This is a genomic window from Streptomyces sp. AC602_WCS936 (assembly GCF_019049125.1).
Classification (GTDB): Bacteria; Actinomycetota; Actinomycetes; order Streptomycetales; family Streptomycetaceae; genus Streptomyces.
On record NZ_JAGMUF010000016.1, the window covers coordinates 55,286 to 110,314 of the forward strand.

The 55,029-nt window shown below is 72.5% G+C and carries 57 protein-coding genes (2 of these 57 only partly in view); 27 read left to right on the forward strand and 30 right to left on the reverse strand.

The features are described 5' to 3' along the window. Window positions 1-28: the start of a hypothetical protein gene (locus KUM03_RS07390; protein ID WP_217246209.1), read on the reverse strand. It extends 245 nt beyond the left edge of the window; 28 of the gene's 273 nt are visible here — the first part of the coding sequence; it begins with the start codon at window positions 26-28; the stop codon falls past the left edge of the window. A 161-nt stretch (window positions 29-189) separates the two neighbouring features. On the opposite strand from KUM03_RS07390, the gene KUM03_RS38840 reads away from it, so the two are divergent. Further along, on the forward strand, window positions 190-573 hold the full coding sequence (locus KUM03_RS38840) for a cold-shock protein (protein WP_053132946.1): 384 nt from the start codon (window positions 190-192) through the stop codon (window positions 571-573). A gap of 12 nt (window positions 574-585) precedes the next feature. Here KUM03_RS38840 and KUM03_RS07400 read toward each other — a convergent pair whose 3' ends face one another. The 4 genes from KUM03_RS07400 to KUM03_RS07415 form a co-directional block, all read right to left on the reverse strand. Then, window positions 586-1,458: a 1,4-dihydroxy-6-naphthoate synthase gene (locus KUM03_RS07400; RefSeq protein ID WP_217246210.1), complete on the reverse strand. Its 873-nt coding sequence runs from the start codon at window positions 1,456-1,458 to the stop codon at window positions 586-588. Beyond that, the gene (locus KUM03_RS07405; RefSeq protein ID WP_217246275.1) at window positions 1,448-2,143 is read right to left on the reverse strand and encodes a futalosine hydrolase; all 696 of its coding nucleotides are present in this window, start codon (window positions 2,141-2,143) and stop codon (window positions 1,448-1,450) included. The genes KUM03_RS07400 and KUM03_RS07405 overlap by 11 nt, the downstream gene beginning before the upstream one ends. A 23-nt stretch (window positions 2,144-2,166) precedes the next feature. Then, window positions 2,167-2,679, reverse strand: coding sequence for a DUF2771 domain-containing protein (locus KUM03_RS07410; protein WP_217246211.1), 513 nt, complete (start codon window positions 2,677-2,679; stop codon window positions 2,167-2,169). 88 nt (window positions 2,680-2,767) lie between these two features. Then, window positions 2,768-4,159, reverse strand: coding sequence for an MFS transporter (locus KUM03_RS07415; protein ID WP_217246212.1), 1,392 nt, complete (start codon window positions 4,157-4,159; stop codon window positions 2,768-2,770). A 354-nt stretch (window positions 4,160-4,513) separates the two neighbouring features. Between KUM03_RS07415 and KUM03_RS07420 the strand changes: the two genes are divergently transcribed. Further along, entirely contained in the window at window positions 4,514-5,437 is a 924-nt protein-coding gene (locus tag KUM03_RS07420) for a DUF3027 domain-containing protein (protein ID WP_217246213.1), read from the forward strand. Between the two features lie 77 nt (window positions 5,438-5,514). After that, window positions 5,515-8,652, forward strand: a complete 3,138-nt coding sequence (locus KUM03_RS07425; protein WP_217246214.1) for a sacsin N-terminal ATP-binding-like domain-containing protein — start codon at window positions 5,515-5,517, stop codon at window positions 8,650-8,652. A gap of 78 nt (window positions 8,653-8,730) precedes the next feature. Here the strand turns inward: KUM03_RS07425 and KUM03_RS07430 are convergent, their stop codons facing one another. From KUM03_RS07430 to KUM03_RS07440, 3 genes are all read right to left on the reverse strand, one after another. Next, window positions 8,731-11,124: an HAD-IC family P-type ATPase gene (locus tag KUM03_RS07430; RefSeq protein ID WP_217246215.1), complete on the reverse strand. Its 2,394-nt coding sequence runs from the start codon at window positions 11,122-11,124 to the stop codon at window positions 8,731-8,733. A 99-nt stretch (window positions 11,125-11,223) separates the two neighbouring features. Further along, on the reverse strand, window positions 11,224-11,784 hold the full coding sequence (locus KUM03_RS07435) for a GNAT family N-acetyltransferase (protein ID WP_217246216.1): 561 nt from the start codon (window positions 11,782-11,784) through the stop codon (window positions 11,224-11,226). Then, window positions 11,784-12,038 (reverse strand): DUF2530 domain-containing protein, encoded by a 255-nt coding sequence (locus KUM03_RS07440; protein ID WP_217246217.1) that lies wholly within the window; start codon window positions 12,036-12,038, stop codon window positions 11,784-11,786. Before KUM03_RS07440 ends, KUM03_RS07435 begins: the two co-directional genes overlap by 1 nt. Before the next feature lie 181 nt (window positions 12,039-12,219). Between KUM03_RS07440 and KUM03_RS07445 the strand changes: the two genes are divergently transcribed. After that, entirely contained in the window at window positions 12,220-13,677 is a 1,458-nt protein-coding gene (locus KUM03_RS07445) for an NCS2 family permease (RefSeq protein ID WP_217246218.1), read from the forward strand. A gap of 16 nt (window positions 13,678-13,693) precedes the next feature. Here the strand turns inward: KUM03_RS07445 and KUM03_RS07450 are convergent, their stop codons facing one another. Further along, window positions 13,694-13,876, reverse strand: a complete 183-nt coding sequence (locus KUM03_RS07450; protein WP_198941424.1) for a ribbon-helix-helix protein, CopG family — start codon at window positions 13,874-13,876, stop codon at window positions 13,694-13,696. A gap of 156 nt (window positions 13,877-14,032) precedes the next feature. Here KUM03_RS07450 and KUM03_RS07455 point away from each other — a divergent pair, with 156 nt between their 5' ends. Genes KUM03_RS07455 through thpR form a run of 3 tightly spaced genes read left to right on the forward strand, consistent with a single transcriptional unit; the run spans window position 14,033 to window position 16,467 of the window. Further along, window positions 14,033-14,470 carry a MarR family winged helix-turn-helix transcriptional regulator gene (locus KUM03_RS07455; protein WP_073729613.1) on the forward strand — a complete coding sequence of 146 codons (438 nt, stop codon included), beginning with the start codon at window positions 14,033-14,035 and terminating at the stop codon, window positions 14,468-14,470. 27 nt (window positions 14,471-14,497) lie between these two features. Continuing rightward, window positions 14,498-15,859 carry an MFS transporter gene (locus KUM03_RS07460; RefSeq protein ID WP_217246219.1) on the forward strand — a complete coding sequence of 454 codons (1,362 nt, stop codon included), beginning with the start codon at window positions 14,498-14,500 and terminating at the stop codon, window positions 15,857-15,859. 35 nt (window positions 15,860-15,894) lie between these two features. Continuing rightward, window positions 15,895-16,467 (forward strand): RNA 2',3'-cyclic phosphodiesterase, encoded by a 573-nt coding sequence (thpR, locus tag KUM03_RS07465; protein WP_217246220.1) that lies wholly within the window; start codon window positions 15,895-15,897, stop codon window positions 16,465-16,467. Window positions 16,468-16,619: 152 nt separating this feature from the next. On the opposite strand, the gene KUM03_RS07470 is transcribed toward thpR, so the two are convergent. The 3 genes from KUM03_RS07470 to KUM03_RS07480 all read right to left on the reverse strand — a co-directional run bounded on the left by KUM03_RS07470 (window position 16,620) and on the right by KUM03_RS07480 (window position 19,042). Continuing rightward, window positions 16,620-17,612: an aldo/keto reductase gene (locus KUM03_RS07470; RefSeq protein WP_217246221.1), complete on the reverse strand. Its 993-nt coding sequence runs from the start codon at window positions 17,610-17,612 to the stop codon at window positions 16,620-16,622. A 52-nt stretch (window positions 17,613-17,664) separates the two neighbouring features. Beyond that, window positions 17,665-18,252 (reverse strand): Uma2 family endonuclease, encoded by a 588-nt coding sequence (locus KUM03_RS07475; RefSeq protein WP_217246222.1) that lies wholly within the window; start codon window positions 18,250-18,252, stop codon window positions 17,665-17,667. Between the two features lie 109 nt (window positions 18,253-18,361). Next, window positions 18,362-19,042, reverse strand: coding sequence for an SGNH/GDSL hydrolase family protein (locus KUM03_RS07480; protein ID WP_217246223.1), 681 nt, complete (start codon window positions 19,040-19,042; stop codon window positions 18,362-18,364). A 111-nt stretch (window positions 19,043-19,153) separates the two neighbouring features. On the opposite strand from KUM03_RS07480, the gene KUM03_RS07485 reads away from it, so the two are divergent. Beyond that, entirely contained in the window at window positions 19,154-20,137 is a 984-nt protein-coding gene (locus tag KUM03_RS07485) for a WD40 repeat domain-containing protein (protein ID WP_217246224.1), read from the forward strand. On the opposite strand, the gene KUM03_RS07490 is transcribed toward KUM03_RS07485, so the two are convergent. After that, a complete protein-coding gene (locus KUM03_RS07490; protein ID WP_217246225.1) occupies window positions 20,111-20,914 on the reverse strand; it encodes a TetR/AcrR family transcriptional regulator in 804 nt (267 codons plus the stop codon). The two genes, KUM03_RS07485 and KUM03_RS07490, sit on opposite strands and share 27 nt — an antisense overlap. Window positions 20,915-21,007: 93 nt before the next feature. Here KUM03_RS07490 and KUM03_RS07495 point away from each other — a divergent pair, with 93 nt between their 5' ends. Both KUM03_RS07495 and KUM03_RS07500 read left to right on the forward strand, forming a co-directional pair. Beyond that, window positions 21,008-21,997, forward strand: coding sequence for an ATP-binding cassette domain-containing protein (locus KUM03_RS07495; protein ID WP_217246226.1), 990 nt, complete (start codon window positions 21,008-21,010; stop codon window positions 21,995-21,997). Next, window positions 21,994-22,821 carry an ABC transporter permease gene (locus KUM03_RS07500; RefSeq protein ID WP_217246227.1) on the forward strand — a complete coding sequence of 276 codons (828 nt, stop codon included), beginning with the start codon at window positions 21,994-21,996 and terminating at the stop codon, window positions 22,819-22,821. Before KUM03_RS07495 ends, KUM03_RS07500 begins: the two co-directional genes overlap by 4 nt. A 3-nt stretch (window positions 22,822-22,824) precedes the next feature. Here KUM03_RS07500 and KUM03_RS39175 read toward each other — a convergent pair whose 3' ends face one another. The 5 genes from KUM03_RS39175 to KUM03_RS07525 all read right to left on the reverse strand — a co-directional run bounded on the left by KUM03_RS39175 (window position 22,825) and on the right by KUM03_RS07525 (window position 26,798). Next, window positions 22,825-22,983: a hypothetical protein gene (locus KUM03_RS39175; RefSeq protein WP_374225274.1), complete on the reverse strand. Its 159-nt coding sequence runs from the start codon at window positions 22,981-22,983 to the stop codon at window positions 22,825-22,827. 399 nt (window positions 22,984-23,382) lie between these two features. Further along, window positions 23,383-24,024 carry a bifunctional 2-polyprenyl-6-hydroxyphenol methylase/3-demethylubiquinol 3-O-methyltransferase UbiG gene (locus tag KUM03_RS07510; protein WP_217246228.1) on the reverse strand — a complete coding sequence of 214 codons (642 nt, stop codon included), beginning with the start codon at window positions 24,022-24,024 and terminating at the stop codon, window positions 23,383-23,385. Between the two features lie 117 nt (window positions 24,025-24,141). Then, window positions 24,142-24,576 carry a hypothetical protein gene (locus KUM03_RS07515; RefSeq protein ID WP_217246229.1) on the reverse strand — a complete coding sequence of 145 codons (435 nt, stop codon included), beginning with the start codon at window positions 24,574-24,576 and terminating at the stop codon, window positions 24,142-24,144. 210 nt (window positions 24,577-24,786) lie between these two features. Further along, window positions 24,787-25,908, reverse strand: coding sequence for a hypothetical protein (locus tag KUM03_RS07520; protein ID WP_217246230.1), 1,122 nt, complete (start codon window positions 25,906-25,908; stop codon window positions 24,787-24,789). After that, window positions 25,905-26,798 carry a lactate dehydrogenase gene (locus KUM03_RS07525; RefSeq protein WP_217246231.1) on the reverse strand — a complete coding sequence of 298 codons (894 nt, stop codon included), beginning with the start codon at window positions 26,796-26,798 and terminating at the stop codon, window positions 25,905-25,907. The genes KUM03_RS07520 and KUM03_RS07525 overlap by 4 nt, the downstream gene beginning before the upstream one ends. A 134-nt stretch (window positions 26,799-26,932) precedes the next feature. Between KUM03_RS07525 and KUM03_RS07530 the strand changes: the two genes are divergently transcribed. Together KUM03_RS07530 and KUM03_RS07535 are read left to right on the forward strand one after the other, a co-directional pair. Then, window positions 26,933-27,244: a Scr1 family TA system antitoxin-like transcriptional regulator gene (locus KUM03_RS07530; protein ID WP_308406275.1), complete on the forward strand. Its 312-nt coding sequence runs from the start codon at window positions 26,933-26,935 to the stop codon at window positions 27,242-27,244. After that, window positions 27,241-27,426 carry a DUF397 domain-containing protein gene (locus KUM03_RS07535; RefSeq protein ID WP_217246232.1) on the forward strand — a complete coding sequence of 62 codons (186 nt, stop codon included), beginning with the start codon at window positions 27,241-27,243 and terminating at the stop codon, window positions 27,424-27,426. The genes KUM03_RS07530 and KUM03_RS07535 overlap by 4 nt, the downstream gene beginning before the upstream one ends. A 67-nt stretch (window positions 27,427-27,493) precedes the next feature. On the opposite strand, the gene serC is transcribed toward KUM03_RS07535, so the two are convergent. Further along, entirely contained in the window at window positions 27,494-28,612 is a 1,119-nt protein-coding gene (gene serC, locus KUM03_RS07540) for a phosphoserine transaminase (protein ID WP_217246233.1), read from the reverse strand. A 110-nt stretch (window positions 28,613-28,722) separates the two neighbouring features. Between serC and KUM03_RS07545 the strand changes: the two genes are divergently transcribed. Further along, the gene (locus KUM03_RS07545; protein WP_217246234.1) at window positions 28,723-31,590 is read left to right on the forward strand and encodes an FAD-binding and (Fe-S)-binding domain-containing protein; all 2,868 of its coding nucleotides are present in this window, start codon (window positions 28,723-28,725) and stop codon (window positions 31,588-31,590) included. 10 nt (window positions 31,591-31,600) lie between these two features. On the opposite strand, the gene KUM03_RS07550 is transcribed toward KUM03_RS07545, so the two are convergent. Then, window positions 31,601-32,137, reverse strand: a complete 537-nt coding sequence (locus KUM03_RS07550; protein WP_217246235.1) for a hypothetical protein — start codon at window positions 32,135-32,137, stop codon at window positions 31,601-31,603. A gap of 425 nt (window positions 32,138-32,562) precedes the next feature. Here KUM03_RS07550 and KUM03_RS07555 point away from each other — a divergent pair, with 425 nt between their 5' ends. Next, window positions 32,563-33,471: a hypothetical protein gene (locus KUM03_RS07555; protein ID WP_217246236.1), complete on the forward strand. Its 909-nt coding sequence runs from the start codon at window positions 32,563-32,565 to the stop codon at window positions 33,469-33,471. A gap of 11 nt (window positions 33,472-33,482) precedes the next feature. On the opposite strand, the gene KUM03_RS07560 is transcribed toward KUM03_RS07555, so the two are convergent. The 4 genes from KUM03_RS07560 to KUM03_RS07575 all read right to left on the reverse strand — a co-directional run bounded on the left by KUM03_RS07560 (window position 33,483) and on the right by KUM03_RS07575 (window position 36,217). Next, window positions 33,483-34,685, reverse strand: coding sequence for an alpha/beta hydrolase (locus KUM03_RS07560; RefSeq protein ID WP_217246237.1), 1,203 nt, complete (start codon window positions 34,683-34,685; stop codon window positions 33,483-33,485). Between the two features lie 133 nt (window positions 34,686-34,818). Then, window positions 34,819-35,112, reverse strand: a complete 294-nt coding sequence (locus KUM03_RS07565; RefSeq protein WP_217246238.1) for a hypothetical protein — start codon at window positions 35,110-35,112, stop codon at window positions 34,819-34,821. Next, a complete protein-coding gene (locus KUM03_RS07570) occupies window positions 35,109-35,351 on the reverse strand; it encodes a hypothetical protein (RefSeq protein WP_217246280.1) in 243 nt (80 codons plus the stop codon). The genes KUM03_RS07565 and KUM03_RS07570 overlap by 4 nt, the downstream gene beginning before the upstream one ends. Before the next feature lie 146 nt (window positions 35,352-35,497). After that, on the reverse strand, window positions 35,498-36,217 hold the full coding sequence (locus tag KUM03_RS07575; protein ID WP_217246239.1) for a GntR family transcriptional regulator: 720 nt from the start codon (window positions 36,215-36,217) through the stop codon (window positions 35,498-35,500). A gap of 55 nt (window positions 36,218-36,272) precedes the next feature. Between KUM03_RS07575 and KUM03_RS07580 the strand changes: the two genes are divergently transcribed. Continuing rightward, on the forward strand, window positions 36,273-37,085 hold the full coding sequence (locus KUM03_RS07580; RefSeq protein ID WP_217246277.1) for a bifunctional 2-polyprenyl-6-hydroxyphenol methylase/3-demethylubiquinol 3-O-methyltransferase UbiG: 813 nt from the start codon (window positions 36,273-36,275) through the stop codon (window positions 37,083-37,085). Here KUM03_RS07580 and KUM03_RS07585 read toward each other — a convergent pair. From KUM03_RS07585 to KUM03_RS07595, 3 genes are all read right to left on the reverse strand, one after another. After that, window positions 37,082-37,648 (reverse strand): dihydrofolate reductase family protein, encoded by a 567-nt coding sequence (locus KUM03_RS07585; protein ID WP_217246240.1) that lies wholly within the window; start codon window positions 37,646-37,648, stop codon window positions 37,082-37,084. The genes KUM03_RS07580 and KUM03_RS07585 overlap by 4 nt on opposite strands. Window positions 37,649-37,708: 60 nt before the next feature. Next, window positions 37,709-38,323 carry a dihydrofolate reductase family protein gene (locus KUM03_RS07590; RefSeq protein WP_217246241.1) on the reverse strand — a complete coding sequence of 205 codons (615 nt, stop codon included), beginning with the start codon at window positions 38,321-38,323 and terminating at the stop codon, window positions 37,709-37,711. 94 nt (window positions 38,324-38,417) lie between these two features. Further along, entirely contained in the window at window positions 38,418-38,870 is a 453-nt protein-coding gene (locus KUM03_RS07595) for an NUDIX hydrolase (RefSeq protein WP_217246242.1), read from the reverse strand. A 195-nt stretch (window positions 38,871-39,065) separates the two neighbouring features. Here KUM03_RS07595 and KUM03_RS07600 point away from each other — a divergent pair, with 195 nt between their 5' ends. Continuing rightward, window positions 39,066-40,037, forward strand: a complete 972-nt coding sequence (locus KUM03_RS07600; RefSeq protein ID WP_217246243.1) for a DMT family transporter — start codon at window positions 39,066-39,068, stop codon at window positions 40,035-40,037. A 14-nt stretch (window positions 40,038-40,051) separates the two neighbouring features. Here the strand turns inward: KUM03_RS07600 and KUM03_RS07605 are convergent, their stop codons facing one another. Continuing rightward, window positions 40,052-41,008: a hypothetical protein gene (locus tag KUM03_RS07605; protein WP_217246244.1), complete on the reverse strand. Its 957-nt coding sequence runs from the start codon at window positions 41,006-41,008 to the stop codon at window positions 40,052-40,054. Between the two features lie 5 nt (window positions 41,009-41,013). Beyond that, the gene (locus tag KUM03_RS07610; protein WP_217246245.1) at window positions 41,014-41,424 is read right to left on the reverse strand and encodes a hypothetical protein; all 411 of its coding nucleotides are present in this window, start codon (window positions 41,422-41,424) and stop codon (window positions 41,014-41,016) included. 216 nt (window positions 41,425-41,640) lie between these two features. On the opposite strand from KUM03_RS07610, the gene KUM03_RS07615 reads away from it, so the two are divergent. The 9 genes from KUM03_RS07615 (at window position 41,641) to KUM03_RS07655 (ending at window position 52,509) form a co-directional block, all read left to right on the forward strand. Continuing rightward, window positions 41,641-42,489: a TIGR03084 family metal-binding protein gene (locus KUM03_RS07615; RefSeq protein WP_217246246.1), complete on the forward strand. Its 849-nt coding sequence runs from the start codon at window positions 41,641-41,643 to the stop codon at window positions 42,487-42,489. After that, a complete protein-coding gene (locus KUM03_RS07620; protein ID WP_217246247.1) occupies window positions 42,486-44,156 on the forward strand; it encodes an acyclic terpene utilization AtuA family protein in 1,671 nt (556 codons plus the stop codon). The genes KUM03_RS07615 and KUM03_RS07620 overlap by 4 nt, the downstream gene beginning before the upstream one ends. A gap of 126 nt (window positions 44,157-44,282) precedes the next feature. Then, window positions 44,283-45,881 carry an acyl-CoA carboxylase subunit beta gene (locus KUM03_RS07625; protein ID WP_217246248.1) on the forward strand — a complete coding sequence of 533 codons (1,599 nt, stop codon included), beginning with the start codon at window positions 44,283-44,285 and terminating at the stop codon, window positions 45,879-45,881. Between the two features lie 13 nt (window positions 45,882-45,894). Continuing rightward, window positions 45,895-47,748 (forward strand): biotin carboxylase N-terminal domain-containing protein, encoded by a 1,854-nt coding sequence (locus KUM03_RS07630; RefSeq protein ID WP_217246249.1) that lies wholly within the window; start codon window positions 45,895-45,897, stop codon window positions 47,746-47,748. Window positions 47,749-47,802: 54 nt separating this feature from the next. Next, window positions 47,803-48,963 (forward strand): acyl-CoA dehydrogenase family protein, encoded by a 1,161-nt coding sequence (locus tag KUM03_RS07635; RefSeq protein ID WP_217246250.1) that lies wholly within the window; start codon window positions 47,803-47,805, stop codon window positions 48,961-48,963. A 28-nt stretch (window positions 48,964-48,991) separates the two neighbouring features. After that, window positions 48,992-50,560 (forward strand): 4-coumarate--CoA ligase family protein, encoded by a 1,569-nt coding sequence (locus KUM03_RS07640; protein ID WP_217246251.1) that lies wholly within the window; start codon window positions 48,992-48,994, stop codon window positions 50,558-50,560. Next, on the forward strand, window positions 50,557-51,291 hold the full coding sequence (locus KUM03_RS07645; protein ID WP_217246252.1) for an enoyl-CoA hydratase family protein: 735 nt from the start codon (window positions 50,557-50,559) through the stop codon (window positions 51,289-51,291). The genes KUM03_RS07640 and KUM03_RS07645 overlap by 4 nt, the downstream gene beginning before the upstream one ends. Beyond that, on the forward strand, window positions 51,279-51,929 hold the full coding sequence (locus tag KUM03_RS07650; RefSeq protein WP_217246253.1) for a TetR/AcrR family transcriptional regulator: 651 nt from the start codon (window positions 51,279-51,281) through the stop codon (window positions 51,927-51,929). Before KUM03_RS07645 ends, KUM03_RS07650 begins: the two co-directional genes overlap by 13 nt. Further along, a complete protein-coding gene (locus KUM03_RS07655) occupies window positions 51,922-52,509 on the forward strand; it encodes a hypothetical protein (protein ID WP_217246254.1) in 588 nt (195 codons plus the stop codon). The genes KUM03_RS07650 and KUM03_RS07655 overlap by 8 nt, the downstream gene beginning before the upstream one ends. 22 nt (window positions 52,510-52,531) lie before the next feature. On the opposite strand, the gene pdxH is transcribed toward KUM03_RS07655, so the two are convergent. Beyond that, the gene (gene pdxH, locus KUM03_RS07660) at window positions 52,532-53,209 is read right to left on the reverse strand and encodes a pyridoxamine 5'-phosphate oxidase (RefSeq protein ID WP_217246255.1); all 678 of its coding nucleotides are present in this window, start codon (window positions 53,207-53,209) and stop codon (window positions 52,532-52,534) included. Window positions 53,210-53,481: 272 nt separating this feature from the next. Here pdxH and KUM03_RS07665 point away from each other — a divergent pair, with 272 nt between their 5' ends. Both KUM03_RS07665 and KUM03_RS07670 read left to right on the forward strand, forming a co-directional pair. Then, complete coding sequence (locus KUM03_RS07665) at window positions 53,482-54,582, forward strand: citrate synthase 2 (protein ID WP_217246256.1); 1,101 nt, start codon at window positions 53,482-53,484, stop codon at window positions 54,580-54,582. Window positions 54,583-54,877: 295 nt separating this feature from the next. Beyond that, on the forward strand, window positions 54,878-55,029 hold the 5' portion of the coding sequence (locus KUM03_RS07670; RefSeq protein ID WP_217246257.1) for a GNAT family N-acetyltransferase. It continues 715 nt past the right edge of the window; the window shows 152 of its 867 coding nt (coding positions 1-152); the start codon lies at window positions 54,878-54,880; the stop codon falls past the right edge of the window.

The window sequence follows — 55,029 nt, forward strand, 5'->3', positions numbered from 1 at the left end:
CGGAATTCGTTTGGGTTTTGTCACGCACCCGACCAGGGTAGTTCCCAGCCCTGAGGAACAGCCGGGGGACGTCTTGTCACCGGCCTACAGACCATTAGCCTGGACACCGGCGGGTCGGACGACCCGCCCAAGTGCTATCAAGAGCCGTTTCCGAGCAGTTTTCCGACGAGTACGAGGACGAGGACAGACGTGCCTACCGGCAAGGTCAAGTGGTTCAACAGCGAGAAGGGCTTCGGCTTCCTCTCCCGCGACGACGGCGGTGACGTCTTCGTGCATTCCTCGGTCCTCCCCGCCGGAGTCGAGGCACTGAAGCCGGGGCAGCGAGTCGAGTTCGGCGTGGTCGCCGGACAGCGCGGCGACCAGGCACTCTCCCTCACCCTGCTGGACCCGGCCCCGTCGGTCGCGGCCGCCCAGCGCAAGAAGCCCGACGAGCTGGCGTCGATCGTCCAGGACCTGACGACGCTCCTGGAGAACATCACCCCGATGCTGGAGCGCGGCCGCTACCCCGAGAAGACCGCCGGCAAGAAGATCGCCGGGCTGCTGCGCGCGGTCGCCGACCAACTGGACGTCTGACCCGCCACGCCGCTACGGGAACGCCAGCGCGTCCGGGCCGAGGGCCGGTACCAGTCCCTCGGCCGCCGCGCGGGTCAGCAGGCCTCGGATCGCCGCGTAGCCGTCCTCGCCGAGGTCGGCCGTGAACTCGTTGACGTACAGCCCGATGTGCTGGTCGGCGACGGCCGGGTCCATCTCCTGCGCGTGCTCCATGACGTACGGCCGGGACGCCTCCGGGTCGTCCCAGGCCGCGCGGACCGACGCGCGCACGGAGTCGGCCAGCCGGGTCAGTGCCGCCTCGCCCAGCGACCGCTTGGCGATGATCGCGCCGAGCGGGATCGGCAGCCCGGTGGTGTGCTCCCAGTGCTCGCCCATGTCGGCGAGCTTGTGCAGCCCGTAGTTCCGGTACGTGAAGCGGGCCTCGTGGATCACGAGTCCCGCGTCGACCTTCCCGTCCCGCACGGCCGGCATGATCTCGTGGAACGGCATGACCACGATCTCGCCGACCCCGCCGGGCACCGTGTCGGCCGCCCACAGCCGGAAGAGCAGGTAGGCGGTGGAGGTCTCGCTCGGCACGGCGACCGTGCGGCCCCTCAGGTCCGCGTCCGCCTCCCGGGTCAGCACCAGCGGCCCGCAGCCCCGGCCCAGCGCGCCACCGCAGGGCAGCAGGGCGTACTCGCCGAGGACGTACGGCAGCACGGCGTACGACACCTTCAGCACGTCGGCCTCGCCGCGCTCGGCCATGCCGTTGGTGATGTCGATGTCCGCGAAGGTCACGTCGAGGGCGGGGGCGCCCGGGACGCGGCCGTGGGCGAGGGCGTCGAAGACGAAGGTGTCGTTCGGGCAGGGGGAGTACGCGATCCGCAGGGGCTCGGTCGGCACGGTGGGCACGGTCTCAGTCGTCATGTGGGGTCCAACTCGTGAGGACGGGGGCGAGCTTCCCGAAGGCGTCCGTCAGGGCCGCCAGCGCGTCGCCGATGCGCCAGGCGGCGCGGTCGCGCGGGCCGACCGGGTTGGACACCGCGCGCAGCTCCAGCACGGGCACCCCGTGCGCGGCGGCGGCCTCGGCGACGCCGAAGCCCTCCATCGCCTCGGCCAGGGCGCGCGGGTGGCGGGCGCGCAGCAGCGCGGCGCGTTCGGCGGTGCCGGTGACGGTGGACCCGGTCAGGACGGTGCCGGGGCGGGCGCCGGTCGCGGCGGCGACGGCGGCGACGAGGCCGGCGGGCGGGAAGTGGGTGACGGTGCCGAAGCCGAGTTCGGTCACCGGCAGGAAGCCGTCGGCGGTCTCGGCGCCCAGGTCGGCGGCGGTGATCTCGTCGGCGACGACGAGAGAGCCGACGGGCGCGTGAGGTGCGAAGCCGCCGCCGATGCCGGCCGAGACGACCAGGGCGTAGGGGGCGCCGTCGAGGGCCGCGGCGGTCAGCGCGGCGGCGGTGGAGGCGGCGGCGAGGGCGGGGCCGACGCCGGCCGCGAGGAGGTCCGGGCCGTGCGGCGGTGTGTGGAGGGTGACCCCGGGGCGGGGGACCTCCGCGCGGGCCCCCGGGAACGCCTGGGCCACCGCGTCCCGTTCGACGGGGACCGCGGTGGCCACGAGGACGCGTACGGAGGACGTGGTCAGTCGTCCTTCTTCAGGCGGAAGGACCACAGACCGGTGGCCTCCTCGCTGTCGTCCTTGCCGTCGCCGGCCTTGATGGTGACGAGCGTGGAGTCGCCCTGGGCGCCGTACTGGGCGTTGAAGAACACGCTGCCCGGCACCGTGCGGTAGGTGTTGTCCGTGTCGTCGGTCAGCTGCTGACCGTTCATCAGGATCGTCCAGCGCTCGTCCGCGATCTCCGGGTCCACGCCGAAGCGCACGGTGTCGTCGGGGTTGACCGTGATGGACTCGACGTCGTCCTTCTCCAGGCACTTCTGGATCTCGGCCATCTCCAGGGTCTTGCCCTCGCCGCCACAGGTGGCCTCGGAGCTGACCGAGTCACTGCCGACCGTGACCGTGGCCATGGGCGTCGGCTGGTCGCAGGCGGACAGCAGGAGCAGTCCGGCGGATACGGCGCCGGCGGCGGCGACGGCGCGGCGGCGTCGCACAGCGCCGTGTTGATCAGCGGCTGCGCCGCGGGGCAACGTGGTCATGGTGCGAAGGCTATACGGCGCCCCGGGCCCGCCCCCCACCTGGGTACGGCGTGGCGTGATCACGCCACCCCAGGCCGCTCCGTCCCTCTCACGCCACCCTCGGCCGGGCCGCTCCCTTGTGCCGGGCCGAGTCGATCAGCCCCCGTACGGTCGTCAGCCACCCGGCGGCGACGATCGCCGCCGCCACCGCGAGACCCAGCGTGCCGTTGAGCGGCAGCACGATCCCGACCGCGCCGCCCAGCACCCACGACACCTGGAGCAGCGTCTCCGAGCGTGCGAACGCCGAGGTGCGCACCTGCTCCGGGACGTCCCGCTGGATCAGCGCGTCCAGCGACAGCTTGGCCAGCGCCTGCGCGAACCCGGCGACCGCCGCCAGGCACGCCACCAGCACGGTGCTGAAGAACACCGCCGCCGTGAGCGCCGCGCCCAGCACCACGGCGACGACGGTCACGATGATGATCTCCGGCGCGCGCGAGCGCAGCCACGCCCCGACCGCCGTGCCCAGCGCGTTGCCCGCGCCCGCCGCGACGCCCACGATGCCCAGGGACACGGCCGCGCTCTGCCCGGACAGCGGGTGCACCCGCAGCAGGAAGGCCAGGAAGAAGATCAGGAACCCGGACAGGCAGCGGATCGCGGCGTTGGCGGCCAGCGCGTGCGTCACCGCCGGGCCCACCGTGCGCAGCCCGGGACGCTTGACGGGCCTCAGGTGCGGGCCGTGCAGGTGCCGTTCGTCGGCGGCGAGCAGCGCCCGGTCCTCGCCCCGCGCCGAGTCCACCTTCGGCGGCAGCGTGAACGACAGCACCGTCCCCGCCACGAAGATCACGAAGGCGCCGTACAGCGGCCAGCGCGGCCCCACCGCCTGTAGTCCCGCCGCGATCGGCGCCGCCACGCCGGTGGCGAGCAGCCCGCACAGGGTCACTCTCGAGTTCGCCTTCACCAGGGAGAACCGCGGTGGCAGCAGCCGCGGCACCACCGCGCTTCTGACCACGCCGTACGCCTTGGAGGCGACCAGCACGCCGAGCGCCGCCGGATACAGCTCGATGCTGCCGCCGATCACCGCCCCGGACAGCACCAGCGCGAGCAGCGCCCGCGCGCCCATCGCGGCCGCCATCGCCGCACGCCGGCCGTGCGGCAGGCGGTCCAGGAGCGGGCCGATCACCGGGGCGAGGAGCGTGAACGGAGCCATGGTGATGGCCAGGTAGAGCGCGACCCGCCCGCGCGCCTCGTCGGTCGGCACGGAGAAGAAGACGGTGGAGGCGAGGGCGACGGTGATCATCACGTCGCCGGCGCCGTTCACGCCGTGCAGCTCGATCAGCTTGCCGAGGCCGGACTCGCCGGCGCCGTGCGCGTGCGTCGCCTTGCGGATGCCGCGCGCCGTTTTGGTCACCGGCAGGCGCAGCGCCCGGCCGACCGCACGGAACCGGGAGCCGGGGCCCCGCCCCCGGCTCCCGCCCTTGAACTCCGTCCGTGCGGCTGCCACCCCGTCATAGTGCCCCGAGAGCCGGGACTGTAGCGTCCATACGGCACGTATGGCGGCCATCGAGTCGGGTGACACCGGCGCCGCGGCGGGCCGCCGGCACCGGGGATCGGGCGGCCGTACCCCGCCGAAGCTGCCGTCGGTGTAGGCCCAGCGCACATGAGCAGGTAGCGTGCGTAGCGCGCCGTGGCGAACGTTCTCGGCCGCGCGCCGTACGGCCATCCCGCAGAATGGATGACGTAGGCGTGCCCGAGCGCGATCGGGCGCGGACGTCGACGCGGTCCACAGGTCCGCTCCGTCCGCCCCTCGCAGGCAGTGGCGCACTCGTGAGACGGCGTATGGAGAGAAGCGATACCTGTGAGCGCAGCGACAACGCGAAGCCGCACCCCTGACCGCCTGTGCGCCGAGGCCGTCGACCTCGCCCGGGCCGCGGCCGAGGAGGCCGCCGCCCCCGGCGTCGTCGGCGAGCACGAGGGGATGGTGTCGGAGGGCGACCGGGTCGTCACCCACTACTTCGCCTGCAAGGAGCTCGGCTACCGGGGCTGGCGCTGGGCCGTCACCGTCGCCCGCGCCTCCCGCGCCAAGATCGTCACGGTGGACGAGGCGGTGCTGCTGCCCGGCCCGGATGCCCTCCTCGCCCCCGAGTGGGTGCCGTGGAGCGAGCGGCTGCGCCCCGGCGACATGGGCCCCGGCGACCTGCTGCCCACCGACGCGGACGACCTGCGTCTGGAGCCCGGCTGGACCGGCGAGGACGAGCCGCCGCCGAACTCCGCCGTCTCCCACGAGATGGCCGACCTGGTGGAGGCGGAGGACGCGGAGCTGACCGCCGGACCGCCCGCCGAACTGTCGGCCGTCCCGGCTCGCGGCACGATCTCCGCGGTCGCCGAGGAGCTGGGCCTGCGCCGCTCCCGGGTGCTGTCCCGGTACGGGCTGCACGTCGCCGCCGACCGCTGGGAGGATGCTTTCGGGCCGAAGACCCCGATGGCCCAGGCGGCCCCCGCGGCCTGCGTGAGCTGCGGCTTCCTCGCCCGGATCGGCGGCTCGCTGGGGCAGGCCTTCGGGGTGTGCGCCAACGAGTTCTCGCCGGCCGACGGGCACGTCGTGTCGCTGGCCTACGGGTGCGGCGGGCACTCGGAGGCGGCGGTGATGCCGAAGCCGCCGCGGGTGGCTCCGCCGGTGATCGACGAGACGCGGGTCGATCCGTTCCCGCTGCGGCCGGCGGCGGACTCCGGGTCGGTGTCCGTGGCCGACGACGAGGCGGCGGATCTCGGGCACTCGTAGCCGCGGCGCGGGCCGCGTCCGACGGGTGAGCGGATGAGGTGTGTCGTGGCTCGCGGCGGTACCTTCATGGTCCGTCGATGAGGAGAGTCACCGTGAGCATGTTCGTGCGGCCTGCCGCCGAGGGCGCCGATCCGTTCGGTACGGCACGTCTGCGGCGCGGAGTGCTGGACGCCTGGGCGACCAGCCCGGCCCGGTTCCGTGAGGACGCCAACGCGGAGGAGGACCTCGTCCTCGGCGGCTACCGCGACCGGCTCGTCGTCGAGCTCGCGCAGAACGCCGCCGACGCCGCCGCCCGCGCGGGCGTGCCCGGACGGCTCCGGCTCACCCTGCGCGACGGCGTCCTGGTCGCCGCCAACACCGGCGCCCCGCTGGACGCGGCCGGCGTCGAGTCGCTGTCCACGCTGCGCGCCTCCGCCAAGCGGGACGCCGGTCAGGGCGCCGTCGGCCGGTTCGGGGTCGGTTTCGCCGCCGTCCTCGCGGTCACCGACGAGCCCGCCGTCGTCGGCCGGCACGGCGGCGTGCGCTGGTCCCTGGCCGAGGCGCGGGGACTGGCCGGTGACACGGCCCTGCACAGCCCCGGCCTGGGCGACGAGATCCGGCGCCGCGACGGACACGTCCCGCTGCTGCGGCTGCCGTTCCCCGCCGAGGGCAGCGCCCCGAGCCCCTACGACACCGCCGTCATCCTCCCGCTGCGCGACACGGCCGCCGCCGACCTCGCCGAACGGCTCCTGAACGCCGTGGACGACGCGCTGCTCCTCGCCCTGCCGGGCCTGGAGGAGGTCGTGGTGGAGACCGGGGACGCGTCCCGCACGCTGTCCCGCCGCACCGAGGGCCCGCTGACCGTCGTCGAGGACTCCCGGGAGGGCACCACCCGCTGGCGCACCTCCGTCGCGCACGGCCCGCTCACCCCCGACCTCCTCGCCGACCGGCCGGTCGAGGAACGGCTGCGCCCGCACTGGTCGGTGACCTGGGCGGTACCCGTGGACGGAGACGGCGGCCCCGTCCGCCCCCGCACCAGCCCCGTCCTGCACGCCCCCACGCCCAGCGACGAACCCCTCGGCGTGCCCGCCCTGCTCATCGCCTCCTACCCGCTGGACTCCACCCGCCGGCACGCCGCGCGCGGCCCGCTGACCGACTTCCTGACCGAGCGGGCGGCGGACGCCTACGCCGGACTGCTCGGCGACTGGAGCCCGGTCTCCGCCGGTCTCGTCGACCTCGTGCCCGGACCGCTGGGCAAGGGCGAACTGGACGGCGCCCTGCGCCAGGCGATCCTCGAACGGCTGCCCCGCACCGCCTTCCTGCCGCCCGCCGCCGCACCGCGCGAGGACGACCCCGACCTGCCCGAGTCCCTGCGCCCCCGTGACGCCGAGGTGGCCGAGGGCGCGGGCGCCGACACCGTACGGGTCCTCGCCGAGGTGCTGCCGACGCTGCTGCCCGCCGGCCTGGAGCGCCGGGTGGAGCTGCGCACCCTGGGCGTGGCCCGCGTGCCGCTGACCGACGCGATCGACCGGCTGGCGGGCCTGGAGAAGGCCCCCGAGTGGTGGCGACGGCTGTACGACAGCCTCGCCGGGGTCGACCCCGACCGGCTGTCCGGGCTGCCCGTGCCCCTCGCGGACGGCCGTACGACCATCGGGCCCCGGCAGGTGCTGCTCCCCTCCCCGGACGCCGCCTCCCTCGACCCGGAGGTCCTCACCCGCCTCGGCCTCAAGGTCGCCCACCCGGACGCCGCTCACCCGCTCCTGGAGAAGCTCGGCGCCCTCCCGGCCACCCCGCGCGCCGTACTCACCACCCCGCAGGTGAGGGCCGCCGTCGCCGCCTCCCTCGACGACGAGGGCGGCACCAACTGGGAGGAGGACACCCTCGACGCCGACGAACTGGCCGACACCGTCCTCGGCCTGGTCCGCGACGCCGGACTCGAACCCGGCGACGAACCCTGGCTCGGCGCCCTCGCCCTGACCGACGAGGACGGCGAACTCTCCCCGGCCGGTGAACTCGTCTTCCCCGACGGCCCCTTCGCCCGCGTCATGCGCGAGGACGAACTCGCCGCCGTGGACGCGGAGCTGGCCGAGAAGTGGGGCCCGGAGCCGCTGGCCGCCTGCGGTGTCCTCGTCACCTTCGCCCTGGTCCGCGCCACCGACGTGGTCCTCGACCCCGACGAACTGGAGCCCCGCGAGGGCGACTTCGCCGAGCCCGACGACGCGGGTCTGCTGGACGCCGTGGACGTGTGGAGCGAGGACGTCCTGGACCGCTTCCCCGACAGCCCCGTCCCGCCGGTCGCCACCGAGATCGTCGCCGTGCGCGACCTGGACCTCGTGGACGACGACCGCTGGCCCGAGGCCCTCGCCCTGCTCTCCCGGCCCCCGCTGCGCGACGCGCTGGTCCAGCCGGTGCGCATCCTGTTGCACGACGGCACCCACGAGGTCGTACGGCCCTACACCGCGTGGTGGCTGCGCGGGCACCCCGTGCTCGGCGGCCGCCGCCCGGCCGGACTGCGCGCGGCGGGCGGCGACCCGCTGCTGCGCGGCCTGTACGACGAGGCCGACGCGTCCGGCTTCGAGGACGAGCAGGTGCTGCGGGCGCTGGGCGTACGCACCTCGGTGGCCGCCCTGCTCGACGAGCCCGGCGGCGCGGCCGAGCTGCTGGACCGCCTCGCCGACCCCGAACGCCCCGTCACGGCCGCCCAACTCCACGCCCTCTACGGCGCGCTGGCCGACCTGGACCCCGAGCAGGTCACCCTGCCGGACGAGGTGCGGGCCGTGGTCGACGGCGAGGTGCGCGTGGTGGACGCCGCCGACGCGGTGGTCGTCGACTCACCCGACCTGCTGCCCTTCACGACCGGCGTCCCGCTGCTGCCGGTACGCCCGGCCCGGGCGGCCGAGCTGGCGGAACTGTTCCAGGTGCGGCGGCTGAGCGAGTCCGTCACCGGCGCCGTGGACTCCGAGGGCACGGAACACGACGTACCGGAGCCGGTGCGGGTGCTGCTGGGGGCGCGGACCCCGGCGTCGTACGCGGAGCACGAGGAGCTGGTCGTCGACGGCGTGGAGATCGACTGGCGGGTCACGGACGACGGCGCGTTGCACGCGGCGACGCTGGAGGGCGTGGCGGCCGGGCTGGCCTGGGCGGCGGGGCAGTGGCCGCGGCGGTTCGAGGTGGCGGCGCTGCTGGAGGACGAGTCGCGCACGGAGGAACTGGCGAGGGACCGCTGGTTCGACTGACGGGGCTGCATCGCGCCCCAAAGGGGCGCGGGGAACTGCGCGACCAGCCACGACGGCGCCGCGGCGAACAACGAACCGTCACGCGGGAACGCGCCGGTCCACCCACCTCCACGTCAGCTCCAACAGACCCGCACCGACCACCGCAATGCCGACGGCAGTCCACGGCATCGTCACCCCGACCAGCTTCAGCGCGAAGAAGTCCTGCAACCAAGGCACCACCAGCACCACCACAAAACCCAGCCCCATCGCCGCCACCAGCAGCACCCGCCACCACGTGTACGGCCGGGCGATGATCGCCAGCACCCACATCGACACCAGGAACAGCGTCAGCGTCGCCGCGCTGGTCTCCGCGTCCAGCGCGCCCGGCCCCGAGTAGTGCTGCCGGGCGACGAGGTACGTCGCGAAGGTCGCCGTCGCGGCCACGATCCCGCCCGGGATCGCGTACCGCATCACGCGCCGGACGAAGTGCGGCCGGGCCCGTTCCTTGTTCGGGGCGAGGGCCAGGAAGAAGGCCGGGACGCCGATGGTGAGCGTGGAGAGCAGGGTCAGGTGGCGGGGCAGGAACGGGTACTCGACCTGCGAGCAGACCACGAGGATCGCCAGCAGCACCGAGTACACGGTCTTCACCAGGAACAGCGTCGCCACCCGCGTGATGTTGCCGATGACGCGGCGCCCCTCGGCCACCACCGACGGCAGCGTGGCGAAGCTGTTGTTCAGCAGCACGATCTGCGCGACCGCCCGGGTGGCCTCCGAGCCGGAGCCCATCGCCACGCCGATGTCGGCGTCCTTGAGGGCCAGCACGTCGTTGACGCCGTCGCCGGTCATCGCGACCGTGTGCCCGCGTGACTGGAGGGCGCCCACCATGTCCCGCTTCTGCTGCGGGGTGACCCGCCCGAACACCGTGCCCTCGTCCAGGGCGCCCGCCATCTCCCCCTGGCCGGCGGGCAGCCGGCGCGCGTCGACGGTCGCGCCGGACAGTCCGAGCTTGGCGGCCACCGCGCCGACCGACACCGCGTTGTCCCCGGAGATGACCTTGGCGCGGACGTCCTGGTCGGCGAAGTAGCGCAGGGTGTCGGCCGCGTCCGGGCGCAGCCGCTGCTCCAGGACGACCAGGGCCGTGGGCGTCACGTCCTCGGCCACCGCGGGGTCGTCCAGTTCCCGCCGGGCGCGGGCCAGCAGCAGCACCCGCAGCCCCTGCTCGTTGAGCCGCCCGGTCTCCGCGAGGGCGGGGTCGTCCTCGGCCAGCAGCACGTCGGGCGCGCCCAGCAGCCAGGTGCCGGTGGCGCCGTCGGCCTCGCTGAGGGCGGCGCCGCTGTACTTGCGGGCGGAGGAGAAGGGCAGCGACTCGGTGCAGCGCCAGTCCTCGGGGGCCGGGTACGCGGCGATCACGGCCTGGAGGGAGGCGTTGGGGCGGGGGTCGGACTCGCCGAGGGCGCCGAGCACCGTACGGACGTACGCCTCGTCGGCGCCGTCGAGGGTGCGCAGCTCGGTGACGTCCATGCCGCCCTCGGTGAGGGTGCCGGTCTTGTCGAGGCAGACCGTGTCGACGCGGGCCAGGCCCTCGATGGCGGGCAGCTCCTGGACGAGGCACTGCTGGCGGCCGAGGCGGATGACGCCGATCGCGAAGGCGACGGAGGTCAGCAGGACCAGGCCCTCCGGGACCATGGGCACGATGCCGCCGACGGTCCGGGCGATCGAGTCGTCCAGCTCGTTGTCCTTGGCGAGGAGCTGGCTGAGGATCAGGCCGAGCGCGGTCGGGACCATCATCCAGGTGACGTACTTCAGGATCGTGGAGATGCCGGAGCGCAGCTCGGACTGGACCAGGGTGAAGCGGGAGGCCTCCTCGGCGAGCTGGGCGGCGTACGCCTCACGGCCGACCTTGGTCGCCTGGAACGCGCCGCCGCCCGCGACCACGAAGGAGCCGGACATGACCTGGTCCCCGGGCCGCTTGACGACCGGGTCGGCCTCGCCGGTGAGCAGCGACTCGTCGATCTCCAGCCCGTCCGACTCGACGCACACCCCGTCGACGACGGCCTTGTCCCCGGGACCGATCTCGATCACGTCGTCCAGCACGATCTCGGAGGTGCTGACGTCGGTGGCCGTCCCGTCCCGGCGCACGGTCGGCCGGGCCTCGCCGATCAGGGCCAGGGAGTCCAGGGTCTTCTTCGCCCGCCACTCCTGGATGATGCCGATGCCGGTGTTGGCGAGGATCACGAAGCCGAACAGGCTGTCCTGGATCGGCGCGACGATCAGCATGATCACCCAGAGCACGCCGATGATCGCGTTGAAGCGGGTGAAGACGTTGGCGCGGACGATGTCGGTCAGCGAGCGGCTGCTGCGTACGGGCACGTCGTTGACCTGGCCGCGCGCCACCCGTTCGGCGACCCCGGCCGCCGTCAGGCCGGTCGCCGGGGTCGGGGTGTGAACGGGGCGCGCGGAGTCGAGTCGGTCGTCCGCGTCGAGATGCGTCATGCATTCGACGGTACGTGCGGTTTTGGGGCATCACCCGCCGAATGCGTGGAAGTTCCGACCTGGGTATGACGGGAGGCGGGGACGGATGATGCCCGGGTACTACGGGGTGTGGGCCGTGGGGTGGTGCGGGCCGGGGGCGGCGGGACCGCGCGGGTTTCCGGCGTCGCGCAGGTCCCCCAGATCGCGCCGGAAGGTCAGCCCCGCGCGCCCGTCGAGCCGCGTCTCGCCGGTGCGGACGAAGCCGGTGCGGGCGAGCACGGCCCGCGAGGCGGCGTTGTCGACGGTGGCGGCCGCCCGCAGCGCGGTCAGTCCGTAGCTCCGGGCGGCGAGGGCGCAGACCTCCCGCACGGCCCTGGTGGCCAGGCCCTGCCCGGCCGCCCGTTCGGCGATCCGGTAGCCGAGGTCGGCGACGCCCTGCTCGACGTCCACGAGGTTGATCCGGCCGAGTATCCCGCCGTCGGTGCCGACCAGCACGTGGAAGTGGCAGACACCGGCCTCCTGCTCGGCCAGCAGGGCGCGGAGCCGCTCGTCGAATTCGGCGAACCAGTCGTCGCCCCGGTCGGGTATGGAGGCGGCGAACCAGGCGCGGTTCTCCCGCTCGAAGGCGAGCAGGGCGGGCGCGTGGCCGGCGTGCAGGCGTCGCAGGCCGGGCGCGGGCATCAGTCGGCGTCCCGTGCGGCCCGCTCGAGGGCCGCGTCGCGCCCCCGCACGTACCAGATGCCGATCAGGCCGAGCCCGGCGCCGGCCAGGCAGGTCCACACCCACCAGGCATGCCCGTGGTCGTCGAACCAGCCGTAGAAGGGCAGCTGCGCCAGGAAGAGGACGAACCACAGGACGGTGCCGCCGACGATGGTCGGAACCACGGGGCCCTCCAGGGGCTCCGGTGCCTCGTGCGTGGGTGTCCACTTCGTCATGCGTACAGCTTACGAGGCGCCCGGCGGCGGTCCGACGGGGCGCCGCCACCCCGGGTCTACGCGCGGAGATAGCGATCAGGGGCTCATACGTTCATACTGAACCCGTTTGTCTCTGACCGCTTTCATTCGTAGGAAACACCAATAAGGCCGTGGGGGAACCTGTTGGTGATGAGGTCCTCGCATGCCCACCTCGGCCTCCGCCAAGGTCCCCCCGTCCCCCGAGTCGCCGGAAGACCGGCGGCCCCCGCAGAACGGACTCGACCGCTACTTCAAGATCTCCGAGCGCGGCAGCACCCTGTCCCGTGAGATCCGCGGCGGCTTCGCCACCTTCTTCGCGATGGCCTACATCATCGTGCTGAACCCGATCATCCTGGGCAGTGCGAAGGACATGTACGGCAACCAGCTCGACAACGGTCAGCTGGTCACCGCGACCGCCCTCACGGCGGCCTTCACCACGCTCCTGATGGGCGTCATCGGCAACGTCCCGATCGCGCTCGCCGCCGGTCTCGGCGTGAACTCCGTCGTCGCCCTCCAGCTCGCCCCGCGGATGTCCTGGCCGGACGCCATGGGCATGGTGGTGCTGGCCGGTTTCGTCGTGATGCTGCTGGTCGCCACCGGCCTGCGCGAGCGCGTCATGAATGCCGTGCCCCACAGCCTGCGCAAGGCCATCGCGATCGGTATCGGCCTGTTCATCCTGCTGATCGGCCTGGTCGACTCCGGGTTCGTCACCCGCATGCCGGACGCCGCCCAGACCACCGTCCCGCTCCAGCTGGGCACGGGCGGGCACCTGCTCGGCTGGCCCGTGCTGGTCTTCGTCCTCGGTGTGCTGCTCACCCTGGCGCTGATCGTCCGCAAGACCCCCGGCGCGATCCTGATCTCGATCGTCGTGATGACCGTCGTGGCGATGGTCATCAATCTGATCGCGGACGTCCCCTCCTGGGGCCTGACCACCCCCGAGTGGCCCGGCAACCCGGTCGCCACCCCGGACTTCGGCCTGGTCGGCGAGGTCAGCCTGTTCGGCGGGTTCGAGAAGGTCGGCATCCTGACCGGCGTGCTGTTCGTGTTCACCGTCCTGCTGTCGTGCTTCTTCGACGCGATGGGCACGATCATGGCGGTCAGCGACGAGGCGAAGCTGACCGACGGTGAGGGCCAGATGCCGGGCATCAACAAGGTCCTGTTCGTCGACGGCATCGCGGTCGCCACCGGCGGCGCCAGCTCCGCGTCGGCGACGACCTGCTTCGTGGAGTCCACGGCCGGCGTCGGCGAGGGCGCGCGCACCGGCTTCGCGAACATCGTCAGCGGCGGGCTGTTCGCCCTGGCCCTGTTCCTCACGCCGGTCGCCACGATGGTGCCGTCCCAGGCGGCCACCCCGGCGCTGGTCGCGGTCGGCTTCCTGATCCTGGCCGGTTCGATCCGGGAGATCGACTGGAACGACTTCACGATCGCCATCCCGGCGTTCCTGACGATGCTGATGATGCCGTTCACCTACTCGATCACCAACGGCATCGGCATGGGCTTCATCGCCTTCTCGGTGCTGCGCCTGGCCGTCGGGCGGGGCCGCGAGGTGCCGGTCACGATGTACGCGGTGTCGGCGGTGTTCGCCTTCTACTACCTGATGCCGGCCCTGGGCCTGACGTGACCCGTGCGGGGCACGCTCACGTGACCCCGTAGAACCGTTCCGTCTCCTCCACGGCGGACTGGAACCGCTCGTCGAAGTCATCACGGATGAGCGTCCGGACGACATAGTCCTGGACGCTCATTCCTCTTTTCGCCGCATGGTGCCGGAGCCGGTCGAGCAGCTCCCCGTCTATCCGCAGGCTGAGCACGCTGGTCCCCATGGGCACGAGGGTCGCCCCCGCTCACCGGGTGATGCTCCGATTTCCGGAAACGACTCACTCGTACGGGTGAACTGCGGGTTTCAGTGGCGGGCGTCACGGGCACGCGGGCGCTTGTGCGGTGGTATTTCGCCAGACTAATGAGTTACGCTAAGGAACATGCCGGACCTCAAGCATGGCGACGACGCCGCCGCCGTGAACTCCCTGCGCTCCGCCGTGATGCGGTTGTCCCGTCGGCTCAAGCACCAGCGGGTCGACGAGTCGCTCAGTCCGACCGAGATGTCGGTACTGGGCACCCTGTCCAACTGCGGCAGCGCGACCCCGGGCGAGCTGGCCCGCAAGGAACACGTCCAGCCGCCGTCGATGACCCGCATCGTGGCGCTGCTGGAGGCGAAGGGGCTGGTCCGGCTGGAGCCGCATCCCGAGGACCGGCGCCAGAAGGTCGTGACGCAGACCGAGCAGGCCGTGGTGATGCTCGAGGAGAGCCGCCGCAAGCGGAACGCGTTCCTGGCCACGCTGGTCGAGGGACTCGACGAGGAGGAGTGGGCGGCCCTGCGTGCCGCCGCCCCCGTGCTCGAGAAGCTGGCCCACGTGTAAGCAGCACCGACGAGGAGGCGAACCCTTTTGAGTACGGGACCCGGAGCAGCTTCCGCCCCCGCACCCGACGGCCACGACGACCCGACCACCCCCGGCACTCGTCGTAAGACCTCGATGTTCGCCTCCCTGAAGGTCAGGAACTACCGCCTGTTCTTCACGGGCCAGGTCGTCTCGAACATCGGCACCTGGATGCAGCGCATCGCCCAGGACTGGCTGGTGCTGAGCCTCACCGGCTCCTCGGCCGCCGTCGGCATCACCACCGCCCTGCAGTTCCTGCCGATGCTGCTCTTCGGCCTCTACGGCGGTGTCCTCGTCGACCGCCTGCGCAAGCGCCCCGCGCTGCTGGTCACGCAGTCCTCGATGGCGGTGACCGCGCTCTTCCTCGCCGTCCTCACCCTCACGGGCCACGTGCAGGTCTGGCACGTCTACGTCGCCGCCTTCGCGATGGGCCTGGCCACCGTGGTCGACAACCCGGCCCGCCAGTCCTTCGTCGCCGAGCTGGTCGGCCGCGACCAGCTCCAGAACGCGGTCAGCCTCAACTCGGCCAACTTCCAGTCCGCCCGCCTGGTCGGCCCCGCCGTCGCCGGTCTGATGATCACCGGGGTGGGCACCGGCTGGGCGTTCCTCGCCAACGGCCTGTCCTTCGTCGCGCCGCTCAGCTGCCTGCTGCTGATGCGCGCCCGCGAGCTGCACGCCGTCGAGCGCACGCCGCGCGGCAAGGGCCAGCTGCGGGAGGGCCTGCACTACGTCGCCGGACGCCCCGAGCTGATCTGGACGATCGTGCTGGTCGGCTTCATCGGCACCTTCGGCTTCAACTTCCCGGTCTTCCTGTCCGCCTTCGCCGACGACGTCTTCGAGGCGGGCGCCGGAGCCTACAGCCTCTTCAACACCCTCATGGCCGTCGGCTCCCTGGCCGGTGCCCTGCTCGCCGCCCGGCGCGGCACGGCCCGTCTGCGCGTGCTGATCGCGGCGGCGCTCGCCTTCGGCGCCCTGGAGATGGTGGCGGCGACGGCACCCGAGCTGTGGCTGTTCGCGCTGCTGATGGTCCCGATCGGCGTCTTCAGCATGACGGTCAACGTCACCGCCAACACCAGCATTCAGATGTCCACCGACCCGGCCATGCGGGGCCGCGTCATGGCCCTCTACATGATGGTCTTCCTCGGCGGCTCCCCGGTCGGCGCCCCGATCGTCGGCTGGGTCACCGACACCTACGGCGCCCGGGCGGGCTTCGCCGCGGGCGGCGCGGTGGCGGCGACGGCCGCGCTCGTCATCGGCCTGATCCTGGCCCGCGTCGGCAACCTGCGCCTGTCGGTGGGCTGGCACCGGGGACACCCGCAGGTCCGCTTCGTGCCGCGGGAACGGCGGGAGGAGCTGGCGCGGGCGGCGTAGCAGCCGGGCGGTACGGGGTCTGACAGGGTGATGCCATGAGACTGTTCGCCGCCGTACTGCCCCCCGAGGACGTCACCGCCGCCCTCGCCGTCGAGGTGGCGGCGCTGAAGAGGCTGCCCGGTGCGGAGGAGCTGCGCTGGACCGGCCGCCCCGGCTGGCACTTCACGCTCGCCTTCTACGGCGAGGTCGACGACGACGTCGTGCCGGACCTGTCGGCCCGCCTGGAGCGGGCGGCGCACCGCACCGCGCCCTTCCGGCTGGCGCTGCGCGGCGGCGGGCAGTTCGGGCACGGGCGGGCCCTGTGGGCTGGGGCGGACGGGGACCTGGCGACGCTGCGGTTGCTCGCGGACCGCGCGGAGTCGGCGGGGCGCAAGGCGGGCGTCGAGATGGGGGAGCACCGGCGCTACAAGCCCCACCTGACGGTGGCCCGCAGCCGGGACGCGTACGACGCGCGGCCGTACGTCGACGCCCTGGACGGCTTCACCGGTCCCGCCTGGACGGTGACCGACCTCGCGCTGGTGCGCAGCAACCTGCCGAGGTCCGGGATGCCGGGCGAGCAGCCCCGTTACGAGACGGTCGCCCGCAGCCCGCTCGGCGCTTCCGGTTAGGCTCGGGGACGTGGACCCGAAGACCCGTAACCGGATCATGGCCGGTGTGCTCGTGCTGATGCTCGTGGTGGTGGCGGTGGCGGCGGCCCTCGGCTGACCGGGCCGTGGGCGGCCGCCGCCCCGCTCACCACGTCATCGCGCTGCCCGCTCGGCTACCAGGCGAACGCCTCCGGCGAGGGCCCCGGCCCCGGGAAGATCTCGTCCAGCCCGGTCAGCAGCTCGTCCGACAGCTCCAGCTCCACGGCCCGCAGCGCCGACGTGAGCTGTTCGGCGGTGCGCGGGCCGACGATCGGGCCGGTCACGCCGGGCCGGGTCAGCAGCCAGGCCAGCGCGGCCTCGCCGGGCTCGACGCCGTGCTTGTCGAGCAGGTCCTCGTACGCCTGGATCTGCGACCGCTTGGCGGGGTCGGCCAGGGTGTCGGCCGCCCGGCCGGAGGCGCGGCGCCCGCCCTGGACCTCCTTCTTGATCACGCCGCCGAGCAGTCCGCCGTGCAGTGGCGACCACGGGATGACGCCGAGGCCGTAGTCCTGCGCGGCCGGGATGACCTCCATCTCGGCGCGGCGCTCGGCCAGGTTGTACAGGCACTGCTCGCTGACCAGCCCGATGGTGCCGCCGCGCCGGGCGGCGGTCTCGTTGGCCTGGGCGATCTTGTAGCCCGGGAAGTTCGACGACCCGGCGTACAGCACCTTGCCCTGCTGCACCAGCGTGTCGACGGCCTGCCAGATCTCGTCGAAACCGGTGGCGCGGTCGATGTGGTGGAACTGGTACAGATCGATGTGGTCGGTCCGGAGCCGCTTCAGGCTGGCGTCGACCGCCCGCCGGATGTTCACGGCGGACAGCTTGTCGTGGTTGGGCCACGCCTCGCCGTCGGCGCCCATGTTGCCGTACACCTTGGTGGCGATCACGGTCCTGTCGCGTCGGTCGCCGCCCTTGGCGAACCAGTTGCCGATGATCTCCTCGGTACGGCCCTTGTTCTCGCCCCAGCCGTACACGTTGGCGGTGTCGAAGAAGTTGATGCCGGCGTCCAGCGCCGCGTCCATGATGGCGTGGCTGTCGGCCTCGCCGGTCTGCGGGCCGAAGTTCATCGTCCCGAGGACGAGCCGGCTGACCTTGAGTCCTGTGCGTCCGAGCTGCGTGTACTCCATGGTCCCCAAGCCAACGGCTTGGAGTGCGCTCCAGGCAAGCGGGTTCGGTCGGTCAGTCGCGGGGGAAGGTGTCGGTCCGAAGGGTGAGGCCGAGGACGGTGCCGGTGAGGTCCAGTTCCTGTCCGAAGGCGACGCGGGTCTCGGTGGTGTAGTCGCCGTCCTTGGGGTGCGTGAAGATGTGGCAGCGGCCCTGGTACGGGTCGGCGATGAGGTAGAGGGGGACCTCGGCGGTGGCGTAGGCGAGCTTCTTGGGGCCGTAGTCGTTGGCTGCGGTGCCTTGGGAGATGACCTCGGCCACGAACTCGACGTCCTGGTACTGCCAGTGGCCCGTTTCGTCCTGCTCCGCGCCGTCGCGGAGCTTGGCCACGTCCGGGCAGAAGCCGTTCTCGGGGCCCGGGAAGTCGATGCGGACGTCCGAGAGGACCAATACGTCCATACCGAAACGGTCCTCGATGGCCCGTACGATCCGCCGGATGATTGCCCAATGCGTGTCGCGCTGCGGTGTCATGTAGACGTTGCCCTCGACGATCTCGACCCGGAATCCTTCGGGGACGGGCATCCGCTCCAGCCGCTTGAACCACTCGTCCAAGCACTCCGTGTTGGCGTCGGCCATGGCGATCCTGTCGTCTACGACGGTCATCGTGGCGCTCCTCCCCGGCTGCCCCAACGACGGTTGCAGCCGCGCGGTACAACGATACGCACGGCGACCGGGACACGGGAGGACGCGCATATGCCAGAGGTGCGGGCTCCTACGAGGAGGCGGAGTAGGGCCCGCCCAGCCCCCACTCCTCGTGCAGGGCCTGCGCGAAGGCGCCCGCGATCCGGTGCTCGCCGCTCTCGTTGGGGTGCGTGCCGTCGTAGGTGTCCGTGTGGAAGTCGTACGCCGTCGGCGGCGGGACGAGCAGCAGCGGGGAGCCGGGGGCGTCGAGGTCGGCGACCGTCTTCGCGAGGAGGTCGTTGAAGTGGGCGACCTGCCCGGCGAAGGTCTCGTCGGCGTCCACCCGGATGTTGTGCAGCACCGGCATCACGGCCATGCGCACGCGCGGGTTCGCCGAGCGGGCGTCCGCGACGAAGGCGCGGACGTTGGCGGCGGTCTGCTCGGCGTTGGTGTAGAAGCCGAGGTCGATGAGGCCGAGGGAGACCAGGAGCACGTCCGCGCGGCAGGCGCGTACCGTCCCGGCGATGACCGGGGTCATGTGGTGCCAGCCCTCGCCCCAGCCGGCCAGGTGCGCGCGGGGGAAGTCCGGGTCGGCGTAGGCGTAGGAGACCGGCTCGTCCGTCGACGGGTCGTGCAGTGTCTCGCGCGGGCCCACGAACGTGATGGGCCGGCCGCAGGAGTCGCGCAGGTGCTGCCACAGACGGTAGCGCCACGTGTGTTCGCCTGCGCTCCCGATCGTCATGGAGTCACCGACGAACATGAACCTGAGCATCCGCTCATCATGGACGATGCAGGGACGGTGCGCCTGACCGTCGCTATGTGAGCCCGGCCACGCAGCGTGACCGCCACCGTGAACGGCCGCGCGGGATGGCAGGCTTGGCGCATGCGCCGATCTCTCGCCCTCCTCGCCTCGGCCCTCCTCGTGGGTGCGTTCGCCGTGCCCGCCTCCGCCGCCGACGGGGACGACGGGAGCGACGGCTTCACGATCAAGGACCCGCGCATCACCGAGTCCAGCGGCCTCGCCGCCTCCCGCCTCCACCCCGGCGTCTACTGGACGCACAACGACCAGGACAACGGCCCCTACCTGTACGCCGTGGACGGCTCCACCGGCGAGACCGTCGCGCGCGTCGCCCTCTCCGGCGTGGGCACGCCCAGGGACGTCGAGGCGATCTCCATCGGCCCCGGCAACAAGATCTTCGTCGGCGACATCGGCGACAACCTCGGCGGCACCTGGCCGTACGTGTGGATCTACGAGCTGCCCGAGCCGACGGAGCTGAAGGACCAGACGGTCCAGGCGACCCAGTACGTCGTGAAGTACGCGGACGGCGCGCGCGACGCCGAGTCGATGGCCGTCCACCCGAAGACCGGGCGGGTGTACATCATCGACAAGAACGAGGACGGCGGACACCTGTACGAGGGCCCCGAGAAGCTCTCCGCCTCCGGCACCAACGTCTTCCGGCGCGCCGCCCCCGTCGAACTCTGGGCCACCGACGCCGCCTTCTCCCCGGACGGGAAGACGCTCGCCGTGCGCGGCTACCTCGGGGGCATCTGGTACGACTGGAACGGCGGGAAGATCCAGCGCAAGGGGCGGATCAGCGTGCCGCTGGGGCAGGGCGAGTCCGTCACCTACACCCCCGACGGTGGGAAGCTGCTGCTCGGCATGGAGGGGACGAACAGTCCGGTCAAGGCCGAGGACGCGCCGGGGGGCGGTAGCGGCGGGTCCGGCGGGGGCGGCTCCGACGCCCCGGGCGGGGGAGACGACGGCGTCGGCGGTCCGGGCGGTGACACGCTCAAGGTCGGTGCGGTCGGGCTGCTCGTCGCATGCGCCGTCCTGTTCGGCCTACGACGGGTGTTCCGCCGCCGCTGACCGGTCCGTGGTGGCCCCGTCCGCCGCGCGCCGCGCGGCCACCAGCACCTCCAGCCCGTCCAGGATGCGCCGCAGCCCGAACTCGAAGTGGTCGAAGCCGGTGCCGAAGGCGTCCTCGGAGAGGGAGGCCAGTACGGGGTAGCGACCGCTGGTCATGGCCTTCACCAGCACCGGTTCCTGGGCCTGCCAGAACTGCGCGTCGGTGAGGCCCGAGGTGCGTTCCGCCTCCTCCTGGTACACCTGCGTGCGGGCGGCCCCGACGACGTATCCGTCGATCAGGACGATCGCCGAGACCAGCTCGGGGTCGGTCAGGCCCATCGGCTTGATCCGGGCGAGCACCTTCTCCATGCCGTCCAGCGCGCTCGGGCCCAGGATCGGGCGGGACTGGTTGACCTCCAGCAGCCAGGTGTGGCGGCGGTAGAGGGCGAGGGTCGCGTGGCCGAGCGCCTCCAGTGCCGAACGCCAGTCGCCGTCGCCGAGGTCGCCGGGGTCCTCGGAGGGGCGCTGCACGCGGTCCAGCATGAGGTCGAGGAGTTCGGCCTTGCCGGGGACGTAGCGGTACAGGGACATGGTGCCGGTGCCCAGCTCGGTGGCGATGCGGCGCATCGAGACGGCGCCGAGCCCGTCCCGGTCGGCGACCTCGACGGCCGCCTCCACGATCCGCTCCAGCGTCAGCCCCGGCTTGGGCCCACGGCTGGGCCGTCGGCCGGTGTCCCACAACAGTTCCATGGTGCGGTTGACGTCACCGCTGCCACTGGTCTCCGTACCGCTTGCCATGGGGTCAGTGTAGGTCCGCGGCAAAAAACTGGGTACGGTGTACGCGCAATCGGGTACGGTGTACTCAGTTAAGGAGTGAGAGGGGGACCACCCATGAGCGACGGATACGCGGTACGGGCCGAGGGGCTGGAGAAGCGGTACGGCGACAAGCGCGCCCTCGACGGCTTCGACCTGGCCGTCCGCGAGGGCACCGTGCACGGGCTGCTGGGACCGAACGGCGCGGGCAAGACCACGGCCGTGCGCATCCTGTCCACGCTGATCCGGCTGGACGGGGGACGGGCCGAGGTCGCCGGCCTCGACGTCGCCCGGCAGGCCCGTGAGGTACGGGCGCGGATCGGCCTCACCGGCCAGTACGCGGCCGTGGACGAGGTGCTCACCGGCCGGCAGAACCTGGAGATGTTCGGGCGGCTGTTCCACCTGGGCGGCCGGCGCGCCCGCGCCCGTGCCGTCGAGCTGCTGGAGCAGTTCGACCTGACCGACGCCGCCGACCGGGGCGTCGGCAAGTACAGCGGCGGCATGCGGCGCCGCCTCGACCTGGCCGCCTCGATGATCCTCGCCCCGTCCGTGCTGTTCCTGGACGAGCCGACGACGGGCCTGGACCCGCGCAGCCGCGGCGAGGTCTGGGACTCCGTGCGGGCCCTGGTGGCGAACGGCACGACGGTGCTGCTGACCACGCAGTACCTGGAGGAGGCCGACAAGCTGGCCTCCCGCATCACCGTCATCGACCGGGGCCGGGCCATCGCCGACGACACCCCGGACGGGCTGAAGAACCTGGTCGGCGGCGACCGGATCGATGTCGTGGTGGCCGAGCGGTCCGAGATCCCGCGGGCGGTGAAGACGGTCGCCCGGGTCTGCCAGGGCGAACCCGAGACCGACGAGGAGACGCGGCGCGTGCACGCCCCGGTCGCCGACCGGGTGGCCGCGCTGACGGAGGTCGCCCGCACCCTCCAGGACGAGGGCGTCGCCGTGGAGGACATCGGGCTGCGCAGGCCCAGCCTGGACGACGTGTTCCTGCGCCTGACCGGACACCGTACGAGCACGGAGCCCGCGCGGCATGTGGACAAGGAGGCGGTGGCGGCATGAGCGCCCTCGACCCGACGACGACCCCGACCGCCGATCGCGGCCGCCTCTACTGGCTCCTCGCCGACTGCGGCAACATCGTCCGCCGCGGCCTGACCCACTACCAGCGCCAGCCCGTCAACATCGCCTGGCAGCTGGGCTTCCCGATCCTCTCCGTCCTCCTCTACGGCTATGTCTTCGGCAGCGCGATGACCGTGCCCGGCGGCGGGGACTACAAGGACTTCCTGATGCCCGGCATGTTCGTGATGACCATGGCCTTCGGCTTCATCAACACCGCGACGGTCGTCGTCTACGACTCCACCAAGGGCGTCATCGACCGCTTCCGCTCCATGCCGATGTCGTCGTCGGCGGTGGTGGCCGGGCGGGGGGTCACGGATCTGGTCGTCGCCTGCGCCGAGCTGGCCATCATGATGCTGACGGCCCTGGCCATGGGCTGGCGGCCGGACGGCGGCTGGGGATTCCTGGCCGCGTTCGGACTGCTGCTGTGGCTGCGGTTCGCGCTGATCTGGATCGGCGTGTGGCTGGGCCTCCTGGTCCCCAACCCGGAGGCGGCGGGCGGCCTGTTCGCCGTGGCCTTCCCCCTCACGATGATCTCCAGCATCTTCGTCGCCCCGCAGCTCATGCCGGACTGGCTGGGCTGGGTGGCCGCCTGGAACCCGATCTCCTCCACGGCCGCGGCCGCCCGCGACCTGTTCGGCACCCCGGCCGGCGGCGGCGACTCCTGGGTCGAGCAGCACGCGCTGCTGATGGCGGGGGTGTGGCCGGTGATCCTGACGGCGATCTTCCTGCCGCTGGCGGTGCGGAGGTTCCAGCGGCTGAGCCGGTAGGTCTCACTCCGGCAGGAGGCAGGGCAGGGGGTGGGACCTGCCGCCCGGGGAGCAAGCCACCAGGGCGACGGAGAGGAAGGCGGGACGTTCGAGGTAGTAGCCCAGCGACACGTCCCCGCCCCGCTCCAGCCGTGCCTCCGCCGACGCGACGAGGGCGGCCATGCGTAGATCGTCAGGCCGGCCGCCGAACAGTAAGCGGGGCGCGTACTCGGCCAGGCGGACACGGAGCCACGCCGCGGCGACCCGCGGGTCCGTCCAGGTACCCCGCACCTGGGCGGTCGGCTTCCGGCGGGTGGCGGCTCGGGATGCGGTGGGCGCCGCAGGGCCTCCTGCCGCCCGGGCGCCTGGAGCGTACGGGCCCCGTCAGGGCCTGGGCAGGGGCAGGCCGGTCATCTGCGTGCCGCAGGTGCTGCCCGCCGTCGTACACATGCAGGGTGAACGTCTCCGGCCCCGGACGGCCGGCGTCGAGGGGGACTGGATGTCCCGCCTCGCCCGCAGTACGCCCGGTTGAAGAAGGATTGTCTCCCTGTGGACGGGTCTGCGGCAGTCAGCTCGCCGGGGCTACCGCACCCACGCCTGCACGATCAGCGTTCCGAGGTTCGTCGGCTCCGGCGCTTCGAGCACCTTCGAGTGGACCTCCAGGAACCCGGCGTTGCGCAGGACTCCCTCCCACATCTCGGGCGAGTACGCCCACCGCTGCACCGGCAGGACCCGGCCCCGGAAGCCGTTGCCGTACATGCCCTGGGCCCCGTAGCAGCCGTCGACGGGCGGGGCGCAGGCGAGGACGAGGACGCCCTTGTCCGTCAGGTGCTCGCGTACCGGCTCCAGCCACAGCCGGGGGTCGGTAAACCACAGAGCGCCCCAGTCGGAGAAGATCGCGTCGTACTTCTTCTCGGTGCCGGCGAGGTAGGTGAGGACGTCGGAGCACACGAACTCCGCGCCGTCCTCGGGCCACCGCTGGCGGGCGTGCTCGATCTGGACGGGCGAGAGGTCAACGCCCGTGGCCTGGATGCCCTTGCGGGCGAGGTAGGCGGTGGCGTCGCCGGTTCCGCAGCCCAGCTCCAGGGTGGTTTCCGGCTGGCCGAGCAGTTCCTCGCCGGGGCCGTGCCGGTCGTACTGTGTCCACCCGAACCCGCGCTCCCGTGACTCCTCGACAGTGATCGGGTTCTCGGCGTACCTGTTCCAGTAGGTCTCAAGGTCCATGCCCGCGACGCTATCGACGCGACCACCTTGATCACCTGGTTTCTCCATGTTTCCACCGCTTCGTCCACAGCGGAGGCCGCCGCCCCAACGGGGCTGCGGCCTCCCTCAGTTCACGGCTCAGTGGCAGCCGCTCTGCGTCCGCGACGAGCACGGCGTGCAGTTCGTGGCGTCCTTCTCCCACAGCGGCACGTCGATCTCGAAGCCGAACGCGGCGACGGCTTCGGCGGTCCGCATGACGCTGCCGTCGTTCTTGCGGTCGATGAACGGGATGTGGTCGAGGAACTGCCCGTAGTGTTTCTGGCAGAACTCGCGGTAGATCTTCGTGTCGAGGATGAGCTGATGCACGCCCTCGTCGACCAACTCACCGCAGCCCAGGCCCGGGGCGCCGGACTGCATGGCGGTGATGAGGTAGGCGATGGCCTGGCCGAAGACGCGCTCGGCCATGACGGTGTCCCAGGTGTGGTGGTCGCGGACCAGGAGCGCGATCTCCCGGTCCCACACCTCGGGCGACACGTAGTCGCGCGGGTTGCGGGTGATGGTCGGTGTTGCCACTGTGCCCTCCGGTTGTTCGTACGGACGGGTAGGTGGTTCCGAGCTGCACCGGAGCGTCGCCGAGGCTCCGGTGCCTGCCGCCCCGTTGCGCAACTGCCAGGAACGGTTGACCGGGGCGGAGTCTTGCTGCACCCGGGGCGGGGGCCAGTCGGGCCGGTGGGAACGGTCAGAAGTCGTTCCCCGCCTCAGGTGGGCCTGTGAGCCGGCGCCTCAGCCGAGGAGGCCGGCGGCCGTCTTCTCCAACAGGGCCGCGCTGGCGGCCGTGTCGTGGCTCAGGGCGAGAGACTGGTGCGGGAGTCCGGCGAGCCGGTCGGCGAGGTGCGGGTCTCCGCCCGTCAGGGGCAGCAGCCCGAACACGTCCAGGTAGCGGTCCTCGGTGCCGGCCGTGAAGAAGTCCGCCTCGCCGAGCCGGCGGGCCTCGCCGGTCAGCCCCGGTTCGCCGCCGGGGGTGATCTGCGGGAACAGCAGGCCGGCGGCCGTACCCTCGGTGGCGAGGGGCATACCGAGCCACGAGTCGAGCTGGTCGGGGAAGAACTGCGGCTTCATCTCCTTGCCGTTCGCCTTCCACAGGGGCTCTCGGCGGCCCTCCAGGAGGGCGTCTGTGACGCGCTGGTCCTGGGTGGGGTGCATGGCCTCGCCGTCCCGCAGACGGGCCGCTACGGGCTCGAAGAGGCCGAGGGAGTCGAGGAGGCCGAAGCCGAACGCGGCGGCCGATGGCCAGGGCAGCACCCGCACGCGGCCGTCCTCGACGCGGGCAAAGACGCGGTCGTTGGCGAGGAGACGCCACCCGCCGACCCGAGCCAGGAGGAACGCAGTGGTGGTCTTGCCCGCACCCTTGTCACCGAGGGCCAGCAGCGTCGCCCCGTCGTCGCGGGTGACGGCGGAGGCGTGGAGGATCTGCCAGCCGTCCACGACGAGCATTCCGCGTACGAGTTCGCGGGCGAGCCGGGCGGCGGCCGTCGCCAGGGCGGTCTCGTCGGAGCCGTCGATCCGCAGGCGGCGGATCGAGGAGTCCCATTGGTAGGCGAGCCGGGCGGCGGACTGCACGGCCAGCACCGTGCCGTCGTCGCCCCGGCTGTACTTGATTGGCGAGCCCGCGTAGTCGGCCTCGCCCGGGTCGCCGCCGAGGACGGCTTCGGCGAGGGCCGTGTACTCGCCGGGGTCGATGTCGGCCGACACCACCGGCCCGGTGACGGGCGGCTTGGCGGGTGCCGCGTTCCACCACGAGCCGAAGTAGCGGGCCGCCCAGTCGGTCACCGCGGCCGTGTGGCTGATGACGGTGACGGTCTGGCCGTCGGCCGTGGCGATGCGGGTGGCAGTGCGGTCGGTCATGAGTGCTGGGTCTCCTTGGTGATGGTGTCGTATGCGGTGCGGAGCTTGGCGGCGGCGGCCTGGAGCTGCACGGCCTCCGTCGCGTCGAGCGGGGGAAGGCACACGGTGGGGGTGCCAGCGGTGAACCGCAACGGCATTCCGTACCAGTCGCCCCGCCATGGGGCGGTCAGTTCGATCACACCGTCCACACGGCTCAGGGTGTGGGCGAGGGCGGAGACGGCGGCCCCGGCCGGGCCGGACCGGGTGCGGCCTATGCCGGTGTTGATGCGGCGCGGCCGTCGCGTGAGTTCGTGGCGGATCTGCTCGACCGGCACGGCAACGGGCCGCCCGTTCACGGTGGTGGAGGACGCGCAGATCACCGCCTGGTCGCCGTGTTCGCCGATGACGTGTCCGGCCACCGACCCGACCGGCACGTCCAGGAGCCGGGCGAGGGTGAGCCGGTAGCGGGCGGTGTCGGTGCTGGAGCCCACCCCGAACACCCGGCCACAGCCGGACGTGGCGGCGAACAGCCGGGTCATGACGTCGACCGGGTTCGTCACCATCACCACCACGCCGGCATAGCCGGCGAGCTGGCGGCCGAGGGCGGCGATCAGGGGCGCGTTCGCCTCCAGGCCGGCCATGCGGACATCGGCTGTCGCGGTGTTGGTGAACACGGCCCTCGGGCACACCACGATCGCGTCGCAGCCGCGCATGCCGGCCGGGGTGGTGTGAACCGCCCGGACGTGTGAGCCGGTGACCTGCCCCATGTCCTCCAGATCGGTGACCAGCGAGGCCGCCGTGCGGCCGCTGCCCGAGGTGACCATCACGGTGTCGCACCAGCCGGACGCGGCGAGGAGCGTGCCGATGGTCTGGCCGACGGCCCCGGCGCCGATCAGTCCCACGGCGGTCATGAGGCGGCCGCCTTCGCCGCGTTGTCCAGGGCGAGGCGCCACACGCTGCGGGCGTCCCGGAACGACACCAGAGCGGCCGTGGACCGGTCGAGCATGTCGCACACCGCCCTCGCCCGGCCGGCCACGGCGACGGCGTGCGGGGCAAGCGGCAGGCCCGGCGGGGCCGGGTCGTCGGCCGGACGCCCGCGGTGCAGGTGCTGCCGTTCAGCGCTGGTGTCCTGGTCGGCTACACCCCTGCCTTCTCATCCTTCAGCTTCGACGAGGAGCCGACGGTCGAAGCGGTCACCATGGACAATCTGCGCGGCACATCCGTCCTTGAAGCGCCCGAGGACCTTGCCGCTTACGCCAATGCGTTCGACCTACTACGATCGTCGGCGTTGGCGCCGGATGCGAGCGCGAAGCTCATCCGGGGCATACTGCGGAGCTTGAAGGAAGACACATCGTGACCGAGGTCGCTAGCCCCTTCTGGAAGTCCTCGTACTCGGGCCAGGAGAACAACTGCGTCGAGGTCGCCGACACCGCCCCCGGTGGCCGGGCCGTCCGCGACAGCAAGCGGCAGGACGGTGGTCCCCTGCTCACCGTCTCCCGGGAGAGCTGGGCCGCGTTCCTGACGCAGTTCGGACAGTAGGCGACAGCACGTGAAAGGGCGCCCGGCGGATCGCCGGGCGCCCCTCATCGTCGTACGACGGCTGTCGCTACAGCTTCTCGATCACGTAGTCGACGCACTTCGTGAGCGCCTCGACGTCCGCAGGGTCGATCGCCGGGAACATCGCGACGCGCAGCTGGTTGCGGCCGAGCTTGCGGTACGGCTCGGTGTCCACGACGCCGTTGGCGCGCAGCACCTTGGCGACGGCGGCGGCGTCGATGTCGTCGGAGAAGTCGATGGTGCCGATGACCTGGGACCGCTTGGCCGGGTCCGAGACGAACGGGGTGGCGTACTTGGCCTCCTCCGCCCAGGAGTACAGGCGGGACGAGGAGTCCTTGGTGCGCGCGGTGGTGAAGTCCAGGCCGCCCTGGCCGTTCATCCACTCCAGCTGCTCGCCCAGGAGGAAGAGCGTGGCGAGGGCCGGGGTGTTGTACGTCTGGTTCTTGCGGGAGTTGTCGATCGCGGTCGGCAGCGAGAAGAACTCCGGGACGTGGCGGCCGGACGCGTGGACCCGCTCGGCGCGCTCGATGGCGGCCGGGGAGAAGACGCCGATCCACAGGCCGCCGTCGGAGGCGAAGGACTTCTGCGGGGCGAAGTAGTAGACGTCGGTCTCGGCGATGTCGACCGGCAGACCGCCGGCGCCGGACGTCGCGTCGACCAGCACGAGGGAGCCCTCGTCCGCGCCGGCGACCCGCTTGATCGGCATGGCGACGCCGGTCGAGGTCTCATTGTGGGTGAACGCGTACACGTCGACGCCGGCCTCGGCGTGCGCCTCGGGGTGCGTGCCCGGGTCGGCGGAGACGACGGTCGGCTCGGCCAGCCAGGGCGCCAGCTTGGCGGCCTTGGCGAACTTGGAGGAGAACTCGCCGAACGTGAGGTGCTGCGACTTGTTCTCAATCAGACCGTGGGTCGCGATGTCCCAGAACGCGGTGGAGCCGCCGTTGCCGAGGACCACCTCGTAGCCGTCGGGCAGCCGGAACAGCTCGGAGATGCCCTCACGGACCTTGCCGACCAGGTTCTTGACGGGGGCCTGGCGGTGGGAGGTGCCGAGCAGGGACGTACCGGTGGCGGCCAGGGCGTCCAGCGCCTCCACCCGCACCTTGGAGGGACCCGCGCCGAATCGACCGTCCGCGGGCTTGATGTCAGCAGGAATCTGGATCTCAGCCACGTGCCGGAGCGTATCCCGTCGGCCAAACCGGACGGAGACATGTCCGTCCGATGAGACGAGATCTCCGTCTTGCGGACCTGTGCCAAGCCACAAGCGCTCATGCTGGACGCATGACCGATCTGGAGGCAGCACTGCGCAGGGCCGTCCGCGGCGAGGTCGGATTCGACGTCACGTCCCGGGCGCTGACCACCATGGACGCGTCCAACTACCGCCGGGTGCCGCTCGGCGTGGTGGCGCCGAGAGACGCCGACGACGTGGCGGCCGTACTGGAGGTGTGCCGGGCGCACGGGACGCCGGTCGTCGCGAGAGGCGGCGGCACGTCGATCGCCGGCCAGGCGACCGGCACGGGCGTGGTCCTCGACTTCACCCGGCACATGAACCGGCTGGTCGCCCTGGACCCGGAGGCGCGTACGGCCGTCGTCCAGCCGGGCCTGGTCCTGGACCGCCTCCAGGAGGCCGCCGCCCCGCACGGCCTGCGCTTCGGCCCCGACCCCTCCACCCACAGCCGCTGCACCCTCGGCGGCATGATCGGCAACAACTCGTGCGGCTCCCACTCGGTGGCGTGGGGCACGACGGCGGACAGCGTGCGCGAGCTGACGGTGCTCACGGCACGCGGGCGGTCCCTGCGGCCGGGGCAGGACTGGGCCGGGGCGCCGGAGGGACTGCGTGAGCTGGTCGACGGCGACCTGGCCCGCCTGCGCACCGGCTTCCCGGACCTCCCCCGCCGCATCTCCGGCTACGCGCTGGACGCGCTGCTGCCGGAGCGGGGTGCCGACGTGGCCCGCTCCTTCTGCGGCTCGGAGGGCACGCTGGGCGTGCTGACGGAGGCGGTGGTGCGGCTGGTCGAGGCCCCGCGGGCACGTGCGCTGGCGGTCCTCGGGTACGCCGACGAGGCGGGCGCGGCGGAGGCGGCGGCCGGGCTCCTGCCCCTCGGACCCTTGACCGTGGAGGGCATGGCGGTGGACCTGGTGCCCTCCACGCAGGGGCTGCCGCGGGGTGGCGCCTGGCTCTTCGTGGAGACCGGCGGCGACTCGGAGGCGGAGGCGCGGGCGCGCGCGGAGGCGGTGGTGGCGGCGGCTGACGGCGTGGACGCCCTCGTGGTCACCGACCCGGCCGGTCAGCGCAGGCTGTGGCGCATCCGGGAGGACGCGAGCGGTACGGCGACCCGGATGCCGGACGGTTCGGAGGCGTGGCCCGGCTGGGAGGACTGCGCCGTGCCCCCGGCCCGGCTGGGCGGCTACCTGCGGGACTTCAGGGCGCTGCTGTCGTCGTTCGGCCTGCGCGGCACGCCGTACGGCCACTTCGGCGACGGCTGCATCCACGTACGCATCGACTTCGACCTGCTGACGGACGCCGGGGTCGCCCGCTTCCGCCGTTTCTCGGAGGAACTGGCGGACGTGGTCGTCGCGCACGGCGGCTCGCTCTCCGGGGAGCACGGGGACGGGCAGGCCAGGGCGGAGCTGCTGCCGAGGATGTACGGCGAGGAGACGGTCGCCCTCTTCGAGCACGCGAAGGGTGTCTGGGACCCGGACGACCTCCTCAACCCCGGGATGCTGGTCCGCCCGGCCCCGCTCGACACGAACCTCCGCTTCTCCGTCCTGCCCCGCGAGCCGGTGGACGTGGAGTTCGGCTACCCGTCCGACGGCGGCGACTTCTCGGCGGCGGTACGGCGCTGCGTCGGCGTCGCGAAGTGCCGTACGACGTCGGTGACCGGCTCGGCGGTGATGTGCCCCTCCTTCCGGGCGACGGGGGACGAGCAGCACTCCACGCGGGGCCGCGCCCGCCTGCTGCACGAGATGCTCGCCGGTGAGGTGGTGACGGACGGCTGGCGCTCGACGGAGGTCCGGGACGCCCTCGACCTGTGCCTGTCCTGCAAGGGCTGCCGCTCCGACTGCCCGGTCGAGGTCGACATGGCCACGTACAAGGCGGAGTTCCTGCACCACCACTACGAGGGGCGCCGCCGCCCGGCCGCCCACTACGCGATGGGGTGGTTGCCGGTGTGGCTGCGCTGGGCGGCGCGGGCGCGGATGGCTCCGGTCGTCAACGCGCTCGCGTCCGTGCGGCCGTTGGCGGCGGTGGGGAAACGGCTGGGCGGGATCGCGGGGGAGCGGGACGTACCTCGGCTGGCGGGGGAGACGTTCAGCCGGTGGTGGCGCGGGCGCGGAGGACCCGTCGGCGAGGGTGACTCGGTGGTCCTGTGGCCCGACACCTTCACCGAGCACCTGTCCCCCTCGGTCGGCCGGGCGGCCGTACGAGTGCTGGAGGCGGCGGGGCTGCGGGTGGTGCTGCCGCCGACGCTGCGGGGACGCGCCGTGGTCGGCGACGGCGCGTCGAGGTCGGCGCTCTCCCTCCTGGCCGCACGCCGGGGCCGGGTCTGCTGCGGCCTGACGTACGTGTCGACGGGCCAACTGGACCGGGCTCGCGCGGTGATGCGCCGCACCCTCGACCTGATGACGCCGGTACTGGAGACGTCCGCGCCGGTCGTCGTCCTGGAGCCGAGCTGCGCCGCCGCCCTGCGCACGGACCTGCCCGAGCTGCTGCACGACGATCCGCGAGCCGCCCGCCTCGCTTCCCGCGTCCTGACCTTCGCGGAAGCCCTGGAACGCCACGCCCCCGACTGGACCCCGCCCGCCGTGAACCTCCCGGCGGTCGGCCAGACCCACTGCCACCAGCACGCGGTCCTGGGCGACGCGGCCGACCGCCGCCTGCGCGAGGCGGCGGGCCTGACCGGTGAGCTGAGCGGCGGCTGCTGCGGTCTCGCGGGCAACTTCGGTTTCGAGGACGGCCACTACGAGGTCTCCGCCGCCTGCGCCGAGGACCAGCTCCTCCCGGCGGTGCGCGAGGCGCCGGACGGGGCGGTGGTCCTGGCGGACGGCTTCTCGTGCCGGACGCAGCTGGAGCAGCTGGGCGGGGTGCGGGGGCGGCACTTGGCGGAGGTGCTGGCGGAGGGGTTGGAGGCGGGGCCGGAGGGCGCGTGACGGGGACGTCTCAGGCGATGCTTGCGCCCGCTCCGGGTTCGGTGCCCGCCTCGGCCTGACGGACCCGATCGAGAAGCAGCCTCAGTGCCGCCCGGGTCCGCTCCTTCGTGGTCTTCTGCTCGGTTGTCATCGCGGTGACCCACAGCAGGGTCGTGCCGCTGCGGGCTTTCACCGAGAGAAGGGTCGGCTGAACACCCGCGGACGACTCGAGCACGTTCCGCGTGGCCGTCTGCTCGTCTCCCACGGACTCGGAAAGGCTGACCGGTGTGCCGCCCAAGTGCAGGGAGGAGTAAAGATCGTGAGCGGCGCGCTCGTTGGAGAGGGAGTACACGCTGAAGGTGAGTCGGATGCTCTCGGCCGGGGTTCGGCTTCCGCGGCGGAAGTCGGTTTTACCCATGGCCACGAGCTCGGGGCAGCCCTGTGCCATCACGCCCTGGCACATGATCTGTTCGGTGGTCACCAACGGCTTGCCGGTGCGAACCCAGCCCGGTAGCGCGGCCGCGTCGGGCAGCACCGACTTAACTTGGCCGATGTTGAGAACCGACACGGGTCCGCCGGCCGGGGCCGTGCTGGAAGGGCTCGTACTCGGGCGGGACACGGTGGCCGACGGAGAGGTCCCGGGCGCTTCGTCTCCGGTGCCGCACCCGGAGAACAGCAGGCACGCTGTTGCCGACAACACCGCTGCCAGGAATCTTCGCCCGCCGCTCACGCCCGTCATGATCTCCCCGCCCCTTGATCCGTTTGTGGTGTGATCGTATGTGCCTGCTGTGCGGGGCCTGTCCGGCAGGTCGGCGGCGGGCGGCCGGGACTGGCGGCGGCGGGGTGAGGAGAAGCGACGGGTCCACGAGGCTGACCGGGATGTTCGAGGGCAACGCGTCGGGTGCTTATGCCTGTCCGTACGGACCTGGACGGGTCCGCCGCATGCGGGGTGCAATGGCGGCGAGAATGGAAGGGGGCGAAGGAACCGTGCGTATGCGCAGAAAGGCGTCAAGCCGGTACGGGGCGCAGGAGCCCGCACACGCGGAGCGCGACAGCGATCTCGTCCTCGCCGACCGGCCTTCGGCGGCCACGATGACCGCACTGCAGGGCAGGGCGGGCAACGACGCCGTGGCCCGTTGGCGGCAGCAGTCCGGCCCGGTGGGCGCCGCCACTCCGGTGCAGCGGGCCCTGGATCCGGCCCCCGACCGGCTGGGCCACTACCTCGACGCGATGGAGAAGCCCGGGGGCGAGCGGGGCGCCAGCCGGGCCAAGCGCTCCCGGGCACTGACCGAACTGGGCCGTGCCATTCCCGAGCAACTCGTCGAGATGGAGGAACAGACCGCGGACTACAAGCCGAACGCCACCGACTCGGTGGGCGGCGAGCCGGAGGCCGGCGGGAGGTTCCAGAACCTCTACGGCCGGGACGAGCACGGCAGTGTCGCGGTGATGATGGAGAACTACCGCTCCAAGCAGGAGAAGTACACGGCGAGCGAAGCGTTCGTCCACCAGTGGTCCCGGGCCAGCGCTCTCTTCGACGGTGGCGAGGGCATCAAGCCGAAGCCCGCCACCAAAGAGCTCGGCGCGCGGACCGATCCTGGCCAGGTGCCGGACAGGTTGCCGGACAGCGTCTACCGGCAGAACATCTCCGGCCCGCAGGCCAAGGAGACCCTGAACTCCCTCCTGCCGGAAGGCCAGTCGGAGCTGACCTTCACGGAGCAGGACCAGAAGACGTACGAGGCCGTCATGCGCACGGTCAACGGCAAGTCGACGCTGAACATCGTGCGCACGTTCAACGAACTCCACGGCCTCAAGGGCAAGTCCGCCCACCGCATCACGGGCGGACGCGTGAAACGCGACGGCGACGGCAACTTCCAACTGCGGTTCGACATCACCCGCGGCTGACGGCGATCCCGCTAGGGCCGGTGGAAGTCGACCTCGGGCCTGGAGTCCGTGGGGCCCTGGAGCAGCGGCTGTGGGACGCCCCGCAAGTGGAGCTCGAAGAAGGCGGCGACGTAGTCCCGGGTGATGTGCCAACTCCGCTCACCTGAGAGCGGAACCTCTGGGTCCGTCGGCAGCCCCAGCCGGTCGCCCAGCCAGGGGAAGTCGGTGAAGGAGAAGTGCCCGGCCCCTTCGACGGTCAGCCAGCGCTTCCAGCCGTGCAGGCGGTCCCAGGCACCGGCCCAGTCGGTGCCGTCGCTGCCGGGACTGTGGGTGTTCGCCGCGCCGACCATCATGAACGGCCGTCGGCCGAGCCCGGCCCCGGCGTCGTCGACGAAGAAGTCGCCGTCGAGATCGACACCCGCCCGTACCCGGCGGTCGACGGCCATAGTCGCCGCGGCGGTCGCCCCGCCGATCGAATGCCCGGCGGCTCCGATCCGCCGAGGGTCGATCATGCGGGCCAGCTCCCCGGCCCTGCGTCGGTCCGTCAGCTCGTCGATCACGAAGGACAGGTCGGCCGCCCTCCCGCGCACCACGGCGGCCAGCTCCGAGCGCCCGTCGACCTCCTCGCAGGCCACGCAGGGCATGACCCGGCCTCCGGGGAACTCCGTGGCGAGCGATTCGTAGGCGTGGTCCACGGCGGCGACGACGTAACCCCGACTGGCCAGGTCGTCGGCGAGCGAGGTGAGCGTGGTGCGCGGCATCCCGAAGCCGGGGGACAGCAGCACCAGCGGGAAGCGTCCCCGCGCCGGGGCGGCGCCGACCCGCGCGTGCGTCCGGGTGCCGGCCAGCGTCTCGGGCGGCACGACACCGGTCAGGTCTCTGGCCTTCAGCAGGAGCCGTGCCTCGTCGGTCGTCACGTAAGCCGCTGGTGACCCGGCCCCCGCCCGGCGGGCCGGGTACGACACGGACACCAGCACCTCCCGTCCCCGTGCCGTCGGAACCCAGGGGTCGGTACGGTGCCGGTCGACGAGGTGCAGGGTGCGGCGCCCCACCGGGTGCGGTCCGGCGGGGCGCGGCAGCTCGGGCGCGCTGGTGCTGGGCGTCCCCGGCACCGAGTACTGAGTCTGCGCGTGCGCCTGCTGAGAAGCCGACGCGGGCGCGGCGCCCAGGAGAGGAACGGCCAGCGCGCACGTCAGCAGGGCGGCCACTGCGGTTCTGCGTGATCTGGTGGTCATGTCCCGAAGCTAGGTCCCCGACCGGGTTCAATACATCGGCCCTGGGCGCCGCTTGGCGTACGACCGGGGGCTGACGCCGGAGGGCGGGGTGATACCGCGGGGTGACGGGAGGGAGACGGCTCGTGTGAGTGTCTCAGCCCCCGGAGTCGACGGCTTCCAGCCGTCGGCCGCGGCTCTCGGCCACTCTCAGGGCGTTGGCGAGGCATTCCGCCAGTCGCTCCGCGACGTAGCGGAGTTCACCGGGCGGTGTGCCCGGGAGGAGCTCACGGGCATGGGCGAGCAGCTCTGCGCCCATGCCGAGCTGGGTGACCTCGGTGGTGTCGGCCAGTCGGGAGACGGGGCCACCGTCGTCGTCGGTGACGAGGTAGCAGGGCTTTCCCTCGGGCCCGGACCAGGGAAGCAGGCGGGGTTCGCGCGGTGCCGTCATGCCGCTGCCTCCAGCTCGTACGGGGTGGGGAGGAGGACGTACGGGCGTACGGCCACGGTTTCTGTGCCGTCGAGGGTGGTGGGCAGGCCGTAGGGGCTGCGGTGGGTGGGGAGAGGAATTACGGCCGGGCGGTCAGGAGTGGGGAGGATCGCCGGGGGCGGGACGGTTCCGCGATGGGCTCCTCGGGGACGGAGGGACAGACTCACCCAGGTGATGAGGCGGCCGATAAGGTCGGTCATGTCATCAGCTCCGATCAGGATTCAGCTGGTGTCCACGCCCCGGGGCCGGTCGGACGGTCGCCGGGGTCTCGCCGTGTCGGCGTGCGTGGCGACACCACAAAGACTGGACCGGTGGACCGGTCCAGTCAAGCGGCACATCAGTTCCCTCACTGCATGGAGTAGTTGTCGGTCTGCTCGTAGACGTGAGAGGGCGTGACGCCCTCCTCGCACACCAGCGCACGCCGCTCTTGATCGAAGGCGGTATGCAGAACTACGGCGACCGCGGCCGGCTGTTCCACTTCCAGGAGCCGCGCTTCTTCGTACGTGGCCAGGCGCACGGTCGTCACGTCGTGCCCCTCCACGGGCCCACGGCCCGTCTCGCGGCGGACGTAGTGTGTCGTGCCCTCGGCGATCGGCCCCTTCGCGGACAGACGCGGTGCGGCGTCCGCCACCGAGGCCGGGAACCACGCGGTCACCAGACTGTGCGGCGAGCCGTCGTCGAGCAACATGAGGCGGACCCGGCGCAAGGCCTTCTCGCCGGCTGCCAGCCCCAAGGCCTCGGCGACATGAGCAGGCGGGACCGCACGGTCCGGTGGGCCGATGCGGCGGTACGGCGATCCGCCGGACAGTCGACTGGAACCCATCCCTCGCCCACCGGCAGGCCGGGCGACGGGGGTTTCCGTTACGAGGAAGCCGGAGCCCTGCCGAGCGACGACGAGGCCGTCGTGCCGCAGGATGTCGTACGCCTTGACCACGGTGGCCCGCGACACGCCCCACTGTTCGGCCAGGTCACGGCCTGATGGCAGGAGGTCGCCCGGATCGAATTCGCCGTTCGCGATCCTGGTACGCAGATCATTGGCGATCTGCTCGTACTTCAGCAGCGGCATGGCACTCTTTCCCGATCACTGGACTGGTCCACCGGTTCGCTACCAGAATGCATGGATGACGAGCCTTGAGGTAACGCCGGAGATCGTGAGGTTCTACAGCGAGACCGTCGACGAGGCGGACCGGTTGGTCGCTACCGCCGACGGGCGTCTGGAGATGGTACGTACGCAGGAGTTGCTGCGCCGCCACCTCCCTCAGGCTCCGGCTCGGGTGCTCGACGTGGGCGGAGGACCCGGCACACACGCCCGCTGGCTCGTCGAGGACGGGTACACGGTTCATTTGGTGGATCCCATTCCCCGTCACGTGGAGCAGGCCAGGGACACGGGCGCGAGTGTCGAGATCGGTGATGCCCGACGCCTCACGGCCCATGACGGCTCCTACGACGTCGTGCTCATGCTGGGCCCTCTGTACCACCTGCCGCAACGGTCGGACCGGGACCGTGCGCTGGCAGAGGCCCGCCGCGTGCTCAAGCCCGGCGGGCTGCTGGCCGTCGCGGGTATCAACCGGTACGCGTCATTGTTCGAGCATGCCGCTTACGCGCACCTGAACAAGGAGTCGATGCGGGAGAGCATCGAGACCATCCTCGCCACTCAGATCCACGACGGAAAGAAGGCGTTCACCACGGCGTACTTCCACAGTGGGCAGCAGCTGCGCGACGAAGTGGCTGCGGCGGGCTTCGTCGGCGCGGACGTCTTCGGGGTCGAGGGGCCCGCGTGGTCGATGCTGGCGGCGGCGGAGAGGAACACCGGGCAGTCGTTCCGCGAGTCGAGCCTGTTCGAGTCGGTACTCGTCGCTGCCCGTCTGGCCGAGCCTCACCCGGAGCTGCTGGCGGCAAGCTCCCACCTGCTGGCCGTGGGGCGTCGACCCTAACCCCGCACCACCCGGTGGCGGAGGTGCACCACCCCCGAGCCGAAGGTGCGGGTCTCGACGAGTTCGAGATCCACCCGGCGCTCACCCCGCGGGAAGTACGGGATGCCGCCGCCGACCAGTACCGGGTAGACCATGACCCGGTACTCGTCGATCAGGCCCGCCTCGGCCGCCTGGGCGGCGAGGGTCGCGCCGCCGATCGCGATCTCGCCCTCCCCGGGTTCGGCCCGCAGCCGCTCGATCTCCTCCGCCACGCCGCCGGACGCCAGGCGGGCCCGCCCCCGCACCGTCGTCAGCGTGGTGGAGAACACCACCTTGGGGAGCGGGTTCCAGAGCGCGACCCATTCGCGTTCGGCGTCGTCGAGCGCCCCGTCCTGGTCGGCGTCCTCCCAGTACAGCATCGTCTCGTACAGCCGCCGTCCCATGAGGTGGACGCCGACCTGCCGGATCTCGTCGATCCAGAAGCGGAAGACGTCCGGGTCGGGCGCGCCCCAGGCGAAGTCGCCGTCCGGCCCGACGATGTAGCCGTCGAGCGAGACGCTCATCGAGTAGGTCACGTCGCGCATCAGCGGTCCTTCCCGGTACGACGGACGGGCAGGTCCGACCGTACGCCCGTCCCGCCGGGGTCACTTGCCGAAGCGGTACTTCAGGTGTGTCGCCAGGGGAGTGTGGACCACCCGGACCGGTTCGAGGGCGCCGCGGACGGCGCCCGGGCCGTCGAAGAGCCGCAGGCCGGCACCGAGGAGCGTCGGCACCACATGGAGCTGGAGCTCGTCGATGAGGCCCGCCCCGAGGTACTGGCGCACGGTGTCCGCGCCGCCCGCGATGTCGACGGCGCGGTCACCGGCGGCGGCCTTCGCCCGGTCCAGTGCGCTGTGGATGCCGTCGGTGACGAAGGTGAAGGTGGTGCCGCCCTCCTTGACCAGGGTGGAGCGGGGACGGTTGGTGAGGACGAAGACCGGGGTGCGGAAGGGCGGGTTGTCGCCCCAGAACTCCTCGCCCGTGTCGTACATCGTCCGGCCCATGACCACGGCGCCCGTGGCGTCGAACCACTCGCGGACCAGCTCGGAGTCGCGGTTCTCCACCCCGCCGGTCATGCCCTGGCGCTCCCGCCAGCTCGCCAGGGTGTGGATCCAGTCGAAGATCGGGGCGGCACCGTCGCCGCCCGGGTTGTCGAGGGTGACGTTCGGGCCGGCTACGTAGCCGTCGAGGGTGATGGCCAGGTCGGCGGTGACGGTCATGACGGGTGCTCCTTCGCAGTGGTGTGTGCTGCCTTCACCCGTGCGTCGATCGGGAGTCCGCGTTTTCGACACGCCGTCCGCGAGGGCGGCCGGCTCAGGGCGCCGTCTCGCCCCGCACCAGCGGGCGGCACACCGGCTGGACGTCCTCGGGCAGGTCGTCCGGGTGGCACCAGCGGGCCTCCAGGATCTCGAACGGGTCGAGGCGCAGTTCGCCGCCCAGCAGGCGTGCCTCATACGCCACCTCCAGCCGGGTGCGCAGGCCGCTGTTCAGCATGACCAGGCGGCCCGCCTCCACGTCCAGGCCGGTCTCCTCCTTGACCTCCCGGACCACGGTGCGCCGGAAGTCCTCGCCCTTGTGCGCGAAGCCGCTCGGCAGACCCCACTGGCGGCCCGGGGCCCACATCCGGTGCTTCAGCATCAGGACCCGCCCCTCGTCGTCCCGCACGACGCCGGTCACGCCGACCACGAACTTGGCGTTCACCAGCCACATCACGCGGCTCTGCACGGGGCGCAGCAGGCGCCAGAGGCGGGTCAGGAGTCGTCTCACGCTGCGGACGGTACCCGGTCGTTCCGCCGCCGGGGACGGGCGGCCCCGCTCGCCTGGCGGACGTGCGTTGACAGGCGTGCGTCCCGGCCCTGACAGTTGCGTAAAAGAGTTACGTGCCTGACAGAGTCCATTACTCTGGACCGTGCCGTACAGCGTGATGAACGACGTCCACCCGCACACCGTCCCGGAGCCCTCGTGAGCACCCCCAGCGCCAACCCCGGCACCCCGTCCCCGGCCGTCGCGGCACCCGTGGCCGCACCCGCGGCCACCCCCGACGCCGCGCAGGGCGGCGGCCGGTGGGGTTCCCTCGGGCCGGTCGGTCTGGTGCTCGCCGGCGGGCTCTCCGTGCAGTTCGGTGCCGCGCTGGCGGTGAGTCTGATGCCGCGGGCCGGTGCGCTCGGCGTGGTGACGCTGCGGCTGGCCGTGGCCGCCGTCGTGCTGCTGATCGTCTGCCGGCCCCGGATGCGCGGGCACTCGCGGGCCGACTGGGGCACGGTCGTCGTCTTCGGCATCGCCATGGCCGGCATGAACGGCCTCTTCTACCAGGCCGTCGACCGCATCCCGCTCGGCCCCGCCGTCACCCTGGAGGTGCTCGGCCCGCTCGCCCTGTCCGTCTTCGCCTCCCGCCGCGCCGTCAACCTGGTCTGGGCCGGCCTCGCCCTGGCCGGCGTCTTCCTGCTCGGCGGCGGGGGCTTCGACGGCCTCGACCCGGCCGGTGCCGCCTTCGCGCTCGGGGCGGGCGCCATGTGGGCGGCGTACATCGTCTTCAGCGCGCGTACGGGGCGGCGCTTCCCGCAGGCCGACGGGCTGGCCCTGGCGATGGCGGTCGGCGCGGTGCTGTTCCTGCCGCTGGGCATCGCCGAGTCGGGCACGAAGCTCCTCGACCCGATGACCCTGGCCCTCGGCGCCGGAGTCGCCCTGCTCTCCTCCGTCCTGCCGTACACCCTCGAACTCCTCGCCCTGCGCCGCCTGCCCGCGCCGACCTTCGCCATCCTCATGAGCCTGGAGCCCGCCATCGCCGCGGCGGCCGGTTTCCTCATCCTCGACCAGGCCCTGTCCGCCACCCAGTCCGCCGCCATCGCCCTGGTCATCGCGGCGAGCATGGGCGCGGTGCGGACCCAGGTGGGGCGCGGGCGGCGGGTGAAGGCGGCCCCGGACCTGCCGTAGGTGCGCCCGGCCCGTCAGGGCTTGGGATTCCCCTGGTCGTCGTAGTGCACCGAACGAGACTGGACGGCGTCGGCCTGGACGGTACGGGGGCTTGGGTGCTTGCCGCCCGCCGCCCAGCCCTGCGCCTGAACCGCGGTCCCGTGCAGTGACCCGGCGGAGCACGCGGTCAGACCGCTGCGCCAGGTGCCGCCCGGGGCGAGGGTGACGGTCCACGGCTCGCTTCCGCAGTCGTGTGATTCCCCCGACTGCGCATAGTTCACCTGCACCGACACGACGACCGGCTGAGTGCTCCGGTTCGTCACTCTGGACCCGAAGCTCGCGGTGCCCTTGTCGTCGCCCGGGTAGGTGCACGACTGCATCTCGACGTCCGGCTCGGCGGTCGGCATCCATTTGCTGCAGTACCGGTCGTCCTCGGGCCAGGCCCGGCTGGGCGTGGTCCTCGTCGTCCTGCTCCGCGAAGGCTCCGGGTCGGGCTCGGGCGGTGCCGGCGTGCTGTCCGCCGGGTCGTCGTTCGCCGGTGGTGCGGCCGGGGGCCGTTTCGCGTCGGGTGAGGCCGGGGTGGAAGCCGGAGCGGACGAGGACGCGGTCGGGGACGGGGAGGCGGAGGGCGACGGCGTGCCGCTCGTGGACGCATCAGGGCGTGCGGCACGGTGGCCGGCCGCTTCGGAGGTGCGGGGCGCCTCATGGAAGTACAGCGCGACAGCCCCGGCCGCCACGAGTGCGACCCCCGTCATCAGGGATGTCCGCACCCGCGCAGGGAGCCGCCGCCCACTGGAGGCGGCCGGTGCGGGGGTGAACGCGCCGACGGCGGACGCCCGCTCCCCGGAGGCGCCGAGGTACACGTTGACGTGCCGTACGTCGCCGCCGCCGGTGATGTACTGGGTGCCGCCGGCCTGCGCGCTGTTGTGCTGGTCGGCGCATCCCTGAACGGGCGGGAGTTCCTCGCGCCCGCCCGACGAGTCGGTGCCCATCCGCGCTACCGGATCGCTCCGCCGACGTTGATGTCACCGCGTTGGGTGATGTGCTGGACGCCGCCCGCCCGAGCCACGTTGTTCTGCACCCAGGTGTGCGTGACCTGCGGCAGCCGGGCCGAGATCTCGTCGACGAGGGCGCGGAGGTCCTCGGCGGCATCCGGGTGCTCATCGAGGAGCGTCTCCAGGTGCCCCGTCCACCGCTGCTCCAGACGCCGTCGCACGTCGTCGCGGTGTGGCTCCGGCGTCTGCCCGACGTCCTCCGCGATCCGGTCGAGCCGCCGCCCCTCGGTCTCCTCGAGCTCCGTCTCCCCTCGACCCAGCAGCTGCGCGAATCCGCTTCGCGCGGTGTGCCACACGTCCGTCGCCGCGGCACCGACCAGTGCGGTACCGCCCGCGGCTGCCAGCGTGGACATCGCTTCCGACAACACCGGCTTCCTCCCGTCGCCCTGCGCGCCGGCGCCCGATCGGACCCGGCACCCCGTGAAACGTCCCGGACGCGCCGAGGTAACGAGGGGAGCGGGAGGGAAACGGGGAACAATTAATGCAAGCACGCTTGATTGTTTCTGTTCGCCCTGCCATGCTCCACACCGCACCGCCCCGCACACCGCCGTGCCCGAGGGGAGCGCCCCGTGTCCGACCCGACGCCCGTGATCGACGATCTGCGCGAGGAGAGCGACGAACTCGACGCGCTGGTGGCCGCGTTGAGCCCGGAGCAGTGGCGGCTCGCCACCCCGGCGCCCGGCTGGACGATCGCCCACCAGATCGCGCACCTGCACTGGACCGACCGGGCCGCCCTGGTCGCCGTCACCGACGAGGACGGCTTCGGCACCCTGGTCGAGCAGGCCCTCGCCGCGCCCGACCGCTACGTCGACGACGGCGCGGAGGAAGGCGCCCAGCAGGCCCCCGCCGAACTGCTGGCCGCCTGGCGGGACGGACGCAGCGCCCTCGACAAGGCGCTGCGCGCGTCGGCCCCCGGCGCCCGTTTCCCCTGGTACGGCCCGCCCATGGCCGCCGCCTCCATGGCCACCGCCCGCCTGATGGAGACCTGGGCGCACGGCCTCGACGTCGCCGACACCCTCGGCGTCACCCGCCCGCCCACCGACCGGCTGCGGCACATCGCCCGCCTCGGCGTCCGCGCCCGGGACTTCGCCCACGCCGCCCACGGACTCACCCCGCCCGCGGAGCAGTTCCGCGTCGAACTCACCGGGCCGGGCGGGGACGTGTGGGCGTACGGTCCCGAGGACGCCCCGCAGCGCGTCACCGGCCCCGCCCTGGACTTCTGCCTCCTCGCCACCCAGCGCGCCCACCGCGCCGACCTCGCGCTCACCGCGGAAGGCCCGGACGCCGACCGCTGGCTGGACATCGCCCAGGCCTTCGCCGGACCGCCGGGAGCCGGACGCCCGCCGGGAGCCGGACGCCCGCCGGGAGCCGGACGCCCGCCGGGCGCCGGACGCCCGCCCAAGGGGGAGTCCCGGTGAGCGTGCTCCGCGTCGGCAACGCCTCCGGCTTCTACGGCGACCGCTTCGACGCCATGCGCGAGATGCTCACCGGCGGCCCCCTGGACGTCCTCACCGGCGACTACCTCGCCGAGCTGACCATGCTGATCCTCGGCCGGGACAGGATGAAGGACCCGGAGGCCGGGTACGCCCGCACCTTCCTGCGGCAGTTGGAGGAGTGCCTCGGGCTCGCCCAGGAGCGGGGCGTGCGGATCGTCGCCAACGCCGGAGGTCTCAACCCGGCCGGACTCGCCGACGCCGTACGGGCACTCGCCGACCGGCTCGGCATCCCCGTCCGCGTCGCGCACGTCGAGGGCGACGACCTCACCGCCGCCCACCCGGGAGCGCTGGCCGCCCACGCCTACCTCGGCGGCTTCGGCATCGCCGCGTGCCTGCGGGCAGGCGCGGACGTGGTCGTCACGGGCCGCGTCACCGACGCCGCGCTGGTCACCGGGCCCGCCGCCGCGCACTTCGGCTGGGGGCCCACGGAGTACGACCGGCTGGCGGGCGCGGTCGTCGCCGGGCACCTGCTGGAGTGCGGGGCGCAGGCCACCGGCGGCAACTACGCCTTCTTCCGGGACGGCGACGTACGGCACCCCGGCTTCCCGCTCGCCGAACTGCACGCCGACGGCACCTGCGTCATCACCAAGCACGACGGCACCGGCGGCTTCGTCGACGTCGGCACCGTCACCGCCCAGCTGCTGTACGAGACGGGCGGCGCCCGGTACGCGGGCCCCGATGCCACCGCCCGGCTGGACACCGTACGGCTCACGCAGGACGGCCCCGACCGCGTACGGATCGACGGCGTGCGGGGCGAGGCACCGCCCCCCACCCTCAAGGTCGGCCTGAACCGCCTCGGCGGCTTCCGCAACGAGGTCGCCTTCGTCCTCACCGGTCTCGACGTCGAGGCCAAGGCCGCGCTGGTGCGGGCCCAGATGGAACCCGCCCTCGCCGAGGTCTCCGACGTCCGCTGGGACCTGGCCCGCACCGACCGGGCCGACGCGCCCACCGAGGAGACGGCCGGCGCCCTGTTGCGGCTCGTCGTCCGGGACGCAGACCAGCCGGTCGTGGGGCGGGCGTTGAGCGGGGCGGCGATCGAGCTGGCCCTCGCGAGCTACCCCGGGTTCCATGTGCTCGCGCCACCCGGAAAGGGCGCACCCTATGGGGTGTTCGACGCCCTCCACGTGCCCCAGGACTCCGTCGACCATGTGGCTGTCCTCCACGACGGGCGCCGGATTCCCGTGCCCGGCGCCCAGGACACCGCCGTACTGGCGGACGTACCGGAACCGCCCCTGCCGGAACCGCTCCCACCGGGCCCCGTCCGCAAGGCGCCCCTCGGCCTGATCGCCGGCGCCCGCAGCGGCGACAAGGGCGGCGACGCCAACGTCGGCGTCTGGGCGCGGACGGACGACGCCTGGCGGTGGCTCGCGCACGAGCTGACCGGCGACCGGTTCCGCGAGCTGATCCCCGAGGCCCGCGACCTGCCCGTCGCCCGGCACCAGCTCCCGAACCTGCGCGCCCTCAACTTCGTCGTCGAGGGCATCCTCGGCGAGGGCGTCGCCGCCCAGTCCCGTTTCGACCCGCAGGCCAAGGCGCTCGGCGAATGGCTGCGCGCCCGCCACGTGGACATCCCGGAGGTCCTGTTGTGACCGTCGTCCCGAAGGTTTTGCTGTGACCGTCGTCCCGGAGGTCCTGTTGTGACCGTCGTCCCGAAGGTTCTGCTGTGACCGTCGTCCCGAAGGTTCTGTTGTGACCGTCACCCCGGAGGTACTGCCGTGACCGTCCTCACCTCCGCCCTCGACCCCACCGCCCCCGACCACCGGGCCAACCGCGAGGCCATGCTCGCCAAGCTCGCCGACCTGGACGCCGAGCACGCCAAGGCCCTCGCGGGCGGCGGCGAGAAGTACACCGCCCGGCACCGGAAGCGCGGCAAACTCCTCGCCCGCGAGCGGATCGAGCTGCTCCTCGACCCCGACACGCCCTTCCTGGAACTGTCGCCGCTCGCGGCCTGGGGGAGCGAGTACCCCGTCGGCGCCTCCCTCGTCACCGGCATCGGCGTCGTGGAGGGCGTCGAGTGCCTGATCACCGCCAACGACCCGACCGTGCGCGGCGGCGCCAGCAACCCCTGGTCGCTGAAGAAGGCCCTGCGCGCCAACGACATCGCCCTCGCCAACCGGCTGCCCTGCATCAGTCTGGTCGAGTCCGGCGGCGCCGACCTGCCCTCCCAGAAGGAGATCTTCATCCCGGGCGGCGCGATCTTCCGGGACCTCACCCGGCTGTCCGCCGCCGGCATCCCCACCATCGCCGTCGTCTTCGGCAACTCGACCGCCGGGGGCGCCTACATCCCTGGCATGTCCGACCACGTGATCATGGTCAAGGAGCGCGCGAAGGTGTTCCTCGGCGGGCCGCCCCTGGTCAAGATGGCCACCGGCGAGGAGAGCGACGACGAGTCGCTGGGCGGCGCCGAGATGCACGCCCGCACCTCCGGCCTCGCCGACTACTTCGCCGTGGACGAACCGGACGCGCTGCGGCAGGCCCGCCGGGTGGTCGCCCGCCTGAACCACCGCAAGGCGTACGCCGACCCGGCCCCCGCCGAACCCCCGAAGTACGACCCCGAGGACCTGCTCGGCATCGTCCCCGCCGACCTCAAGGCCCCCTTCGACCCGCGCGAGGTCATCGCCCGCATCGTCGACGCCTCCGACTTCGACGAGTTCAAACCCCTGTACGGGACGAGCCTGACGACCGGCTGGGCGAGCCTGCACGGCTACCCGGTCGGCATCCTCGCCAACGCCCAGGGGGTGCTCTTCAGCGAGGAGTCGCAGAAGGCCGCCCAGTTCATCCAGCTCGCCAACCAGCGTGACATCCCGCTCCTCTTCCTCCACAACACCACCGGCTACATGGTCGGCAAGGAGTACGAGCAGGGCGGCATCATCAAACACGGCGCCATGATGATCAACGCCGTCTCCAACTCCCGCGTCCCGCACCTCTCCGTCCTCCTCGGCGCCTCCTACGGCGCCGGGCACTACGGCATGTGCGGCCGCGCCTACGACCCCCGCTTCCTCTTCGCCTGGCCCAGCGCCAAGTCCGCCGTCATGGGCCCGCAGCAGCTCGCCGGGGTCCTGTCCATCGTCGCCCGCCAGTCCGCCGCCGCGAAGGGACAGCCCTACGACGACGAGGGCGACGCGGCACTGCGCGCCATGGTGGAGCAGCAGATCGAGTCCGAGTCGCTGCCCATGTTCCTGTCCGGGCGGCTCTACGACGACGGCGTCATCGACCCGCGCGACACCCGCACCGTCCTCGGCCTGTGCCTGTCCGCCGTCCACACCGCGCCCTACGAGGGCGCGCGCGGTGGCTTCGGCGTCTTCCGAATGTGAGGTTGAGGGACCAGTGATCACTTCCGTCCTCGTCGCCAACCGGGGCGAGATCGCCTGCCGCGTCTTCCGCACCTGCCGCGAGTCGGGCATCCGGACCGTCGCCGTGCACTCCGACGCCGACGAGAACGCCCTCCACGCGCGCGTGGCCGACGCGGCCGTACGGCTGCCGGGCACCGCCTCCGCCGACACCTATCTGCGCGGCGACCTGATCGTGAAGGCCGCGATCGCCGCCGGCGCCGACGCCGTCCACCCCGGCTACGGCTTCCTCTCCGAGAACGCCGACTTCGCGCGCGCCGTTCGGGACGCCGGGCTGGTGTGGATCGGGCCGCCGCCGGAGGCGATCGAGGCGATGGCGTCCAAGACCCGCGCCAAGGAACTGCTGGGCATCGCGCCCCTGAACCGGGACACGGTCACCGAGGCCGACCTGCCGGTGCTGGTGAAAGCGGCGGCCGGTGGCGGCGGGCGCGGCATGCGCGTCGTACGGCGCCTCGCCGACCTCGACGCCGAGCTGACCGCCGCCCGCGCGGAGGCCGCGAGCGCCTTCGGCGACGGCGAGGTGTTCGTCGAGCCGTACGTCGAGGGCGGCCGCCACGTCGAGGTGCAGGTCCTCGCCGACACCCGCGGCACGGTGTGGGCGCTCGGCACCCGCGACTGCTCCCTCCAGCGCCGCCACCAGAAGGTGATCGAGGAGGCCCCGGCACCGGGCCTGAGCGCGGCACTCACACAGGAGCTGTACGAGCAGGCGGTCCGCGCCGCCCGCGCGGTGGACTACGTCGGCGCCGGGACGGTCGAGTTCCTGATCGACGCCGACGGGCGGGCGCACTTCCTGGAGATGAACACCCGCCTCCAGGTCGAACACCCGGTCACCGAGGCGGTCTTCGGCGTCGACCTCGTGGCCCTCCAGCTCCGGATCGCCGAGGGCCACGCCCTCGAAGCCGACCCCCCGCGCGCGCGGGGCCACGCCGTGGAGGCCCGCCTGTACGCCGAGGACCCGGCGAACGGCTGGGCCCCGCAGACCGGCCGCCTGCACCGCCTCGCCGTCCCCGACGGCGTCCGCCTCGACACCGGCTACACCGACGGCGACGACATCGGCGTCCACTACGACCCGATGCTCGCCAAGGCCGTCGCCCACGCACCCACCCGCGCGGAGGCCGTCCGCCGCCTCGCCGGCGCCCTGGAACGGGCGGCGGTCCACGGCCCGGTCACCAACCGGGACCTGCTCGTCCGCTCGCTGCGGCACGAGGAGTTCACGTCCGCCCGCATGGACACCGGCTTCTACGACCGCCACCTGGCCGACCTGACCTCCCCGGCCCCCGCCCCCCTCGCCCCGCTGGCCGCCGCCCTGGCCGACGCCCACGGCCGCTCCCGGTTCGGCGGCGGCTGGCGGAACGCCCCGTCGCAGCCCCAGGTCAAGCGGTACACCGTGGCCGGCGAGGAACACGAGGTCCGCTACCACCACACCCGCACCGGCCTCACCGCCGACGGCGTACGCGTCGTCCACGCCGACGCCCACCTCGTCGTCCTGGAAACCGACGGCGTACGGCGCCGCTACGAGGTCGCCCGCTACGGCGACCAGATCCACGTGGGCGCCACCCACCTCACCGCCCTGCCCCGCTTCCCCGACCCCACCACCCAGCACGCCCCCGGCTCCCTCCTCGCCCCCATGCCCGGCACGGTCGCCCGCGTCGCGGAGGGCCTGACGGAGGGGGCGGCGGTGGAAGCGGGCCAGCCCCTCCTGTGGCTGGAGGCGATGAAGATGGAACACAAGATCACCGCCCCGGCCACCGGAACACTCGCCGAGCTGTACGCCACACCGGGACAACAAGTGGCGGTCGGCTCACTACTGGCGGTAGTGCAAGGGACTTAGGGGCGCGGGGAACTGCGCGACCAGCCACGACGAACCCGCACCCGAAGGAGCACAGTGACCACCCTCATCGAATCCGAAGAGCACAAGTCCCTCCGCGAAGCGGTATCCACCTTCGCCGGCAACCACCCCCGCACCCTCGGCGCGGACAACAAACACTTCTGGCAGGCCGCAGCCAAGCTCGGCTACATCGGCGTCAACCTCCCCGAAACCTACGGAGGAGGCGGCGGCGGCATCGCCGAACTCTCCCTCGTCCTCGAAGAGATGGGCGCCTCCGGCAACCCCCTGCTCATGATGATCGTCTCCCCGGCGATCTGCGGCACCGTCATCGCCCGCTTCGGCACCGAAGAGCAAAAACGCGAGTGGCTCCCGCCACTCGCCGACGGCACCCGCCTCATGGCCTTCGGCATCACCGAACCCGACGCCGGCTCCAACAGCCACCGCATCACCACCACCGCCCGCCGCGACGCCGCCACCGGCGACTGGCTCCTGACCGGCCGCAAGGTCTTCGTCTCCGGCGTCGACATCGCCGACGCCACCCTGATCGTCGGCCGCACCGAAACTGTGCCTACTAAAGAGGGCCGCACCGGCAAGCTCAAGCCCTGCCTGTTCATCGTCCCCCGCGACACCCCCGGCTTCCAGCGCCGCCCCATCGACATGGAACTCAACGCCGCCGAGAAGCAGTTCGAGCTGACCCTCGACGACGTCCGGCTGCCCGCCGACGCGCTCGTCGGCGACGAGGACGCGGGCCTCCTCCAGCTCTTCGCCGGCCTCAACCCCGAGCGCATCATGACGGCGGCCTTCGGCATCGGCATGGGCCGTTACGCGCTCTCCCGGGCCCTGGAGTACGCCCGTGAGCGCACGGTCTGGAAGACCCCCATCGGCGCCCACCAGGCCATCGCCCACCCCCTGGCCCAGGCCCACATCGACCTCGAACTGGCCCGCCTGATGATGCAGAAGGCCGCCCACCTCTACGACGCCGGCGACGACATGGGCGCCGGCGAGGCCGCCAACATGGCGAAGTACGCCGCCGGGGAGGCCTGCGTGAAGGCCGTCGACCAGGCCGTGCACACCCTCGGCGGCAACGGCCTCACCCGCGAGTTCGGGCTCGCCCAGCTGATAACGGCCTCGCGCGTGGCTCGCATCGCCCCGGTGAGCAGGGAGATGATTCTCAACTACGTCTCCCACCAGACCCTCGGCCTGCCCAAGTCGTACTAGACCGCGTTCTGGACCTGTTGGAGGAACCGTGTTCCGCAGCGAGTACGCAGACGTCCCGCCCGTCGACCTGCCCATCCACGAGGCCGTGCTCGGCCGGGCCGCCGGGTACGGCGACACCCCGGCGCTGATCGACGGCACGGACGGCACCACCCTCACCTACGAGCAGGTGGACCGGTTCCACCGGCGCGTCGCCGCCGCCCTCGCCGAGGCCGGCGTCCGCAAGGGCGACGTACTCGCCCTGCACAGCCCCAACACGGTCGCCTTCCCGCTCGCCTTCCACGCCGCCACCCGCGCCGGTGCCTCGGTCACCACCGTGCACCCGCTCGCCACGGCCGAGGAGTTCGCCAAGCAGCTGAAAGACTGCGCGGCCCGCTGGATCGTCACCGTCTCACCGCTGCTGGACACCGCCCGCCGGGCCGCCGGACTCGCCGGCGGCGTCCAGGAGATCCTCGTCTGCGACAGCGCGCCCGGCCACCGCTCGCTCGTCGACATGCTGGCCTCCACCGCACCGGAACCGTCCGTCGCCACCGACCCGGCCGAGGACGTCGCCGTACTGCCGTACTCCTCCGGCACCACCGGCACCCCCAAGGGCGTGATGCTCACCCACCGGCAGATCGCCACCAACCTCGCCCAGCTCGAACCGGCGATCCCGGCCGCCCCGGGCGAACGCGTCCTCGCCGTGCTCCCCTTCTTCCACATCTACGGGCTGACGGCCCTCGTGAACGCCCCGCTGCGGCTCGGCGCCACCGTCGTCGTCCTGCCCCGCTTCGACCTGGAACAGTTCCTCGCGGCCATCCAGAACCACCGCATCACCAGCCTGTACGTCGCCCCGCCGATCGTCCTCGCCCTCGCCAAGCACCCCCTGGTCGCCGACTACGACCTCTCCTCGCTGAAATACGTCATCAGCGCCGCCGCCCCTCTGGACGCGACCCTCGCCGCCGCCTGTTCGCAGCGGCTCGGCCTGCCGCCCGTCGGCCAGGCCTACGGCATGACCGAGCTGTCCCCGGGCACCCACGTCGTCCCCCTCGACGCCATGCACGACGCCCCGCCCGGAACCGTCGGCAAGCTCATCGCGGGAACCGAGATGCGCGTCGTCTCCCTCGACGACCCCGGCAAGGACCTCCCCGCCGGCGAGTCCGGCGAGATCCTCATCCGAGGGCCCCAGGTCATGAAGGGCTACCTCGGCCGCCCCGACGCCACCGCCGCCATGATCGATGAGGACGGCTGGTTGCACACCGGGGACGTCGGGCACGTGGACGGTGACGGCTGGCTCTTCGTCGTCGACCGCGTCAAGGAACTGATCAAGTACAAGGGCTTCCAGGTCGCTCCCGCCGAACTCGAAGCCCTCCTGCTCACCCACCCCGGCATCGCCGACGCCGCCGTCATCGGCACCTACAACGACGACGGCAACGAGGTCCCGCACGCCCACGTCGTACGCCGCCCCACCGCACCCGACCTCTCCGCGGGGGAGATCATGATGTACGTCGCCGAACGCGTCGCCCCCTACAAACGCGTCCGCGCGGTCACTTTCATCGACGGCGTGCCCAGGGCGGCCAGCGGCAAGATCCTCCGCCGGGAACTGCGGGGCCGCGCATGAGCCTCGTCGCCCGCGCCCGGGAGCGGGGCGTCGAGACCCTCACCCTCGACTCCCCGCACATCCGCAACGCCCTGTCCGCCGCCCTCGTCACCGACCTCACCGACGCCCTCACCGACGCCGGGGACGACACCGGCGTCCGCGCCGTCGTCCTCACCCACACCGGCAACACCTTCAGCGCCGGCGCCGACCTGCGCGACCCGCCCGACCCGGACGCCCTGGTCGCACTGCTGAGGCGGATCGTCGAACTGCCCAAGCCCGTCGTCGCCCGCGTCGACGGCCACGTCCGCGCGGGCGGCCTCGGCCTGCTCGGCGCCTGCGACATCGCGGCCGCCTCCACCGCGTCGACGTTCGCCTTCACCGAGGTCCGCATCGGAGTCGCCCCCGCCGTCATCTCCCTCACGCTTCTGCCCCGCACCGACCCCCGCGCCCTCGCCCGTCACTACCTCACCGGCGAACGCCTCGACGCCGCCGAGGCCGCCCGGACCGGCCTGGTCACGGCGGCGGGCGACGACGTGGACGCCGTACTCGCACCCGTCCTCGACGGTGTGCGCCGCGCCTCACCGCAGGGCCTGGCCGAGACGAAACGGCTGCTCACGGCTAGGGTGCTGGAGGCCTTCGACCGGGACGCGGCCCAGCTGACCGCGCTCTCGGCCCGGCTGTTCGCCTCCCCGCAGGCCCGCGAGGGGATGACGGCCTTCCTCGAACGACGGGATCCCCCATGGGTGGTGTGAGCGGCGCCGTGCACGCGGCCGACCGCGCGGAACGCGTCCCCAAGCAGGACCGCAGCCGGGCCACCCGGCAGCGGCTCCTGGAAGCCGCCGTGGCCTGCCTCGCCGAACACGGCTGGGCCGGCTCCACGGTCTCCGTCGTCGCCGAACGCGCCGGCGTCTCCCGGGGCGCCGCCCAGCACCACTTCCCGACCCGCGAGGACCTCTTCACCGCCGCCGTCGAGTACGTCGCCGAGGAACGCTCCGTCGCGCTGCGCGCCCTCTTCCCCGAGGGCGCCGGCCCCGGCGACCGGCACGCCGTCGTCGCCGCACTCGTCGACCTCTACACCGGCCCCCTCTTCCGCGCCGCCCTCCACCTGTGGGTGGCCGCCTCCAACGAGGAGCAGCTGCGCGGCCGGGTGACCGAGCTGGAGGCCCGCGTCGGCCGCGAGACCCACCGCATCGCCGTCGACCTCCTCGGCGCCGACGAGACCCGCCCCGGCGCCCGCGAAACCGTCCAGGGCCTCCTGGACATGGCCCGCGGCCTCGGCCTCGCCAACCTCCTCACCGACGACACGGCCCGCCGGGAACGGGTCGTGGAGCAGTGGGCGCGGCTGCTGGACGGCGTACTGGACGGGACGCCGGGCCGCGACCATGGGTGACCGGTTCCAGGTGATCGTCGACCTCGACGCGGGCGAGGCCGACGCGGGGCGGCTGGCCGGCCGGGCGGTGGAGTGGCTGGTCGGCGAGGGCGTCGTCCTCGCCGAACGCACCCGGTGCGTACTGGGACAGCCCCTCGGACACCCGCCCGGCCCGCACTGGGAGCGGGCGGTCACCGACGACTGGGACTTCGCACCCACGGACGGACTCGCCGTCCACACCCGGCGCACCGGCTTCACCAGCGGCGCGGACCTGCCCGGCGCGGCCCTCTGCCCGCACTGCGCGGCACCCACGCCACTGGACGACCCGGACGACTCGGACGACTCGGACGACGACACGGCATGGCAGCGCTTCAGCACCGCCATGCGGACCTGGCACGACACGGGCGCCGCGTCCGTCGACTGCCCCGCCTGCGCCACCGCCGTCCCCGTCCAGGACTGGACCTGGGACGAGGCACCCGTCGCCCTCGGCCACCTCGGCTTCGAGTTCTGGAACTGGCCCGACCTCACCGACGACTTCCACGCCCGCCTGACCGCACTCCTCGACGGCCACCGCACGGCGTACGTGTGGGGGAAGTACTAGCAGGCGCCCGGGCACCCAGGTGCTAGGGAGCGAGCCGTTCCACCCGCCACACCCCGTCCGGCCCCGCCACGTACCGCAGCCGGTCGTGCAGCCGGTTCTCCCGCCCCTGCCAGAACTCCACCGCGTCCGGCACCACCCGGAACCCGCCCCAGTGCGGCGGCACCGGCACCTGCTCGCCCTCCGGATAGCGCGCCGCCAGCCCGGCGTACGCGGCGTCCAGGGCGTCCCGGTCCGCCACCACCGACGACTGGGCGCTCGCCCAGGCACCCAGCTGGGAGCCGTGCGGCCGGGTCCGGAAGTACCCGGCGGTCTCGTCCCGCCCGGTCCGCCGCGCCGTCCCCGTCACGATCACCTGCCGGGCCATCGGATGCCACGGGAACAGCAGCGACACGTGCGGGTTCCCGCCCAGCTCACGGCCCTTGCGCGACTCGTAGTTGGTGTAGAAGACGAAGCCCCGCTCGTCGAAGTGCTTCAGCAGCACCGTGCGGGAACTGGGCCGCCCCTCGGCGTCCGCCGTGGAGACGACCATGGCGTTCGGCTCGAACAGCCCGCCCTCCGTCGCGGCCTGCTTGAACCAGCGCGCGAACTGCTCCAGGGGCGTGGCGGCCAGCTCGGACTCGGCAAGCCCCTCGGCCCGGTACTGCTTGCGCATCGAGGCGAGATCGAAGGGAACGGCATCGCGGTCGGTCACAGCGGCCATCCTGCCGCATCCACCGCACCCTCCACTGCGTCCTTCGTCACGGCCTCCGGCAGAAAGTGGCACTCAGTGCCGCCACCCCTCCCCAAAGGTGGCACTCGGAGATATCGTGCTGATCCCGTCCCGGTTGGATGACCCGAGGCCGAACGGGGCATCACAGGGATGACCGGAGACCGGACCGCGAGTCGTCGACCGACCGCGGATCCACAGGACCCGGTGATCCGGTGTTCCGAGACGGGCCGGTCGCCACACTTACGATCACGAGGAGCCGCCTGATGTCCGACTTCGTACCCGGGCTCGAAGGAGTCGTCGCGTTCGAGACGGAGATCGCCGAACCCGACAAGGAGGGCGGCGCCCTCCGCTACCGCGGCGTCGACATCGAGGACCTGGTCGGGCACGTCTCCTTCGGGAACGTCTGGGGCCTGCTCGTCGACGGCGCCTTCAACCCCGGCCTGCCCCCGGCCGAACCCTTCCCGATCCCCGTCCACTCCGGCGACATCCGCGTCGACGTGCAGTCCGCGCTCGCCATGCTCGCCCCCGTCTGGGGCCTCAAACCCCTCCTCGACATCGACGCCGAGCAGGCCCGCGCCGACCTCGCCCGCGCCGCCGTCATGGCCCTGTCCTACGTCGCCCAGTCGGCCCGCGGCCAGGGCCTGCCCATGGTCCCGCAGCGCGAGATCGACAAGGCCCAGTCCGTCGTCGAACGCTTCATGATCCGCTGGCGCGGCGAGCCCGACCCCAAGCACGTCGCCGCCGTCGACGCCTACTGGACCTCCGCCGCCGAGCACGGCATGAACGCCTCCACCTTCACCGCCCGCGTCATCGCCTCCACCGGCGCGGACGTCGCCGCCGCCCTCTCCGGAGCCGTGGGCGCCATGTCGGGCCCGCTGCACGGCGGCGCCCCCTCCCGCGTCCTGCACATGATCGAGGAGATCGAACGCACCGGGGACGCCGAGGCCTACGTCAAGAAGACCCTCGACGCGGGCGAACGCCTCATGGGCTTCGGCCACCGCGTCTACCGCGCCGAGGACCCCCGAGCCCGCGTCCTGCGCCGCACCGCCCGCGAACTGGGCGCCCCGCGCTACGAGGTCGCCGAGGCCCTGGAGAAGGCCGCCCTGGCCGAACTCCACGCCCGCCGCCCCGACCGGGTCCTGGCCACCAACGTCGAGTTCTGGGCCGCCATCATGCTGGACTTCGCCGAGGTCCCGGCCCACATGTTCACCTCGATGTTCACCTGCGCCCGCACGGCCGGCTGGTCCGCGCACATCCTGGAACAGAAGCGCACCGGCCGCCTGGTCCGCCCCTCGGCCCGCTACGTCGGCCCGGGCCCCCGCGACCCGCGCGCGATCGAGGGCCACGCCGACATCGCGGGCTGACGGACCGCGCCGTACACGCAGACGACCCGCGAGTCTGGTTCCTCCAGTGGAGGAGCCGGCCGGACGTACCGGCGACTCGCGGGTCGGGTGACTGCTTGGGATTGGGCCGGCTGCGCGCGTCACTCGCGCACTGGTCCGGCACCGCACTCGGTGTGGTGGCGAGCCGCTAGCCCGCAGTCACCTCACGCGTCCGGTTGTCATACATCTGCCGAACCACCTCCCTTCTGTGTGCTCCCCACCTTAGGAACTGGCCGCCCACTCATCAACGCCTTTTTTGCGGGTTACCGTTCCGCCCATGACGAGGCACCGAGGGGGACCGCCGGTCAGGCGGGCGATAGTCAGCGGGTCGGCGTTCGAGGAGCGGATCGGGTACGCCCGGGCCGTCGTCGACGGGGACCGGGTGCACGTGTCGGGGACGACCGGGTTCGACTACGCGTCGATGACCAT

Coding starts and splice junctions, on each gene's coding strand:
- KUM03_RS07480 (WP_217246223.1), bottom strand. CDS start 19,042: ATGCTCAGGTTCATGTTCGTCGGTGACTCCATGACGATCGGGAGCGCA.
- KUM03_RS07610 (WP_217246245.1), bottom strand. CDS start 41,424: ATGTCCACGCTGGCAGCCGCGGGCGGTACCGCACTGGTCGGTGCCGCG.
- KUM03_RS07500 (WP_217246227.1), top strand. CDS start 21,994: ATGAGCGCCCTCGACCCGACGACGACCCCGACCGCCGATCGCGGCCGC.
- KUM03_RS07440 (WP_217246217.1), bottom strand. CDS start 12,038: ATGACGAAGTGGACACCCACGCACGAGGCACCGGAGCCCCTGGAGGGC.
- KUM03_RS07650 (WP_217246253.1), top strand. CDS start 51,279: ATGGGTGGTGTGAGCGGCGCCGTGCACGCGGCCGACCGCGCGGAACGC.
- pdxH (WP_217246255.1), bottom strand. CDS start 53,209: ATGGCCGCTGTGACCGACCGCGATGCCGTTCCCTTCGATCTCGCCTCG.
- KUM03_RS07575 (WP_217246239.1), bottom strand. CDS start 36,217: ATGCCGCTGCTGAAGTACGAGCAGATCGCCAATGATCTGCGTACCAGG.
- thpR (WP_217246220.1), top strand. CDS start 15,895: ATGAGACTGTTCGCCGCCGTACTGCCCCCCGAGGACGTCACCGCCGCC.
- KUM03_RS07450 (WP_198941424.1), bottom strand. CDS start 13,876: ATGGGGACCAGCGTGCTCAGCCTGCGGATAGACGGGGAGCTGCTCGAC.
- KUM03_RS07545 (WP_217246234.1), top strand. CDS start 28,723: ATGACCGATCTGGAGGCAGCACTGCGCAGGGCCGTCCGCGGCGAGGTC.
- KUM03_RS07410 (WP_217246211.1), bottom strand. CDS start 2,679: ATGACCACGTTGCCCCGCGGCGCAGCCGCTGATCAACACGGCGCTGTG.
- KUM03_RS07445 (WP_217246218.1), top strand. CDS start 12,220: ATGCCCACCTCGGCCTCCGCCAAGGTCCCCCCGTCCCCCGAGTCGCCG.
- KUM03_RS07590 (WP_217246241.1), bottom strand. CDS start 38,323: ATGACCGTCACCGCCGACCTGGCCATCACCCTCGACGGCTACGTAGCC.
- KUM03_RS07400 (WP_217246210.1), bottom strand. CDS start 1,458: ATGACGACTGAGACCGTGCCCACCGTGCCGACCGAGCCCCTGCGGATC.
- KUM03_RS07455 (WP_073729613.1), top strand. CDS start 14,033: ATGCCGGACCTCAAGCATGGCGACGACGCCGCCGCCGTGAACTCCCTG.
- KUM03_RS07470 (WP_217246221.1), bottom strand. CDS start 17,612: ATGGAGTACACGCAGCTCGGACGCACAGGACTCAAGGTCAGCCGGCTC.
- KUM03_RS07485 (WP_217246224.1), top strand. CDS start 19,154: ATGCGCCGATCTCTCGCCCTCCTCGCCTCGGCCCTCCTCGTGGGTGCG.
- KUM03_RS39175 (WP_374225274.1), bottom strand. CDS start 22,983: ATGGCCGCCCTCGTCGCGTCGGCGGAGGCACGGCTGGAGCGGGGCGGG.
- KUM03_RS07560 (WP_217246237.1), bottom strand. CDS start 34,685: ATGACCACCAGATCACGCAGAACCGCAGTGGCCGCCCTGCTGACGTGC.
- KUM03_RS07605 (WP_217246244.1), bottom strand. CDS start 41,008: ATGGGCACCGACTCGTCGGGCGGGCGCGAGGAACTCCCGCCCGTTCAG.
- KUM03_RS07555 (WP_217246236.1), top strand. CDS start 32,563: ATGCGCAGAAAGGCGTCAAGCCGGTACGGGGCGCAGGAGCCCGCACAC.
- KUM03_RS07580 (WP_217246277.1), top strand. CDS start 36,273: ATGACGAGCCTTGAGGTAACGCCGGAGATCGTGAGGTTCTACAGCGAG.
- KUM03_RS07435 (WP_217246216.1), bottom strand. CDS start 11,784: ATGCCCGCGCCCGGCCTGCGACGCCTGCACGCCGGCCACGCGCCCGCC.
- KUM03_RS07585 (WP_217246240.1), bottom strand. CDS start 37,648: ATGCGCGACGTGACCTACTCGATGAGCGTCTCGCTCGACGGCTACATC.
- KUM03_RS07645 (WP_217246252.1), top strand. CDS start 50,557: ATGAGCCTCGTCGCCCGCGCCCGGGAGCGGGGCGTCGAGACCCTCACC.
- KUM03_RS07665 (WP_217246256.1), top strand. CDS start 53,482: ATGTCCGACTTCGTACCCGGGCTCGAAGGAGTCGTCGCGTTCGAGACG.
- KUM03_RS07430 (WP_217246215.1), bottom strand. CDS start 11,124: ATGACGCATCTCGACGCGGACGACCGACTCGACTCCGCGCGCCCCGTT.
- KUM03_RS07495 (WP_217246226.1), top strand. CDS start 21,008: ATGAGCGACGGATACGCGGTACGGGCCGAGGGGCTGGAGAAGCGGTAC.
- KUM03_RS07525 (WP_217246231.1), bottom strand. CDS start 26,798: ATGACCGCCGTGGGACTGATCGGCGCCGGGGCCGTCGGCCAGACCATC.
- KUM03_RS07475 (WP_217246222.1), bottom strand. CDS start 18,252: ATGACCGTCGTAGACGACAGGATCGCCATGGCCGACGCCAACACGGAG.
- KUM03_RS07520 (WP_217246230.1), bottom strand. CDS start 25,908: ATGACCGACCGCACTGCCACCCGCATCGCCACGGCCGACGGCCAGACC.
- KUM03_RS07655 (WP_217246254.1), top strand. CDS start 51,922: ATGGGTGACCGGTTCCAGGTGATCGTCGACCTCGACGCGGGCGAGGCC.
- KUM03_RS07490 (WP_217246225.1), bottom strand. CDS start 20,914: ATGGCAAGCGGTACGGAGACCAGTGGCAGCGGTGACGTCAACCGCACC.
- KUM03_RS07570 (WP_217246280.1), bottom strand. CDS start 35,351: ATGACCGACCTTATCGGCCGCCTCATCACCTGGGTGAGTCTGTCCCTC.
- KUM03_RS07565 (WP_217246238.1), bottom strand. CDS start 35,112: ATGACGGCACCGCGCGAACCCCGCCTGCTTCCCTGGTCCGGGCCCGAG.
- KUM03_RS07510 (WP_217246228.1), bottom strand. CDS start 24,024: ATGGACCTTGAGACCTACTGGAACAGGTACGCCGAGAACCCGATCACT.
- KUM03_RS07425 (WP_217246214.1), top strand. CDS start 5,515: ATGAGGAGAGTCACCGTGAGCATGTTCGTGCGGCCTGCCGCCGAGGGC.